Origin of the sequence: Moraxella oculi (assembly GCF_023336735.1) — a bacterium.
GTDB classification, from domain to species: domain Bacteria; phylum Pseudomonadota; class Gammaproteobacteria; order Pseudomonadales; family Moraxellaceae; genus Moraxella; species Moraxella oculi.
This window is the reverse complement of sequence record NZ_JAMBAQ010000011.1, coordinates 1-57671: the sequence shown is the minus strand read 5'-3', so window position 1 is coordinate 57671 and position 57671 is coordinate 1. Positions and strand designations below refer to the sequence as shown.

At 42.5% G+C, this 57671-nt stretch carries 58 protein-coding genes and 1 pseudogene; 22 read left to right on the top strand and 37 right to left on the bottom strand.

The window, feature by feature from the left end:
- The first annotated feature begins 15 nt into the window (after nt 1–15).
- Nucleotides 16–759 (top strand): endonuclease/exonuclease/phosphatase family protein, encoded by a 744-nt coding sequence (locus tag M2R47_RS06480; RefSeq protein WP_249100627.1) that lies wholly within the window; start codon nt 16–18, stop codon nt 757–759.
- A gap of 49 nt (nt 760–808) precedes the next feature.
- Here the strand turns inward: M2R47_RS06480 and plsB are convergent, their stop codons facing one another.
- Nucleotides 809–3298, bottom strand: coding sequence for a glycerol-3-phosphate 1-O-acyltransferase PlsB (gene plsB / locus M2R47_RS06475; RefSeq protein WP_249100686.1), 2490 nt, complete (start codon nt 3296–3298; stop codon nt 809–811).
- A 360-nt stretch (nt 3299–3658) separates the two neighbouring features.
- Here plsB and M2R47_RS06470 point away from each other — a divergent pair, with 360 nt between their 5' ends.
- From M2R47_RS06470 to ykgO, 9 genes and pseudogenes are all read left to right on the top strand, one after another.
- Entirely contained in the window at nt 3659–4579 is a 921-nt protein-coding gene (locus tag M2R47_RS06470; protein ID WP_249100625.1) for an acyl-CoA thioesterase, read from the top strand.
- A 22-nt stretch (nt 4580–4601) separates the two neighbouring features.
- Nucleotides 4602–5756 (top strand): DUF1615 domain-containing protein, encoded by a 1155-nt coding sequence (locus tag M2R47_RS06465; protein WP_249100622.1) that lies wholly within the window; start codon nt 4602–4604, stop codon nt 5754–5756.
- A gap of 79 nt (nt 5757–5835) precedes the next feature.
- Nucleotides 5836–6618, top strand: a pseudogene (gene hisIE, locus M2R47_RS06460) (bifunctional phosphoribosyl-AMP cyclohydrolase/phosphoribosyl-ATP diphosphatase HisIE); the annotation flags it as partial.
- Between the two features lie 106 nt (nt 6619–6724).
- The gene (gene tatA, locus M2R47_RS06455; RefSeq protein WP_249100616.1) at nt 6725–6955 is read left to right on the top strand and encodes a Sec-independent protein translocase subunit TatA; all 231 of its coding nucleotides are present in this window, start codon (nt 6725–6727) and stop codon (nt 6953–6955) included.
- A gap of 51 nt (nt 6956–7006) precedes the next feature.
- A complete protein-coding gene (locus M2R47_RS06450; protein WP_249100613.1) occupies nt 7007–7555 on the top strand; it encodes a twin-arginine translocase TatA/TatE family subunit in 549 nt (182 codons plus the stop codon).
- Nucleotides 7552–8289, top strand: coding sequence for a twin-arginine translocase subunit TatC (gene tatC / locus M2R47_RS06445; RefSeq protein WP_249100610.1), 738 nt, complete (start codon nt 7552–7554; stop codon nt 8287–8289). Before M2R47_RS06450 ends, tatC begins: the two co-directional genes overlap by 4 nt.
- An 85-nt stretch (nt 8290–8374) precedes the next feature.
- Nucleotides 8375–9856: a UvrD-helicase domain-containing protein gene (locus tag M2R47_RS06440; protein WP_249100607.1), complete on the top strand. Its 1482-nt coding sequence runs from the start codon at nt 8375–8377 to the stop codon at nt 9854–9856.
- A 304-nt stretch (nt 9857–10160) separates the two neighbouring features.
- Nucleotides 10161–11144, top strand: a complete 984-nt coding sequence (locus M2R47_RS06435; protein ID WP_249100604.1) for a tRNA dihydrouridine synthase — start codon at nt 10161–10163, stop codon at nt 11142–11144.
- 139 nt (nt 11145–11283) lie between these two features.
- Nucleotides 11284–11424: a type B 50S ribosomal protein L36 gene (gene ykgO / locus M2R47_RS06430; protein WP_003657744.1), complete on the top strand. Its 141-nt coding sequence runs from the start codon at nt 11284–11286 to the stop codon at nt 11422–11424.
- 118 nt (nt 11425–11542) lie between these two features.
- On the opposite strand, the gene M2R47_RS06425 is transcribed toward ykgO, so the two are convergent.
- The 4 genes from M2R47_RS06425 to pheS all read right to left on the bottom strand — a co-directional run bounded on the left by M2R47_RS06425 (nt 11543) and on the right by pheS (nt 15843).
- Nucleotides 11543–11806, bottom strand: coding sequence for a type B 50S ribosomal protein L31 (locus tag M2R47_RS06425; protein ID WP_249100601.1), 264 nt, complete (start codon nt 11804–11806; stop codon nt 11543–11545).
- Nucleotides 11807–12006: 200 nt separating this feature from the next.
- Nucleotides 12007–12324, bottom strand: a complete 318-nt coding sequence (locus M2R47_RS06420; RefSeq protein WP_249100599.1) for an integration host factor subunit alpha — start codon at nt 12322–12324, stop codon at nt 12007–12009.
- Between the two features lie 37 nt (nt 12325–12361).
- Nucleotides 12362–14761 carry a phenylalanine--tRNA ligase subunit beta gene (gene pheT / locus M2R47_RS06415; protein ID WP_249100596.1) on the bottom strand — a complete coding sequence of 800 codons (2400 nt, stop codon included), beginning with the start codon at nt 14759–14761 and terminating at the stop codon, nt 12362–12364.
- Between the two features lie 53 nt (nt 14762–14814).
- Nucleotides 14815–15843, bottom strand: a complete 1029-nt coding sequence (pheS, locus tag M2R47_RS06410) for a phenylalanine--tRNA ligase subunit alpha (protein ID WP_249100593.1) — start codon at nt 15841–15843, stop codon at nt 14815–14817.
- Nucleotides 15844–16230: 387 nt separating this feature from the next.
- Here pheS and M2R47_RS06405 point away from each other — a divergent pair, with 387 nt between their 5' ends.
- Entirely contained in the window at nt 16231–17337 is a 1107-nt protein-coding gene (locus tag M2R47_RS06405) for a porin (protein WP_249100588.1), read from the top strand.
- A gap of 157 nt (nt 17338–17494) precedes the next feature.
- On the opposite strand, the gene rplT is transcribed toward M2R47_RS06405, so the two are convergent.
- The 7 genes from rplT to ubiG form a co-directional block, all read right to left on the bottom strand.
- A complete protein-coding gene (rplT, locus tag M2R47_RS06400) occupies nt 17495–17851 on the bottom strand; it encodes a 50S ribosomal protein L20 (RefSeq protein ID WP_249100585.1) in 357 nt (118 codons plus the stop codon).
- A gap of 29 nt (nt 17852–17880) precedes the next feature.
- Nucleotides 17881–18075 (bottom strand): 50S ribosomal protein L35, encoded by a 195-nt coding sequence (rpmI, locus tag M2R47_RS06395; RefSeq protein ID WP_089539557.1) that lies wholly within the window; start codon nt 18073–18075, stop codon nt 17881–17883.
- A gap of 166 nt (nt 18076–18241) precedes the next feature.
- Nucleotides 18242–19555: a polyamine export protein PaeA gene (gene paeA, locus M2R47_RS06390; protein ID WP_249100584.1), complete on the bottom strand. Its 1314-nt coding sequence runs from the start codon at nt 19553–19555 to the stop codon at nt 18242–18244.
- 90 nt (nt 19556–19645) lie between these two features.
- The gene (locus M2R47_RS06385; protein WP_249100581.1) at nt 19646–20407 is read right to left on the bottom strand and encodes a YciK family oxidoreductase; all 762 of its coding nucleotides are present in this window, start codon (nt 20405–20407) and stop codon (nt 19646–19648) included.
- A 36-nt stretch (nt 20408–20443) separates the two neighbouring features.
- A complete protein-coding gene (locus M2R47_RS06380) occupies nt 20444–20620 on the bottom strand; it encodes a hypothetical protein (protein WP_249100578.1) in 177 nt (58 codons plus the stop codon).
- Nucleotides 20621–20712: 92 nt separating this feature from the next.
- Nucleotides 20713–21426 (bottom strand): HAD family hydrolase, encoded by a 714-nt coding sequence (locus M2R47_RS06375; RefSeq protein ID WP_249100574.1) that lies wholly within the window; start codon nt 21424–21426, stop codon nt 20713–20715.
- Nucleotides 21427–21435: 9 nt separating this feature from the next.
- Nucleotides 21436–22173 carry a bifunctional 2-polyprenyl-6-hydroxyphenol methylase/3-demethylubiquinol 3-O-methyltransferase UbiG gene (ubiG, locus tag M2R47_RS06370; protein WP_249100571.1) on the bottom strand — a complete coding sequence of 246 codons (738 nt, stop codon included), beginning with the start codon at nt 22171–22173 and terminating at the stop codon, nt 21436–21438.
- Nucleotides 22174–22620: 447 nt separating this feature from the next.
- On the opposite strand from ubiG, the gene M2R47_RS06365 reads away from it, so the two are divergent.
- The gene (locus tag M2R47_RS06365; RefSeq protein WP_249100570.1) at nt 22621–23244 is read left to right on the top strand and encodes a thiol:disulfide interchange protein DsbA/DsbL; all 624 of its coding nucleotides are present in this window, start codon (nt 22621–22623) and stop codon (nt 23242–23244) included.
- Nucleotides 23245–23620: 376 nt separating this feature from the next.
- Here the strand turns inward: M2R47_RS06365 and yjgA are convergent, their stop codons facing one another.
- From yjgA to cysK, 9 genes are all read right to left on the bottom strand, one after another.
- The gene (gene yjgA / locus M2R47_RS06360; RefSeq protein ID WP_249100568.1) at nt 23621–24127 is read right to left on the bottom strand and encodes a ribosome biogenesis factor YjgA; all 507 of its coding nucleotides are present in this window, start codon (nt 24125–24127) and stop codon (nt 23621–23623) included.
- A gap of 47 nt (nt 24128–24174) precedes the next feature.
- Entirely contained in the window at nt 24175–25053 is an 879-nt protein-coding gene (rapZ, locus tag M2R47_RS06355; RefSeq protein ID WP_249100565.1) for an RNase adapter RapZ, read from the bottom strand.
- 15 nt (nt 25054–25068) lie between these two features.
- The gene (gene panC, locus M2R47_RS06350; protein WP_249100562.1) at nt 25069–25914 is read right to left on the bottom strand and encodes a pantoate--beta-alanine ligase; all 846 of its coding nucleotides are present in this window, start codon (nt 25912–25914) and stop codon (nt 25069–25071) included.
- Between the two features lie 99 nt (nt 25915–26013).
- Nucleotides 26014–26841 (bottom strand): 3-methyl-2-oxobutanoate hydroxymethyltransferase, encoded by an 828-nt coding sequence (gene panB / locus M2R47_RS06345; protein WP_249100559.1) that lies wholly within the window; start codon nt 26839–26841, stop codon nt 26014–26016.
- A 1-nt stretch (nt 26842) separates the two neighbouring features.
- Entirely contained in the window at nt 26843–27343 is a 501-nt protein-coding gene (gene folK / locus M2R47_RS06340) for a 2-amino-4-hydroxy-6-hydroxymethyldihydropteridine diphosphokinase (protein WP_249100556.1), read from the bottom strand.
- A gap of 1 nt (nt 27344) precedes the next feature.
- Nucleotides 27345–29207 (bottom strand): polynucleotide adenylyltransferase PcnB, encoded by a 1863-nt coding sequence (gene pcnB, locus M2R47_RS06335; protein WP_249100555.1) that lies wholly within the window; start codon nt 29205–29207, stop codon nt 27345–27347.
- A gap of 192 nt (nt 29208–29399) precedes the next feature.
- The gene (locus M2R47_RS06330) at nt 29400–29753 is read right to left on the bottom strand and encodes a ComEA family DNA-binding protein (protein ID WP_249100552.1); all 354 of its coding nucleotides are present in this window, start codon (nt 29751–29753) and stop codon (nt 29400–29402) included.
- Nucleotides 29737–30564, bottom strand: a complete 828-nt coding sequence (gene mazG, locus M2R47_RS06325; RefSeq protein WP_249100550.1) for a nucleoside triphosphate pyrophosphohydrolase — start codon at nt 30562–30564, stop codon at nt 29737–29739. Before mazG ends, M2R47_RS06330 begins: the two co-directional genes overlap by 17 nt.
- 72 nt (nt 30565–30636) lie before the next feature.
- Nucleotides 30637–31563, bottom strand: coding sequence for a cysteine synthase A (cysK, locus tag M2R47_RS06320; protein ID WP_249100547.1), 927 nt, complete (start codon nt 31561–31563; stop codon nt 30637–30639).
- A gap of 288 nt (nt 31564–31851) precedes the next feature.
- Here cysK and M2R47_RS06315 point away from each other — a divergent pair, with 288 nt between their 5' ends.
- Both M2R47_RS06315 and M2R47_RS06310 read left to right on the top strand, forming a co-directional pair.
- Nucleotides 31852–33270, top strand: coding sequence for a phosphohexomutase domain-containing protein (locus tag M2R47_RS06315; RefSeq protein WP_249100544.1), 1419 nt, complete (start codon nt 31852–31854; stop codon nt 33268–33270).
- Between the two features lie 340 nt (nt 33271–33610).
- Complete coding sequence (locus tag M2R47_RS06310; RefSeq protein WP_249100541.1) at nt 33611–33838, top strand: hypothetical protein; 228 nt, start codon at nt 33611–33613, stop codon at nt 33836–33838.
- 129 nt (nt 33839–33967) lie between these two features.
- Here the strand turns inward: M2R47_RS06310 and parE are convergent, their stop codons facing one another.
- From parE to tyrS, 5 genes are all read right to left on the bottom strand, one after another.
- A complete protein-coding gene (gene parE / locus M2R47_RS06305) occupies nt 33968–35866 on the bottom strand; it encodes a DNA topoisomerase IV subunit B (protein WP_249100536.1) in 1899 nt (632 codons plus the stop codon).
- 325 nt (nt 35867–36191) lie between these two features.
- Nucleotides 36192–36797, bottom strand: a complete 606-nt coding sequence (locus M2R47_RS06300) for a glutathione S-transferase (RefSeq protein WP_249100532.1) — start codon at nt 36795–36797, stop codon at nt 36192–36194.
- Nucleotides 36798–36813: 16 nt separating this feature from the next.
- Nucleotides 36814–37416 carry a YqiA/YcfP family alpha/beta fold hydrolase gene (locus tag M2R47_RS06295; protein WP_249100529.1) on the bottom strand — a complete coding sequence of 201 codons (603 nt, stop codon included), beginning with the start codon at nt 37414–37416 and terminating at the stop codon, nt 36814–36816.
- A gap of 201 nt (nt 37417–37617) precedes the next feature.
- On the bottom strand, nt 37618–38460 hold the full coding sequence (locus M2R47_RS06290; RefSeq protein WP_249100526.1) for a Holliday junction resolvase-like protein: 843 nt from the start codon (nt 38458–38460) through the stop codon (nt 37618–37620).
- A 56-nt stretch (nt 38461–38516) separates the two neighbouring features.
- Entirely contained in the window at nt 38517–39722 is a 1206-nt protein-coding gene (tyrS, locus tag M2R47_RS06285; RefSeq protein WP_249100523.1) for a tyrosine--tRNA ligase, read from the bottom strand.
- 231 nt (nt 39723–39953) lie between these two features.
- Between tyrS and gshA the strand changes: the two genes are divergently transcribed.
- The 3 genes from gshA to mpl all read left to right on the top strand — a co-directional run bounded on the left by gshA (nt 39954) and on the right by mpl (nt 43550).
- On the top strand, nt 39954–41534 hold the full coding sequence (gene gshA / locus M2R47_RS06280; RefSeq protein WP_249100520.1) for a glutamate--cysteine ligase: 1581 nt from the start codon (nt 39954–39956) through the stop codon (nt 41532–41534).
- Nucleotides 41535–41567: 33 nt separating this feature from the next.
- Nucleotides 41568–42071 (top strand): disulfide bond formation protein B, encoded by a 504-nt coding sequence (locus tag M2R47_RS06275; protein ID WP_249100518.1) that lies wholly within the window; start codon nt 41568–41570, stop codon nt 42069–42071.
- Nucleotides 42072–42158: 87 nt separating this feature from the next.
- Entirely contained in the window at nt 42159–43550 is a 1392-nt protein-coding gene (gene mpl, locus M2R47_RS06270) for a UDP-N-acetylmuramate:L-alanyl-gamma-D-glutamyl-meso-diaminopimelate ligase (protein WP_249100515.1), read from the top strand.
- A gap of 66 nt (nt 43551–43616) precedes the next feature.
- On the opposite strand, the gene M2R47_RS06265 is transcribed toward mpl, so the two are convergent.
- The gene (locus M2R47_RS06265; protein WP_249100513.1) at nt 43617–44090 is read right to left on the bottom strand and encodes an acyl-CoA thioesterase; all 474 of its coding nucleotides are present in this window, start codon (nt 44088–44090) and stop codon (nt 43617–43619) included.
- Entirely contained in the window at nt 44090–44386 is a 297-nt protein-coding gene (locus M2R47_RS06260) for an oxidative damage protection protein (protein WP_249100509.1), read from the bottom strand. The genes M2R47_RS06265 and M2R47_RS06260 overlap by 1 nt, the downstream gene beginning before the upstream one ends.
- Before the next feature lie 378 nt (nt 44387–44764).
- On the opposite strand from M2R47_RS06260, the gene M2R47_RS06255 reads away from it, so the two are divergent.
- The 5 genes from M2R47_RS06255 (at nt 44765) to dnaK (ending at nt 50059) form a co-directional block, all read left to right on the top strand.
- Nucleotides 44765–45460, top strand: a complete 696-nt coding sequence (locus M2R47_RS06255; RefSeq protein WP_249100508.1) for a LytTR family DNA-binding domain-containing protein — start codon at nt 44765–44767, stop codon at nt 45458–45460.
- A gap of 81 nt (nt 45461–45541) precedes the next feature.
- On the top strand, nt 45542–46507 hold the full coding sequence (gene hemC, locus M2R47_RS06250; protein ID WP_249100503.1) for a hydroxymethylbilane synthase: 966 nt from the start codon (nt 45542–45544) through the stop codon (nt 46505–46507).
- Nucleotides 46482–47255, top strand: a complete 774-nt coding sequence (locus tag M2R47_RS06245; RefSeq protein ID WP_249100500.1) for a uroporphyrinogen-III synthase — start codon at nt 46482–46484, stop codon at nt 47253–47255. The genes hemC and M2R47_RS06245 overlap by 26 nt, the downstream gene beginning before the upstream one ends.
- A gap of 136 nt (nt 47256–47391) precedes the next feature.
- The gene (grpE, locus tag M2R47_RS06240) at nt 47392–47913 is read left to right on the top strand and encodes a nucleotide exchange factor GrpE (protein WP_249100499.1); all 522 of its coding nucleotides are present in this window, start codon (nt 47392–47394) and stop codon (nt 47911–47913) included.
- A 232-nt stretch (nt 47914–48145) separates the two neighbouring features.
- Complete coding sequence (gene dnaK / locus M2R47_RS06235) at nt 48146–50059, top strand: molecular chaperone DnaK (RefSeq protein WP_249100495.1); 1914 nt, start codon at nt 48146–48148, stop codon at nt 50057–50059.
- 358 nt (nt 50060–50417) lie between these two features.
- On the opposite strand, the gene M2R47_RS06230 is transcribed toward dnaK, so the two are convergent.
- The 9 genes from M2R47_RS06230 to M2R47_RS06190 form a co-directional block, all read right to left on the bottom strand.
- On the bottom strand, nt 50418–50567 hold the full coding sequence (locus M2R47_RS06230) for a hypothetical protein (protein ID WP_249100492.1): 150 nt from the start codon (nt 50565–50567) through the stop codon (nt 50418–50420).
- A 1278-nt stretch (nt 50568–51845) separates the two neighbouring features.
- Nucleotides 51846–52217: a hypothetical protein gene (locus M2R47_RS06225; RefSeq protein ID WP_249100489.1), complete on the bottom strand. Its 372-nt coding sequence runs from the start codon at nt 52215–52217 to the stop codon at nt 51846–51848.
- 102 nt (nt 52218–52319) lie between these two features.
- On the bottom strand, nt 52320–52664 hold the full coding sequence (locus M2R47_RS06220) for a hypothetical protein (RefSeq protein ID WP_249100485.1): 345 nt from the start codon (nt 52662–52664) through the stop codon (nt 52320–52322).
- Nucleotides 52665–52772: 108 nt separating this feature from the next.
- Complete coding sequence (locus M2R47_RS06215; protein WP_249100480.1) at nt 52773–53585, bottom strand: VENN motif pre-toxin domain-containing protein; 813 nt, start codon at nt 53583–53585, stop codon at nt 52773–52775.
- A gap of 336 nt (nt 53586–53921) precedes the next feature.
- Nucleotides 53922–54386 carry a GAS domain-containing protein gene (locus M2R47_RS06210; protein WP_249100477.1) on the bottom strand — a complete coding sequence of 155 codons (465 nt, stop codon included), beginning with the start codon at nt 54384–54386 and terminating at the stop codon, nt 53922–53924.
- Nucleotides 54383–55003, bottom strand: coding sequence for a hypothetical protein (locus M2R47_RS06205; protein ID WP_418001188.1), 621 nt, complete (start codon nt 55001–55003; stop codon nt 54383–54385). Before M2R47_RS06205 ends, M2R47_RS06210 begins: the two co-directional genes overlap by 4 nt.
- Nucleotides 55004–55706: 703 nt before the next feature.
- The gene (locus tag M2R47_RS06200) at nt 55707–56138 is read right to left on the bottom strand and encodes a hypothetical protein (RefSeq protein ID WP_249100474.1); all 432 of its coding nucleotides are present in this window, start codon (nt 56136–56138) and stop codon (nt 55707–55709) included.
- Between the two features lie 92 nt (nt 56139–56230).
- Complete coding sequence (locus M2R47_RS06195; RefSeq protein ID WP_249100472.1) at nt 56231–56710, bottom strand: hypothetical protein; 480 nt, start codon at nt 56708–56710, stop codon at nt 56231–56233.
- A gap of 198 nt (nt 56711–56908) precedes the next feature.
- The gene (locus M2R47_RS06190; RefSeq protein ID WP_249100469.1) at nt 56909–57241 is read right to left on the bottom strand and encodes a hypothetical protein; all 333 of its coding nucleotides are present in this window, start codon (nt 57239–57241) and stop codon (nt 56909–56911) included.
- Nucleotides 57242–57671 lie beyond the last annotated feature (430 nt).

Genomic DNA, 57671 nt, shown 5'->3' with positions numbered 1-57671 from the left:
CAATCTCAAAGACCCATGAATCCCATCACCATCACCAGCTATAACATTCATAAGGGCATGTCGCCACTAAACCGTGAAGTCAAATTAACTGGCATGGCAAACGCCCTAAGAACCGTCAATTCTGATGTCTTATGCCTCCAAGAGGTACAGGGAAAAAATCTAAAACAAGCAATTGCCTTTAATGAGTATCCCAAACAATCACAACATGAATGGTTTGGCGAATATTTGGCATGTGCCGACACTTATGGTAAAAATGCTGAATATGAACACGGACATCATGGCAACGCCGTACTGTCTCGCCACCCACTTGACCCAAAGCATAATGTCAATATCACGGTCAGTCGTTTAGAGCAGCGAGGGGTTTTGCACTGTGAAATCATGCCTGACGGCTGGGGGTGTGCGGTGGTGGTGCTGTGTGCACATCTCAATCTGTTGCATACAGATCGTTTGAAACAATATCAGGCCATCATTGACTATGTTGATGGTACGATTGATAAAGAAGCACCACTCATACTGGCAGGAGACTTTAACGACTGGTCGAAAAAATCTGCCAAAATCTTACAATCACTTGGCATGATTGAAGCTTTTCATCACATACATGGCGTTCATCCTGCCACCTATCCTGCCAAACTACCCATACTTAGCCTTGACCGGATTTATGTCAGAAATTTAAAGATACACCAAGCGATTGTTCATACTGGCACTCCGTGGTCAACCCTGTCCGACCACCTTCCAATCAGTGCGGTGGTGGGACTATGATACAGCTTTGGTCATTGCTTGTTTGCCATCACAAATGTGGCAACGGTCATCATCTTTTTGATTTGCCAAATTTACGCTTGGTGCTCATCTCTTTAATGGTGGTCTCAATCTCGCCATCATCTAAGCTTGCTACATGACGCAAAAGCTGCATCATGTCAGGAGTGAGTACAAATTTGGCATTTTGTGCGATATTATCAATCCGCTCATCAAACATCAGCACACCGCTGTGGGCATCTGCCTGCACATAGTTTAAGCGTTTTAAGGTGTCAATAAAGCTTGTGAACAACGCCTTATCAAACATGTCTGGCAAATCATCAGCGTATAACACAGAGATTCGCTGACCCAAAGCATGGCAAAGATTGACCACCTGCTCAGCAGTCAAGCGATGACTGCCCTGCTCAGACAATAAGGCAAGAGCCATAAAATAGCGTTCAAGACTCTGCTGGGCGGCACTTGCTAAGACGATGAGCTGCTGATAACTGCTTGAATTCATCTCAGGCGTTCCCAGCACACCATCACCCAAATCCACGATGACACCCTCATCAATGAGTATGCCAAGTATCTTATCGGTAAGCTTATCAACATTTCTAAGGGCGGTGCTTAAAAAAAGTTCGGCTTGCAAAAATGGATACATGAGCGTCGTGATGGCATCAAGAGTAGCGCGATTGATGCGACCATTACGCTGCACTAATGATGCCAAAAAACTTACCATGATAAAAACATGCAAAATGTTATTTTTAAAATAACTTAGCATCGGTGCCTGCTTGTCAGCCACACGAATCATATCCCCCAACACATGAGGGGTACGCCCGATGAGTTTTAGTCGCTCGCCATAAGCCAAAATTTCCTTAGGAGTTAGGTTGGTAATGTGCGTTTCATCAGGCAAAGCTTTTGCGATACGCTGGTATAAAGCAATCTGCTCTAGACATTGAGTCTCATCAAGAGCAGCTTTTGGAGTGGATAATAAAACCAATGCCAAGAGCGATATGGGGTTGACAATGGCAGCTTTATTGATGTTTTGTAGTACTTTGATGCCTAAATTTTGTACCATGGCATGTATGTTGCTGGTGTTGGTAATGCCATCATCTTTGGGCTTCACAGAAAACTTTTCCATGAAATCACTAAGATATAGTGGTTCGCCAAATGACAAATGCACCGTACCAAACACTCGCTCAATTTTACGCGCGGTTTTTAAGATGCCAAGCCAATTCTCTGATTCTTTAGGCTTGCCTTTAAGCTCACCCACATAGGTCGCCCCCTCCATGATGCGTTCATAACTGATATAAGTAGGAATGAAAACAACGGGCTTGGCAGGCTCACGCAGATGGCTATTAACCGTCATTGCCAGCATTCCCAGCTTAGGCGGCAACAGGCGACCTGAACGAGAGCGACCCCCCTCGATGAAATATTCGATCGGAGCAGCTCTTTGCATTAAGTTGTGTACATATTCTTTAAATACCGTGGCATACAGTGCATTGCCTTTAAAACTGCGACGCATGAAAAACGCACCGCCATTTCTTAGTAATTCACCCAACACAGGAATGTTAAGATTATCGCCTGCTGCGATGTGCGGAATGCGTAAACCACGCTTATAGATGACATAAGACAATAGCAGATAGTCCATGTGGCTACGATGGCATGGCACATAGACAATCTGATGATCAGGCGCAAGTTTGCACACCTGTTCAAAGTCATGTACCTCAACGCCGTCATACAAACGCGTCCACAACCAAGTCAAAAAATGATCAAAAAATCTTAGCACCGAATGAGAATAATCGCTGACAATCTCACCCACATAGCTTGCCGCTTCCTTTTTGACGGCGGCGATGGACTTTCCTGACTCTTGAGATTGCTTTTCAATGGCTGCCATGACCACAGGGGAGGATAAGATTTTGCCTGCTTCATTGCGTCTGTCCGACAAATCAGGGCCGACAATGCTTGTACGCTGCTTATCCAAAAAGCCTTTTAAACGCAAATGAATGGTGTGCGACAGATTTTCCCCCACGCCCAATCGCGCCTCCTTGATGAGCACCTGTAACGATTCCACCTCAGAAAATCTTAAGAAAGTATCCCTGCCCATCACACCAATATTAAATAGCTGCTTAGGAATGCTTGGCGAACGCCATTCATCTGCCATCAGCAGTCGAAACATGGATTCTTCTTTATCAGGAGCACGCCCCCAAAGCACCGTTACAGGGATTAGATTGACATCAATGCTAGGATCATTCAGACATGCCTGAACCAAGCGTTCTAAGCGAGGCGAAACACTCAACTCACGCTCTGTATTACGCCCATTTAAAAACACCATCGCCGAGGACTCATCAAGTCCATGCTCATCAATTTTTGCCAAAGCTGAAGGTAGGCCCAGCTCTTCTGTCATCATACCCACCAACAAGCTGTTAGAGCGCGAATAATCACGAATCACATAGAAAGTTGGGTGGCTGTTACCGATCATGGGTGCATCACCGATGATGGTTGGCTTAACCGCAAGCGACAAACCCTTGGCAGAAAGACGGCGATAAACATTCGGCTCTGTCATTCGACGAACATCTGCCCCATCGACTGTCGCCAACTGTGCATCTTTGTTTGAAAGTGGTGTGTTTGAACGATTATGTTGTTTATCCAGTCTGAATAAGCTGGCTAATTTTGAAGTAGGAATTTTTAACATGGCACGCTGAAGGGTAGTCCAAATTGATTCATTTTATTTTATCATCTTTTTATATTTTAGCCATAAAAAAGACGCATTTGCTTGATTTATGTATTGTTATCATGACATCATCATTGTTTATGTCGCAACATGATTAGGTTGTCTTAATGACACAGCCATTCATCTTATCATATTGACAATCCAAAAATCCGATTGGATAATAATGTCATGTTCAATTACCAGCCAGTTATCATGACTCATATTTTTGCCAAAAGTAACAACCCAAAAGACCTAGCCGCTGATTTATTATACACGCTCACCTTAGAACAGACCGCTCCTGATGTCTTTTGTGGCCCAAGCTTTGACTATGTCGGACCTCGTATTTTTGGCGGACAAGTGCTGGCACAAGCACTGATGGCGGGTGCATTGACCCTAGACCAAGACAAACCCTGTCATTCTCTGCACGGCTATTTTTTACGTGGTGGCGATATTCGCTACCCTGTGCATTATCAAGTACGCCGACTGCGTGATGGTCGCAGTCTGTCTGCCAGAGAGGTGACTGCGATACAATATGTGCCAGATCAAGCTAACCAATCAGCTCAGCAGGTCATTTTCTCAATGATTGCGTCTTTTTCACCAATGGAAGGTGGTCTTGATCATCAAAAAACCATGCCCACCTACCCAGCACCAGACATTCTGCCCAACGAACAAGAATTAAAATCTCATCAAATAACAAAGATACCAAAATCACTACAAGCCAGATTCATGCGGCAACGCCATGTTGAAATCAAACCGATTGACCCAAAAGATCCCATCGACCCAGAGCCAGCCCTACCACGCCAAGCCAACTGGCTACGCATTGAGGCAATTGGCGACCAACCAATAGCGATTCACCAAGCATTACTCGCCTTTTCTTCTGATTTTTATTTGGTGGGTACAGGACTGATGAGTCATGGACTTAGTTATCTTAGCCAAGGTCTTCAAGTTGCCAGCATTGACCACTCAATGCACTTTCACCGCCCATTTGACATCAGTCAATGGCTACTTTATGACATGTGGAGCGATACGACAAGTCATGCTAAAGGCTTGAATCATGGGCAGTTTTGGCAAGATGGCAAGCTTGTTGCCACCACGCAACAAGAAGGTTTGATGCGTCTATCCACTCGCCAATAATCCATTACCGCACAAGTTCGCCATGCTAAAATTCACCGTTTTGATTGTCTTGACTGCCCTGCTTGTTGCATGCGGTACTGCAGATGACAAGCAGGCTAAGTCATTAACAAATCAGCACATTACCAAGCTAATACCTGTTCATGTCAATAACAAAGAGTCGTGGGCATCTGACATTGCCCAAGTCTTTGACGACTTAAACATTCCAAAAACCACCCAAAACATCTGTACCACCATTGCCGTCATTGATCAAGAATCAAACTTTCATGCCGATCCTGCTGTGGTCAATTTGGGCAAGGCATCTTTAAAAGCGATTGATGAACAGTTAGAAAGAAAATTTGGCAAAATATTGGCAAAAGCTTTTCGAAACATGTTAGAAGTTAAACCCACCAAAGAAAACAGCTTCATCGAACAGATAAAAAAAGTCAAGACCGAGCGTCAGCTTGATGAATTGTATCGAGAGATTTTTGACTATTTTGCCAGCAGCTATAAAGTCGCAGGCTTAGCACAAATGACTAAGCTGACAGGTGCAGGCATTGACGAACGCATCAATCCAGTTACTACGCTAGGCTCAATGCAAGTGCATATTGACTATGCCCGTGCTCATCGTCGTAGCAACATGAACGACCGTGATTTACGCAATGATCTTTACAGTCAATATGGCGGACTGTATTATGGCATTCATCGACTGATGAAGTATCAGGCGGATTACGACAAACCTTTGTATCGATTTGCCGATTACAATTCTGGCATGTATTCTAGCAGAAATGCTGCATTTCAACAGCGTGTTTCTACCTTGACAGGTGAACGCCTTACTCTTGATGGCGACTTGTTGCTTTACCACGATGGCAGCCCAATGAGTAAAAAAAGCCTCAGTGAAAATGCCATCATTCAGCTCCTTAGTACCACATCAACACCCCTAAGCGAGCGACAAATCCGATCAGACCTAAAAAAAGAAAAGCTCAAATCATTTGAAACCACACAAACCTATCGCATTATCAGCGAGCTTTTTGAGAAAAAATATGGTAAAAAACCCAGCTATGCCATCATGCCACAAGTCGTCATTTCAGGACCAAAACTTAGCCAAGACTATGACACCAGCTGGTTTGCCAATCGTGTCAATAAGCGTTACCAACACTGCATGTCTGTCGCCAAAAAACACGGTATCAAATACCAATGATGTTTACCAAATCAAGTAACCAGTGCTTAAAAAAGATTATTGGCAAATAAAGATAATATGATACAATGACACGAAACAGGAGATGACGATGAGATTCCTTGACACCCTAAAATTCAATGAAGATGGACTGATTCCCACCATCGCCCAAGACCGTGATACAGGGCAGATTTTAATGATGGCATGGCAGAATCGTGAAGCACTGGAACTGACCATCAAAACAGGAATGGGTGTGTATTTTAGTCGTTCTCGTGGCAAACTATGGCATAAAGGCGAATCTAGCGGACACACCCAAGTCGTTCATGAGATTCGCACCGATTGCGATGCTGATGTCATAACTCTCATCATCACCCAAGTTGGTGGCATTGCTTGTCATACAGGACGCAAAAGCTGTTTTTACCAAAAACTTGACATGACAAATCTCACTTGGGAGACGGTTGAAGAGGTCATCAAACATCCTGATGAAATTTATCACAAACCTAACCACGCTCACCCAAAGAATGTATCGACATCAATTTTGTCTAAGCTTGATGCGATTTTAGAGACACGCAAGACTGCTGACAAAGACAGCTCATATGTGGCAAGTCTGCATCACAAAGGTCTGAATAAAATCCTAGAAAAAATTGGTGAAGAAGCCACCGAAAGCATCATCGCTGCCAAAGAGCTACAACTGACCCGTCAACTTGGCAAAGACACCAGCAAACAAAAGACCGATTTCATTTATGAAATCGCTGATGTGTGGTTTCATAGCCTTGTGGCACTATCACACCTAGAACTTTGTAGTGATGATGTCTTAGAAGAGCTTAGCAGACGCTTTGGACTGTCTGGCATTGATGAGAAAAATGCACGCAGAGCCGAGCATTAGATGATGATGGGCTGGCTGTCATCATTTTGTCAAAAATTTACGCTAGCATTTGATACCTATTGTCATCTTTTTTTATATTTGATTCATAACAAATAAAGAGGTAATTATGGGCGGTCTTTCTATCACGCATTGGCTCATCTTATTGGTCGTAGTGGTGATCATTTTTGGCACATCAAAGCTCAAAAATGCAGGCAAGGACTTGGGTTCTGCCGTCAAAGGCTTTAAAGATGCAGTCAAAGAAGAAGATAAACCAGTCAAAGTCATCGGTGAAAATGCAGATGGCAAGACGGTGGTTGCTGAAGTCAAAGAAATCAAAATCGAAAAGACCGACGCTTAAAGAAATCAACATTCATGATGTTGAGCATATGGGACAACTGGACGAAGTGCTGTGCTAAATCTTGGTTTTTTTGAATTGACGCTCTTTGGGATCATCGCACTCATCGTGTTAGGCCCTGAAAAATTATTGACAACTGCTCGCACACTTGGCAAGTGGTATGCCAATATCCGCCAAATGTCAGCACGCCTAAAAAGTGAGTTCGTCAGTGAGCTACAACTTTTGGAAGTCACCGATGAACTCAAAGGCGAGCTTGCCAAAATGCGTGAAGCGGAAGCCAAAATGAAGGCACACATGACGGAGCTTGAGCGTCGCATTCAACAAAATAAGTCCATGCTAATCAGCAATGAAAACCAAGCCGCCACTGATGAGCAAGAAACAATCACTCATGCCACCAATAACGACTTAGACAATCACCATGGACAACACATCACACTTGAAGCAGCACTGAACATTCCCATGACTGATCGCTGGTTTCTACTTAGCAATCATGACAAAAAAAGACGGCTTCCTAACGCACCATTTCTGCCCAATCATCAAGCTGATCCGCTATTAAGCACACCCCTCACCCCACTCAACCAACCAATCATCAAAACACCATGAAATCACCCACCAACCACGATGCCGACATGCCTCTGATGGCACATTTTACCGAATTGCGTACACGACTGATTCGTGTGATCATGATGGTGATTGTGGTGTTCTTAGCGTTGGTTGGATTTAGTCGAGAGCTGTATGATTTCATTTCAAATCCGCTGGTCGCTTTATTACCCAGCCAAGCAAGTCTCATTGCCACTGATGTTGCGTCAGGATTTTTAGCACCAATCAAACTGACCTTTTTTGTTTCGCTATTTTTGACCGTTCCTTTTATCATCTCTCAAATATGGGGCTTTGTTTCCCCTGCTCTTTACAAGCACGAAAAGCACACTGCTTTACCGCTACTACTCTCTTCCATCATACTGTTTTACATAGGCGTGGCATTTGCTTACTTTGTCGTGCTGGTACCTGCACTCAAATTTTTTGTGATGTTTTCTCCTGATAATGTCTTACCAATGACTGACATTCAAAGTTATCTGGACTTTGTCATCAAGTTGTTTGCTGTATTTGGTGTGATGTTTGAGATTCCTGTTGCCACCTTATTACTTGTGTTGATGCGAATTGTTAGCCCCAAGGCACTGGCAAGCAAGCGACGCTATATCATTGTTGGGTGTTTTTTCATTGCCGCCATCGTTACCCCACCTGATGGAGCTAGCATGCTGATGCTTGCCGTACCCATGTGTCTACTTTTTGAATTTGGCTTGATGATGGCAAAGTTACTCGTCAAAGACAATGAATAGACCATCATCAGCAACAAAAAATTAAGCAACAAACCATCTTAAAAACTGTGCTATAATTAGCAATTTTTCACACTGTTTTCCATCAATGAGCCAGAACAAGCACACGCCCACCGATGAGCAATTGACCGCTTTAGAAATGGCAAAAACAGGTCAATCTTTCAAAATCGTTGCCTATGCTGGGGCAGGTAAGACCACCACCCTAAAACTCATCAGTGAAAACATGCGTGGTCAAGGACTGTACCTAGCATTCAACAAAGCCATCGCGAATGAAGCGCAGGGCAAATTTCCAACTAATATACGCTGCCAAACTTTTCATTCGCTTGCTTTTCGGCATGTTCCTCGTAATATTACCACCAAAATCAGTCTGCCTCGTTTAACACCAAGCAAGCTGGCAGCCGAACTTAATCTCCAAGCCATCGAAGTTGAACGCACGATTGATGGTGTTGTCAAGCCAGTCTTATTGACAGCTTCCAAGCTTGCCAACATCGTTTCAGAAGGCTTGATGAACTTTTGCAAAACCGACAGTGCCTATCCAGCACCACGACACATCAAGCCGCCCTCTTGGCTTGGTCAAGCAGATGGTGAACGACTAAGAGAGTTGCTATACCCCGCCTTAGAACAGCGATGGTTGCAGTCGATTGACCCACGACATCAATCAGGGATTGGACATGACATCTATCTGAAGTTATGGACACTATCCAGCCCCATCATTCCTGCCGATTTCATCTTATTTGACGAAGCCCAAGATGCAGACCCCTTGATGATGGGAGCCTTGATTCGTCAAAATAAGCAAACCATCTATGTTGGTGATGCTCATCAACAAATTTATGAATGGCGTGGTGCTTTAAACGCCATGAAACGCCTACCCTATCCACAAGCCCTATTGACGCAGTCGTTTCGATTTGGCGAGGAGGTTGCCAAAGTCGCCAATGTTTTTTTAACCGCACTACAAGAGAAAATCCCTCTAAAAGGCAATCCTAACATCTCCAGTCGCATCGCAAAGCTGCCCAGCAATGGCAACAAAGACGCCATTTTATGTCGCACCAACGCCAGTGCCATGAGTCACTTATTATCTGGTCTAAAAGCTGGGCATAAAGTCGCTTTGCAAGCCGACAGTGAGCGTATTTTACGATTTTGTCATGCCGCCCAAAGCCTTCAAACAGGCAAATCTGCCCATGGCGTGCCAGAGCTTGCATTTTTTAAGCATTGGGGTGAGGTTCAAGAATTTAGCGAGACCAGTGAGGGTTCAGACCTAAAAACATGGGTCAAACTCGTCGAAGAACATGGCACACAGACCATCACCAGCACCATCAAAAGACTAACCACCCAAAATCACGCTGACTATGTCATCTCCACCGCCCATAAAGCCAAGGGACTAGAATGGAGACGAGTGCAGATCAGTGATGACTTTTTGTATGATGTCAAACGCCAAAGCGTTGAAATCACGCCAGAAGAGTTGCGATTGCTGTATGTTGCTTGTACTCGTGCCAAAACAACGCTTGACATCCATCACATCAGCGATTTAATAACCGCTCTTATTGATGACAAGAAGTTGATTTATAAATAATTTTTAAGAGTTTAAGAACATCGACTAAAATGAGATGATGGCATGATGATTTTCACCATCGCAGTATTCACACTTACCCCAGATGCCACACCATCAAGCAGACTCCTACATGCAAATATCCCAAAAATGGCAAAAAGTCGATGACTCTAAGACGAACCCCACCCTGATGTCAGTTCTTGATGACAAGAAGCAAAAAACCCATTTTGCTTTCATTATAACGACACGGTGCATGATGGTGAAAAGCACCAACTTTTCACCTATTAAAAACAATATTTATTTAAATTTGCCTATTGAATGTTAACTTATGGATTTTAATCATTTTTTTAAACAGCCCGTCCGACTGCTTGCTCCAATGGAAGGACTGACCGATCCACTCATGCGACAAATCCTTACCAAGATTGCATGCGATCTTGGCACCCCCTACGATTGGTCGGTGAGTGAGTTTATCCGAGTAACACACTACCCCCTGCCTGCTCATGTGTTTTATAAATATGTGCCAGAGCTTCATGACAAAGGCAAGACAACAAGCGGTACGCCAATTCATGTGCAATTGCTTGGTAGCAATCCTGACACCATGTCGCAAAGTGCATTCGTCGCAACAACACTGGGTGCCAAAGCAATTGATCTTAATTTCGGCTGTCCTGCAAAAACCGTCAACAACCATAAAGGCGGTGCGGTACTTTTAGATGAACCAGATACCCTTTACACCATCATTCATGCTGTGCGTAAAGCCGTACCAAGCGACATTCCCGTCTCTGCCAAAATTCGCCTAGGGCATAAAGACACTTCCAAGATGGCTGAGATTGGACAAGCGATAAAATCAGCCAATGCCAGCTGGCTGACCATTCATGCACGCACCAAAACACAAGGCTACAAACCTCCTGCCTATTGGGAGATGATCGAGCCATTCACTCACTTGGGCTTACCCATCATTGCCAATGGGGAAATTTGGACAGCCGAAGATGCACATCGCTGTATGGCACAAGCAGGCACACCACATCTCATGCTTGGGCGTGGTGCGGTTACTAGACCTGATCTCATCACCAATATTCACCAAGATACCATCACTCTAAGCTGGCATGAACTGGTAACACATCAAATCGCCTTTTTACATGATGACACAGACAATCAATCAGGCTTAATAGGTCGTTATAAACAATGGCTTGGTATGCTGACCAAAGGCTACATGCAAGCACAGGGCATCTGGCCAATCATCAAACGCCTAAAAACCACACAGGAGATCATTGCCATTCTCAAGCAGTCCGCATCAACTCATGAATCAGCATGACATCCGACTCAACTTGATTATTTGATTTCTGTATTTTTTGAATATTAAGAACCATGATGACTTGCATATTCATCAAAATGGGCGTATAATTCATCTTAATTATTATGTTATAACATTTTAATCATCAAGGAGCATCATCATGCAAGTTTTATCTTCTCTAAAATCCGCCAAAAATCGCCATGAAGATTGTCAAATCGTCCGTCGTCGTGGTCGAACTTTCGTCATTTGCAAGTCAAACCCTCGCTTTAAGGCCGTACAAGGTGGCAAGAAACGCAAGTAAATTGTTTTAGTCAGCTCATCTTAGCAGTGGGCAGAATTCATCAACACAATTCAACATAAAAAAATACCCTAAAAGTTTGACTTTCAGGGTATTTTTTAGGGCGTGTGTCTTAAATGTCTTAAGATTTTTTACCACGATTTGCGAACGCACCAAAACGCTTATTAAAGCTGGCAACACGACCTTCGTTAGCAGCTTTACGCTGTTCGCCAGTATAGAATGGATGTGACGCACTGGAAATATCAAGTGGATAATATGGGTATTCTTTACCCTCATACTCACGAGTTGCTTTGGTGGCAACAGTAGAGCGAGTTAGGAAGTACACATCAGCATTAGTATCGTGGAACAGTACTTCTTTATAATCTGGGTGAATGTCTTTACGCATGTTAATCGTCCAATAAACCTAAGCACTAATACACACTGCCTTAAAACTTCATATCATTTTATGACAGCCCAACATGGCCACGCCATCACCAACCAACTTTGGCATGTCGCACCATGCTTTTTCATCTATTAGCCCACTTAGGTGGGAAAAATGAGTCAGTATTATAACAATACTGACTTTATCATTCAAGCTAAATTTGCTTAGCGATGATTCTTAACTTGACGCACCGCACTTTGCTTATCAATATGATTGCGGAGCTTTTGCCCTGCCTTAAAAGTAACGACACGGCGAGCTTTAATAGGTACGCTCTCACCCGTCTTGGGATTGCGTCCTGGTCGTGGCTTTTTGTCTTTAAGCTCGAAATTACCAAAGCCTGAGATTTTCACCTCTTTGCCATCGGTCAAGTTTTGACTAATTTCCTCAAAGAAATTATCCACAATCTTGCGTGCATCTTGACGAGTGATACGCAGGCGAATAGTCAGGCGGTCAATCATATCCGCCTTGGTTAACGCACTCATGATTATTCCTTATTTATCAATGACTCAGCATGAACGATCAGCTGTCTCGAAGCTGTGCATCATGTTCGTTAGTCAAGGTCTTAATGACCTTATCCATCACACCTTTGATTGTCTCATCTTCAAGTGTTGCTTTGCTGTCTTGGAGCAGCATGGCAAATGCAAGTGACTTTCTACCCTCTGGCAAGCGTTCCCCTTGATAAACATCAAATAACCACAAATCAATCAAGTAATCACCTGCTGATTGACGGATGCTTTCCATCAACGCCTGCCATGTTACCGACTGATCCACCAAGAACGCCAAATCTCGGCGAACGCTTGGGAATTTGCTTGGTGCGGTGATGGGGCTTGTGGTGCGATATGTCTGAATCAATGGCTCAATGGCAAACTGAGCCACCCATACCATGGGCAAATCCATCGCCTTAGCAATGCTTGGGTGCAACTGACCAAACCACCCTAAACGCACCCCATCGACAAGCAGATACGCACTTTGTCCAGGATGCAAAAAAGTCAGATCCGCACGCTCATATGACACCAAGAACTTATTTAACTGTCGTGGCAATAAACTCTCAATATCTCTTTTAAAGTCAAAGAAATCCATCAAACGCTTGTCATAAACACTTTCATCGTCCACAAGCCCTGTGGCAACCATCGCAAGGCTTGGAGTCTGCACCAAATCGTTGATGTCTTGACCGACAAAGCAAAGACCTGACTCAAACAGTCGCACACGAGACTGCTGACGCTTTATATTGCGAGAAACCACAGGCAGCAGACTGGATAATAGTGTTCGTCTCATCACCGCAAGCTGTGGAGAGATTGGATTGGCAAGAGACAATGCCGCTCCTAGCTGTTCATCGTCAAATAACGCCTCAGTAGCTGCATCACTAAAACTAAAACTCACCGCCTCAAAATACCCAGAGTTGGCCAAACCAAGCTTGAGATTCTGCTCAATGTCTTGTGCGTCATCATGGCTCATTGCGAAAGTAAGTTTTGGCAAATGTGTGACGATGTTATCATAACCATACATTCGTGCAATCTCTTCAATCACATCTTCAGCAATATGTAGATCGAATCGGTGAGTCGGTGGCTGGCAAGTGAATTGATGCCCATCAAAAGCCGTCTCGATCTCCAAACGATTCAGCATCGCCACCACCTCATCGCTTGGCAGGTCCATACCCAAGATCTGCTGAATTTTTATTTTTGGCAAAACAATCGGCTCACGCCTTGGCAATTTGTTGGTGTTTTCTATCGTGGTGATTTGACCGACTTGACCACCTGCAATCTCATGAATGAGAGCGGTGGCACGATTTAGGGCAGTTAATGGCAAGTCAAAGTCCACACCTCGTTCAAAACGCTGACTGGCATCAGTATGAAGTCCGAAGCGTCTGGCTCTGGCAGCTATCGCAAGCTGGCTAAAATGAGCCGATTCTAGTATGATGCTTGTTGTCTCATCTGTCACTGCTGAACGCAAGCCACCCATGATGCCAGCCAACGCCAGCACACCCACATCATCAGCAATCACTAACTCATCTCCTGTGAGTGTGATGGTTTGCCCATTCAATAGCTCGACTTGCTCTCCTTGATTTGCCAGCCTGACGACAACATCACCGACAATCTTTTTGGCATCAAAAGCATGTAACGGCTGACCAAGTTCAAGCAGAACAAAATTGGTCACATCAACCAAAAAATTATGCGTACGCACACCAGATGCAACCAAATGATCACTTAGCCATTTTGGAGTTACCACCGAACGATCAATATTGCTAATGAATTGCGCAAGATAGCGTGGACAAGCTTCATCATTAAGCACCTTGACACTTGGGGCAATGTTTAGCGTAGGGACAACCTCATGAATGGCTGGACAATTTAAAGGCAGACGGTTAATCGCACCAAGTTCACGAGCCAGCCCTAAGACACTAAAACAATCCCCGCGATTTGGCGTGATGGACACATCAAAAATCATCGCATCCAAACCCAAATAATCACGCACATCCACCCCAATCGGTGCATCTGCTGGCAATTCAATCAAACCATCGATCGCATCCTCCAAGCCAATCTCACTGGCACCACAGAGCATGCCATGGCTTTCAACACCACGCAATTTTCCTTTTTTGATGCGAAATTCTTTACCGTCAATTGGTGGTAGGACCGCCCCAACAGTCGCTACGGCTACTTTTAGACCCGTTCGCACATTGGCAGCTCCGCAGACGATTTGAAGCGGCTCGCCTTCACCAACATCAACAGCTGTCACACGCAAACGGTCAGCATCTGGATGTGGTTCACAGCGTACGACCTCACCAATCACAACACCGCTAAAAGCAGGAGCAACCGTCTGAGCATCGTCAAGTTCAAGACCTGCCATGGTGAGTTGCTCACCAAGCTCCTTTGAGTTATTGGCAGGATTTACCCATTGTCTTAGCCAATTTTCACTGATTTTCATAACCATCTCTTATCGTATTTTTATCATTAGTTTGTGTGCACCAGTTTGGCAAATCAGGCAAACTGCTTTAAAAACCTTAAATCATTTTGAAAAAACAAACGCAGATCGTTCACGCCATAATACAGCATGGCAAATCTCTCAATGCCCATGCCAAAGGCAAATCCTGAATACTCATCAGGATTGATGCCGCAGTTACGCAATACCTGTGGATGCACCATGCCACAACCCAGCACTTCCAGCCAATCTCCATGCTCAGAAAGAATATCCACTTCAGCAGACGGTTCAGTGAATGGGAAAAAGCTTGGGCGAAAACGCACTGTCATCTCTTTACCAAAAAATGCGTTCAAAAACTCATGAATCACACCTTTTAACTCAGCAAAATTGCTTGATTTGGAAATCATCAAGCCTTCCATCTGATGAAACATTGGCGAATGAGTCTGATCACTGTCGCAGCGATAAACACGGCCAGGGCAAATGATGCGTAGAGGCGGCTCGCTTGATTGCATCGTACGAATTTGCACGCCTGATGTGTGTGTACGCAATAAATGATGAGCATCAAAATAAAAAGTGTCGTGCATGGCACGCGCAGGATGATGCTCAGGAATGTTTAGCGCCTCAAAATTATAGTAATCACTCTCAACCTCAGGGCCAGTTACCGCACAAAATCCAGCTTGCACAAAAAATTGTTTCATGCGTTCAGTCACATGCGTGATTGGGTGCAATCCTCCCGTTGTCATGCCTCGAGCCGGCAAACTGATGTCCACTTGTTCATCAGCCAACTTGGCATTGAGTACTTCGGCAGCAAGCGTTTCTTTGCGTTCATCGAACGCCACGCCAATGCGCGTGCGTAATTCATGCAAATACGCCCCATAAACTTTCTTGCCATCAGCATCCAAACCACCCAATTGTTTGGATAAGGCGGCGATGGGGGATTTTTTTCCCTGCAAATCCACTCTAAGAGCCTGCAACTCTGTCTCATTTTTGGCATCACCAATCAGCTGGCAAGCCACATCAGCAAAATTCACAAAATCTTGCTCACCAAGCTCAATCAAAGCTTGATTTAAGATGGGTAATGTGGTCATAGGTCAACAACTCATGTCAATTCTTATCAAAAAAAGCAATAAAAATAAAGCACTTATTGTAAATAATTCATTTTCAAATGTAAATAAGCGATTCATCATAATTGACAGTTTTCTCTCAAGTAATGCCCATGACACATCAATACTCTACATAAAAAAGCCATTCTTGGTAGCTTGCATGCCCATCATACGGCATTTTCTATGGCATTGCACATCATCAAATTTTCATGAGTGAAAAAGTATTGACATGTTCTGCATTTTTCTTGTATATTTGGGTTGCATTCTTAGCAATTTATTGCAGGATTGCAAATCTTAGCTGTCGCATCATTATGTCTTGATAGGACAAAGACCTTGATGATACATGGAACATCAGCCTTTAAGGAATCTGTTATGAAACGCTCAGTTTTAAATACCGCCATCAAAGCAACCGCCACACTTGCCATCGCAACACTTACCACAGAAACTTTTGCAGCTCCCCAAATCTCTGGTCGTCTCTATCTGTCTGCGTTGTACGATAATATTGATAACAAAGAGCATAACACCGTCACACAGACCATTTCGGATACCAAATCCGACCGCCTTTCTTTAAATTCTGCTGGATCTCGTGTTCGTCTGACTGGTGAAGAAAAGTTGACAAAAGACATCGATTTAGAGTATCGGTTGGAATATTCGATTTTCTTGGACAATGACGGCGAGGGTAAAAATTTCTCTGCTCGTAACACTTACCTAGGGTTTAAGCATGATGACTATGGTACTGTACGCGTGGGTCGAATCTTTACCCCAGATGATGATATTGATTATGTCGATCAAAGCTATCTGTATGCTTCTGGCAGCGGATTACCATTTAGCTACGGTGGTCAACGCACGAATAACACCATTCAATACATTTCCCCAAAATTCAACAATGGCAAAACACAAATCAAACTGCATTACGCCATGGATGAAAATTCTGATAACAATCATGGTGGCAAATTTACCACCTTTCATGATGGTGTAACAAAAAAACAAGAGCGTGATATGATCGCAGGTCATATTTTGCATGAAGATACAAAATATGACGCAGGAATATCCTATACTCATGCTGGAGATTTTAGTGCGTTGCGTGGCATGGTCAGCTACAAGCCAAATGAAAAACTAACCGTTGGCGTCATCGTTCAACAAACCGATTATGACAGTGGCAACAAAGAGCTAGGAGCGTTAGTTAGCGGATTGTATTCACTTGACAAGACGACCAATCTCTACGCACAGGTCGGTCATGCGAATAATTACGAGGGCCACAAGGATGGCGAACAAACCAAAGCAAGCATCGGTGCGATCAAGTCCTTAAAAAATGATGATGGCATCCGTCTACGCACATTTGGCTCTCTATCTTACCTAGATCAGACATCTTATTCTTATAAAGACAGACAAGATGGCAACGGCAACACAGTAAAAGATTTGGTTCGTTCAGAACAAAATGGTTTTGGCTTGGAAGTTGGATTGCGATACGATTTTTAACTATTTTTTTATTCAGACAAAACACGGCTTACTCAACGAGTAGGCCTTTTTTATTGCTTGCTTTTTATCATGTGATTCAAACTGCCTTCATCGTTCAAAAAAATAACCGCAATGGACAAGCATTACGGTTATTTTTCAGCTGTCTTAGCACACAGGATTAAGACAGTGCAGCTTTTGCCTTTTCACAAATGGCAGTAAATGCTGCTGCATCATGCATGGCGATATCAGCCAGAATGCGACGATCAATTTCAATGCTTGACTTTTTCAAGCCATTGATCAGACGGCTATAAGAAAGACCATTCAGACGAGCACCAGCATTGATACGAGCAATCCATAGGCGGCGGAATGAGCGTTTTTTGTTGCGGCGGTCACGATATGCGTATTGACCTGCTTTCATCACCGCTTGTACGGCAACACGATACACACGAGAACGCGCACCATAGTAGCCTTTTGCACGGGCTAGGACTTTTTTGTGACGGCGATTTGCTTGTACACCACGTTTTACACGAGCCATTTTATTCTCCTAAAATTTAAAAATATCTGTTATAGATATGGGCACATACGGCGGATTGATGGAACATCAGCGACATGAACCATCACGCAACCACGCAATTGGCGGATACGCTTAGGAGATTTTTTGGTCAAAATGTGGCGTTTAAACGCTTGTTTACGCTTAAAGCCGTTCGCTGTTTTTTTGAAGCGCTTGGCAGCACCGCGTTTGGTTTTAAGTTTCATAATAACCTCTTTAATAATCATAAGTCTTACGACTTGACGAACCTTTTTGCCATGTATCAAACAGAACAAGCGGAAGGTGGGATGGGTATTATAAAATTACTAAGCATAAATTGCAAGAATTATGTGATTACTGACCATGATTTATGCCTAAGGCAACCCACTTAATCAATCAAATCCACTCTCTATCCGTGGCATCTTCATGCAGGCGAGTAACAAGCACCTGATCAATCTTATAATGATCAATATCCACCACCTCAAATTTTAGGTTTTCGTGCAACACAAAATCAGCAGGTCTTGGGATTTTCCGCAAACGATACATGATAAAACCTGCCAAAGTCTCATAATGATCCCAGTCCTCAAATTCACAGTCCAGTGCATGTCTGACATCATCAATCGGAGTGCTACCATCAATGAACCATGACCGCTCATCTCTTTTGATGATCTGCTGCTCTTCTTCAATGGGCACAACCCAATCCCCCATCACCGTCATCATGATGTCAGACAGAGTAATGATACCCACCACAAGAGCGTACTCATTAATAACAACCGCCAAGTCTTCTTTACCAGCACGAAATTTATCTAAAAGTTCGGAAAGGGTCAATGTATCAGGGATGATCAACACATTGCGAATGGTGGATTCATGGATATTCACTAAGGATTGGTTGTTTAAGATGCGTACCAAAATATCCTTAGTATCCACATAGCCGATCACGCCATCAATACCATCATTACATACAAGAAATTTTGAATAAGGATAATCAGCGATTTTTTGGCGAATGCTCTCCTCGCTTTCACCGAGAGTAAAATACACCACATCCTCACGCACAGTCATTGAAGATGGCACGGTACGCTCTTCTAATTCAAAAACATTTTCGATAAAATGTTGTTCTTGTTGTAATACCACACCCGCCTGCGCTCCTGCATCTACAATGGCGGAAACATCATCAAAAGTAATGTTATCCTCACGAGTGGTATTGACATTAAAAAGCTTAAAAGTCAGATTGGCAATGGCATTGATGACCCATGCCAAAGGCTTGAATATCTTAATGACAGTTAACACTGGATTGATGACCAGCAAAGCAATTTTCTCAGGGTTAATCATTGCAATGCGTTTTGGAATCAAGTCGGCATATAAGATAAAGAGCAGTGTTACCAAAAAAAATGACACAAAAAACGCAATGCTATCTAACCAAGAGCCTTGATAAAACTGCCCAATCAAAGAAATGAAATAAGGTCGCAACGCAACTTCACCGATTGAGCCTCCCAAGATGGCAACAGCGTTCAAACCAATTTGACTGGTGGCAAAAAACTCTGCTGAATTTTCTTGTAGATGCAAAATTTTATCAGCACGCTCGTCCCCATTTTCAGACAAAAGCCTAAGTTTCAACTTCCTTGCACCTGCCAAGGCGATCTCAGAAATCGAAAAAAAACTAGACACCAAGATTAAGATTAAAATTAAAATGATGTGTTGCAATAATTCCACAGAAGCACCCAATTATTGATTAGGCTGAATAAAGATTTTATTTGCAATTTCGACCATATGGCAAAATTAAACCCAGCTCCTAATTAATACTCATTTCGGCTGACAATCCACCACCTGCCCCTTAACACCACTTGATGCATCCGTCATCAGACATACATAGGCACTCATGATTTGCTCAGGTGTCTTTAAGGTGTTTGGGTCCTCACCAGGAAAGGCATGGGCTCGCATGTTGGTTCGAGTCGCCCCCGGATTAATGCAGTTAAAACGCAGCGTGGTCAAACTTTGTGTTTCTTGGGTAAAGATGGTCATCATACCTTCAATCGCTTGCTTAGACAAAGCATAAGCACCCCAAAAGGCACGAGGCTTGGCAACCCCACTGCTGGTAAAGACTATCGAACCACTTACCGACATACGCAACAGCGGCATTAGAGCTTGGGTCAGCATAAACACAGCCGTTGCATTAACACGCATCACCTGCTCAAAAGTGATGGGATCATACATTTCAAGCGGTGTCAGCGCTCCTAAAATGGCTGCATTGTGTAGCACGCCATCTATGCGACCAAATTCTTTTTCAATCAAAGTGGCAAGCTCGTTCATCTGAGCAAAACTGGCCCTTTCTAAGTCCATTGGTAAAATCGCAGGCTCTGGCAAGCCCAAGCTCTCAATCTCATCATAGACTGTCTCCAATTTACTTTGGGTTTTACCAAGCAGTAAGACAGTCGCACCACATTTGGCATAGGTTAAGGCCGCCACCTTACCAATGCCATCGCCCGCCCCTGTTACCAAAATGATTTTATCTTTTAAACATTTTGGCGTGGGCTGATAAGTTAATATGTCGTTAAGTGTCATCATTGTTTAAGTTCGTTCATCAAATTTAATCGGTTGTCTTTACCATTGGGTACAATCTTTAAGCAAGTGGATCAAGGCAGTCATCTCATCAATCAGCACAAAATCCTGTGCTAAGGCGATAACATCATCAGCACCGCCTATTTGTAGGTGTGTCTGACAGTGCGCGCCATCGTAACGCCTAACACAAAACCTAAAAGCTGCTTTGTCATGCCACATCAAATTAATCAAATTCTTAAATTGCTAAAGTGGCACATCAAGACAAGCATGACAAGTTATTGTCTTCATGCACAAACGCAGCAACGCCTTCATCACTCGCCCAGCATTGCCAGCACCCAATCAGCAAGCTCATCAGGCGTATCAATCAGCACATCTGCACCCCATTCGTGCAGATTGTCTTTGTCAGCACAGCTTAGATAGCCAAATTTGGCAACCACTGTGGTCATGCCTGCCAAATTACCTGCCTGAATATCACGAATGTGATCACCCACATAAATGCAATTTTCATTTAAAATTTTCGTGCCAAATCTGGCATTTAGGCGATTAACTGCCAAAAACATCGGTTCAGGGTCGGGCTTGGTATTAATGACATCATCAGGGCAAACCAGCACGCTACAACGATTGTTCAGGTGAAGCTTAGTCAGTAATTGCGTGGCCAAATGGCGTGGCTTATTAGTTACAATCCCCCAAGGCACTCCTTGATTTTCAAGCTTTACCAGCAAACGATCAAGACCATCAAAAAGCCGACTGTCCACACAGATATCCTGCTCATACAGAGCCAAAAATTCTTGACGATAAGCCAGCATTTTTTCATTCGTATCCATCCCTTGTGCCATCTCATCACCAAATATCAGGCGTACCATCGCCCTCGCCCCTGCCGAGACTTGCTCACGAATGTCAGCATCGCTTGGTATTGGCAGGTTGTATTTTTGGCACATCAAACGAATGATGCGAATGAAGTCAGGAGCAGTATCAATCAGCGTCCCATCTAAATCAAACAGCACAGCATTAATCTTTGTCATCATGATGCCCTGTCATGCTTTTTTGGTAAATGCCATCATGTAGTTGACATCAACATTACGATTTGACAGCCAAAAATTTTTGGTTATTGGATTATAATGCAACCCAGTCATGTCAAAACGATCGAAGCCTGCTCTTATCGCCATCTGGTCAAGCTCAGCTGGTGTGATGAATTTGTGATAATCATGCGTTCCTTTATCAACCAAACGCAACACATACTCAGCCCCCACAATGGCAAAAAGATAAGATTTTGGATTGCGATTGATTGTACTCATCACGCACACACCGCCAGGCTTTAATAAAGAAAAACATGCTTGAACAATGGCGGAAGGATTGGGCACATGCTCGAGCATTTCCATACAAGTTATGACATCAAAACTCTCTGGCATCTCTTGGGCAAGCGTCTCAGCCGCTACCGAACGAAATGACACACGGTCCATCATATCGGTTCGCTTAGCGTGAATCTCACCTGCCTTAATATTTTCATCTCCCAAGTCCACACCCAATACGGTTGCACCACGCACCGCCATTGAATGTGCCAAGATACCCCCACCACAACCAATATCCACAACTGACTTACCCAAAAGCGATGAACCTAAATGCTCACATACTTTATCCTCAATCCAATTCAGGCGTAGCGGATTGATGTCATGCAGGGATTTAAAAGCCCCTTGCTTATCCCACCATTCATCAGCAAGGCGAGTAAATTTACCAATTTCATCAAAATCAGCATTTATTGTGGTATTTTGCATGGTTTTTTCCAATATGATGTGGATACTTGATATTTTTGAAGATGGTGTAAGACCGAAAAAAAAAGATTTGGCATGATGCAATAAGGCGAAGCATCCGACTCAAACTTCTGTCAAAATTTTCACGATTAATACTGTCAACTATCTTATCACTTTCAACCAAAATTTGCTACTTATTACCCTTGATAATTACCCATCAATTTTTAGCCCGAACGATGGCAATCCAAAAAATACCAAGCCGAATGTTCACAAAGACCCTGTTGTGCAAAATTAACACAATTTGCAAAGCATGGTTAATAAATCTGTTACCACTTTTTGTAAAAAATGCGTTAAACTATGTCATATTTTTTTAATATTCAAAATCTTTACAAGGTTTGGTAAAATTACACCATTGACCACTTTTACCGATTGCTGAGCAACTTTCCTAAAATTTCTAAGGATGATATTGTCATGAAATACGCCCTAAAACTTGCCACCTTAACCGCAGCGATTGCTTTTGCAGGTCATGCTTTTGCCGCTGATTTTGTCGAAGGTAAAGATTATCAAAAACTCGCCAATCCTGAAAATATCGCAGGTGATGTGATTGTTGTTCGTGAGTTTTTTTGGTACGGCTGTCCGCATTGCTACGCTTTAGAACCACACATGCAAGCATGGGCAAAAACACGCGATAAAGATGTGGCATTTTTTCGCACACCTGCCGCACTTAACCCTGTATGGGAAGTAACAGCTCGGGGTTTTTACGCCGTTCAACAGATGGGTCTAGAAAATAAAACTCATCAAGCTTTATTCGACGCTGTACATAAAGATGGTCAAAGAAGCATCATCGCCAACCAAGAAAATTTAGCAAATTGGTATGCTGAACAAGGTGTAGATAAAGCCAAGTTCAACAATTTTTATAATTCATTCCCTGTCAGCACCAAGATAGAACGCTCTAAAAAAGGTGCAATGCGTTATCAGTTAACAGGTGTGCCTGCCGTGGTCGTGCATGGCAAGTATGTGGTGAATGGCGAAGACAAAAAAGTGACTGAAGTCGTTGATTTTCTTATCAATAAAATACGCGAAGAAAAGAAATAAGCCGATTAATGATGTTAAAGCCTGCTCCATTCGCCAGCAGGCTTTTTAATCACCACAGTGCTTAACGGTCGCTTGTATGTATCATTGAGTTTTTTCGGCGGTCAAACACCACATTGACAGCACCGCCACACGAAAAAGAACATCACAGCACTCCAACTCACCCATCAAATCACCCTAACACCAACTCGACTCAACGCTTGGCATGTCCAGTCATCATAAGACAGGCAACATCATACAAGTTTCAAAAAATCATCATGATGACTTAGTGTATTTAAGTCATGCTAACTTGATTGAAAGATGCTTAACGCACTCAATGTTTCATATGAAACACTCATTCTATAAGGCAACCCATTTTTAATCACAATGGCCTGATAAGTTACAAAGATAAAATCGCCACTTCCTTAATATAGCTTTCAAAGTCCATCACACTCTCAGCCAGCAGCTCCTCATCATTCAAGTGCTTTGCGTATTCAATCCATAGTAACAGCTGATAAATACTATTGAACTCACTGACCTTAAACTGCTTAACGAACTGCTTTATCGTACTTTCATCATTTAAGTTTAGGCGAGTAAACCAAGTTTCAATCTTTGCCATCTGCTCTTTGGTGAATGTCATCTCAAATAATGCTTGAGTTAGAGTATGGCGATTTTCTTCAATGATGAGCTTGCCAATCCGTTTGATTTGGCGGTTTTTCGCCGCAGCACTGCCTATTTCGGACAGATGCTCAAGCTCGTCTAAAAAATAACTACTGACAGGTAAATGTGCCAGCTGCTTTTTTGATAAATTAGCCAACGGTGTTGCCAAAGCTTGTAGGCGTTCGTGGGATTTTTTGATTTCAGTGCGAGACACTCTCATGTCTTGTTTTGACCAATCAATGCTCATGTCAAACCCTCTGGTTGTATTCTAAGTATTTAAAAGTCAGTAGCAGGCTACCAATGGCGTTTCTCACGGTGCTTGATGCGAACTTTAAATTGCGATGGCAAACCTGCCAGTAAAGCCTTTGCTACCATGCTGGCAACATACACCGAGCGGTGCTTACCGCCTGTGCATCCGATAGCAACGGTAATGCTATGGCGATTATTATGGGAAAAATGCGGCAACCATTTAAGCAAATAAGCGATCAAATCATCAGTCATTTCCGCCACTTCATCAAATTCTGCAAAAAAAGATTTCACGATTTCATCTTCCCCTGTTGATGATTGCAGGTGCTCATGCCAATGGGGGTTGGGCAAAATACGCATGTCAAATACCAAGTCCGAATCCAGTGGCACACCATATTTAAAGCCAAAAGACAGTACATTAATGACAATCTTATTTTCCAGTCCCAGACAGTCTCTCACTTTGACTTTGAGTTCATGGACATTAAGTAAGCTTGTGTCAATCTCAATATCCGCAAGATTGGCAACCGGCTCAAGCAAGGCAATCTCGCTGTGAATGGCATCTGGCAAGTTATTATTGGTCGCCATCAAAGGATGGACACGACGAGTAGATCCAAAGCGAGCCACCAGCACGCGCTCTTCAGCGATGGCATACAGCACCGTTACCGCCTGCTCACCATACCCATCTTTCAAACTTTGGTGTAACACGGGAAAGTTTTTCAAATCTGCTTGTGGCAAGCGACTGTCAATCCCCAGGGCAATCTTATGAATACGATCATCCATCGCCAAACGCCTGACAGCATCAAAAGCAAGCGACAGTGGTAAATTGTCAATCACATAAAATCCAAAATCTTCCAAAACATTCAAAATTGATGTTTTACCAGATCCCGAACGACCCGAAACGATGATGATAGACGGCTGTTTATCCATATTTAATCCAGCTTACTAGCAAGTTAGCTCAATTTCCAAGTTATCCAGCAGTCTGGCTCTGCCTACGAACACAGCAATTAACAGTACCAATTTTCTGTCTCCATCTTGAACCGCTTGTAGCTTGTCGTTATAAAGTTCTAGATAGTCTACCTTCAGATTATGAGCTGTCAATTCAGCATGATGCTGTTGAATGATGGTTGGATAATCAGCAATCTTAGCAGTTAAAATTTTAGACGCAATCTTTTGCAAGGTTTGATGAATGATTGGAGCAATCGCTCTTTGTTCTTTGGTCAGATAACCATTTCTCGAAGACAGTGCCAAATGGTCATCCGCCCGCACAATTTGTGCTGCGATGATTTCAACATTAAAGTTTAACTCATCATTTAGTTGACGAATGATTGCCAGTTGCTGATAGTCCTTTTTACCAAAAACCGCCACATCAGGACGCACGATATTAAACAGCTTAGAAACCACAAGCCCCACTCCATCAAAGTGCGTGGGACGAGTTTTTCCGCACAATATTTTAGTAAGACCACCGCTTAATACCTGAATGTTTGGTGGATAAACCGGATACATTTCTTGAATGCTGGGTGAAAAGACAAAGTCAGCATTGGCATTTTTAAGCTTGAGGCAGTCTTCATCGAATGTGCGCGGATAGTTTTCGAAATCTTCGCCCGCACCAAACTGTATCGGATTCACAAAAATACTCACAACCACAACATCAGCATGTTTTTTGGCAATGTTCACAAGCTCAATATGCCCATCATGCAAGTTACCCATCGTTGGTACAAGTGCGATTTTTTTGTCTCGCATGGGGCGTAATGCAGATTGCAATTGAGTAATGGTATCAAATACTTTCATGAACTCTTCTCATTTTAGATTAAAATTTCTATCATGCCAAATCGCTGCGTCAGGTCAATTAAATACCACTTGTTGAAATTGGCGGTCTTATTCTTTCGTTCAAAAAGCATGCTCAACACTGGGGAAGTGTCGGTTTTTGACTGCTTGATGATAAGTGATGAACGCCCCCAGAATGTCACCCGTCTTATTAGCATCATCTTTTAGAAAATCTTTCACAAATTTAGCAGGCTTGCGTGTGTACACACCCAACATGTCATGCATCACCAAGACCTGTCCATCACAGTCCACCCCCGCCCCAATGCCAATCACGGGCACAGCAAATGTTTGGGTTACCTGCCTAGCAAGCCATGCTGGAACACATTCAAGCAAAATCATGCTTGCCCCAGCATCTACCAAAATCTCACAATCTTTCAATAGCTTATCAGCTTGCTCTTGCGTCTTTCCCTGCACTTTATAGCCCCCCAACACATTGACAGATTGAGGTGTCAATCCCAAGTGCACACAAGTTGGTACGCCATTTTTCGTTAAGACTCTCACAATATCAGCAAGTTCGCCATCACCCTCAATCTTCACCACATTCGCCCCTGCCTGCATGACCGCACGAGAGCTTGCGATGGCGTCATGGATGGTAGCATAGCTCATGAATGGCAGATCAGTCAAAATCAAGGCATGCTGATTGGCATTGGCGACATTTTTTGTGTGATAGACCATGTCATCGACTGTGACAGGTAAGGTTGATTCTCGTCCCTGAACGACCATCCCCACACTATCACCAACTAAAATCGCATCAATATTAGCAATCGCCATCAAATGAGCAAAAGACGCATCATAGCAAGTAAGACAACTGAATTTCTCACCAGATGCTTTAAATTTATTCAATGTTGATAAAGTGATACTGGCTTTGGGTTTGTCAGTCAAATAAGTCATATCAATCCTTTAATCTCATCAATCCCGTCTCGTCTTTTGCCAGTGGTAAATCGGCGATGATCACACCATTAATAGATACAGCGGGGTTGAGTTCGCACAATGGCACCAGCACAAAATTACGCTCTAGGATTCCTGCGTGTGGTATGATCAGCCGTTCATGATTCAACACCTTGTCACCATAGAGCAACAAATCAATATCAAGACAGCGCTCCCCCCAGTGCCTAAGTCGCACTCGACCTGCATCATTCTCTAGACCCTGACAAAAATCAAGTAAGGCTAAGGGCTCAAGCGTAGTCTTAGCCGAAAGCACTGCGTTAATAAAATCTGGCTGATCAACCACCCCAAAAGGCTTTGAGGAATATAGCGATGATAGACGAACCTGACAAAACCGTTCATCGCTTGCCAGTGTATCAAACACCGACAGAATATGATCCCTAGGACTGCCCATATCATTGGCAATATTCCCCCCCAGGCCCAAATAAATCTGCGTCCAGTAAGTCATCTCATGACTCCTTCGCTCTGGGTTTGGCATTGGATTTTCTATGGCGTTTTTTGGTGAGTGTGTCATCTTTTGGTGATTGGGTCGTAGCTTTTGCCGACCGTCGCACCGCTTTAGTCTTGATGCGTTCAGCCTGTGATTTCACAACTTTTGCCTTGGGTGATTTTCTTGTCAATTCCTCTTTGGCAATCTTGGCATCAGCAGACAACATCTCCTCAGTCAAACCCTGCTCACGCTCCTTGATGGATAGGGACGATGATGGCTGACGCTTGCGATAACGACTGGCAGGAATGTACGGTTCATCATTTTCTAGCAACTTTAAAAAGTCTGCATCTGTTAGAGTTGTCGGCTCGATGAGTGGTGGCGACGGTTGTTGGTGCAGCCTGAAAGCCTTGTCTTTCTCATTGGCTTTACTGGGTAAAAAAGCTTTAGCATTTTCCACCACAAATAGTGGCTCTGGTGCACCAAATCCATCAGAATCCATGCTGGCAGACAGCTTATGTAATTGCAAAAGCTCATCATTAATCGCAACACGCTTACGACGAGAACGAGAGGCCATTCCTGTGGCACTACCACCATTAGCAAATGATTCTATCATCATGGCTTGATGATGCCCATCAGCATTTTGATAATTCTGCCACCATGCTGCCATGCCATTGGTTGACTCAGACAGCTTGCAATCTTCATGTTTTTCCCTCATGATGAGAAAATCAAGTGCGGCACGGAATTTGGGATGTCGCTCAAGAGTGGTGATATCACGCACACGAGGATTGGCAAGCTTTGGTTGCATCAACCAAATGCTGGCGATGAAATCTTCAGCAAATTTAGGAATGGCGGTTTTTTGACGCTGCATGTCAATCACTTTTGTCGCAGCCTTAGCTTGCGCCTCATGAAAAGGCAAACCTTTTTTCTTGAGCTTGGCAAGCTGATGCAGATAGTTTTCCCAAAGAAGCACCGCATAAAAAAACGCAGGATTAACACCCTTACCATCACTCACACGATGATCGGTATTGATGGCAACTGCATTCATTAAGGCTGTTGGTGCATCTGGTGCGTACGCCATCAAATGCTTCATTGCCCCATACTCAAACAAAACTGGCAGCAATGATGCAAGATATCCACCACAAAACATTTTTTGCGTTTCGTCATACAGACGATGAGCAGAAACTTGCTCCAACAACGCCCAATTATCCGAATGAAACTGACCAGACAGCTCTTCATCAAAACAAAAATCCAACTTTGCCTTAAAACGCAAGGCTCTAAGCAGGCGAACAGGATCTTCCTCAATACGAACTTTGGCATCACCAAGCAGTCTTAGCGTACCACTTTTTATGTCGTCTATCGCACCACAAAAATCAAGCACCTCACCATCTATCGGCTGATAATACAACGCATTAATACTAAAATCTCGGCGTGCAAAATCTTGATTGATGTCGCCCCAGACATTATCACGCATGATCATACCTCCATCAGTAGTATGAGCATCATCTTTTGGGGGAGCACGAAAAGTCGCCACCTCAATCGTCTCTCTGCCAGAGTAAACATGAGCCAACTGAAAGCGTCTGCCAATGATACGACAACGCCCACCAAAAATCGCCTTGATCTCGTGCGGTCTGGCACTTGTGACAGCATCGAAGTCCTTGGGTGCAAGTCCAAGCATGCCATCACGCACACCACCGCCTACGACATACGCCTCAAAGCCTGCCCTCGTTAGTGTACCAACCACCTCAACGATACTGTGTGGCAAGGCAGATCTGCTCAATCCAAGCGATCGATCTGCATACACTGCCAGCGATTGGCTTTTTTTGGATTTCTTCGATCTGCTTGGCTTATTTGATTTACCAAAGTTCGCAGGCCTTTGTGCCATGTCGAAAATTCTCCTTGACAGCTAAATTCAATACTTAATGCAAGAACATCAAGCCAAATCATCTATTGTAACCGTTATTGACAAAAAAAGCGACATGAGTCACTTTATTGAGCATGCCTTTTCACAACCTTCTTGACCAGATGACTGTTCATATCATCAGATCGGCAATATAACCAACCAAAACTTGCATCATCACGGAGCAACACTCAGACGATGGCGATTTTTTTCTAAAGTCGCCTTTCCAATACCCTTAACCTGCATCAGTTCATCGACACTGACGAATCGCCCCACTTGCCTACGATACTCAACGATACGCTCGGCGGTATTGATACCAACACCTGACAGGCTGGTAAAGTCGCTGGCAGTGGCGGTATTGATGTTCAAGCGCAAGGCTTGCTTTTTGGTGCTTGCCTGATGCTTCATCATTGCCTGATACGCACTACTGGCATCAAAATGACATTGCTTTGGCTCATCAGCTGCCATGCTCATTTGACTAAAAAAGCTTGATAAGATAACTGCCGTACAGCTGTTAATGATCCAGTGCATGCTTGGCTTGGTTCCAATAGTGATCCATTTGTGCCAAATCCACATCATCAAAAGATTTGCCAATGCTTATAAGAGATTCTTCCACAAAAGCAAAACGGCGTTTGAATTTGGCATTTGTTGCCTGCAATGCCATTTCACCATCCACCCCCAAGTGCCTTGCCACATTTGCAAGTACGAACAGAACATCGCCCAGCTCGCCTGCCACCTTGGCTTTTTGCTCAGCAGTCAGCTTATCAGCTTTATAATCAAATTCATCATTGGGCAGTTCAGCCGTCAATTCATTCAACTCTTCGGTCAATTTTTGTAGAACCCCACCCAGATTTTGCCAATCAAACCCCACTGTGGCAGCAGCGGATTGTAAATTTTGAGCGGTATTGAGTGCTGTACCAGGTTTCACATCAGACAGCAGGCGTTTGGGTTTGTCTTTATTTTCAATACGCTTGATTTCCTCCCAGCGGCGTTTGACCTCTTCATCAGTACGAACAGTTTCTTTATCAAAGACATGTGGATGGCGACGAATCAGCTTCTGCTGTAGATGGTGAATCACTTCACTCATGCCAAATCGACCCTGCTCTTCATATAAGTGTGCATGAAAAATGACTTGTAGCAGCACATCGCCCAATTCGCCCTTAATGTCTTCATCAGCCATCACACCGCCATCATCCATACTAATGGCATCAATGAGCTCAAAAACCTCTTCGATGGCATACTTTTGTAGGGATTGGTTGGTTTGCTTAGCATCCCAAGGGCAATCTTTGCGTAGGCGTGCCATGAGTTGCAATAAATCAGAAAATTGGTCGGTTGGAGTCATTACTTGTGATCAATCAATAATAAAAACCCTATTATACAAGATAATAGGGTTTGTTGTTGTGAAATTCGCCATTTATTGTGCCAAATCAGCAAACAATGCAGTAGATAAATAACGCTCGCCTGATGAGGGAATCACCACCACGATGTTTTTACCAGCATTCTCTGGGCGATTGGCAACTTGCAAGGCCGACCATACTGCCGCTCCTGCTGAAATGCCCACCAAAATACCCTCTTTTGATGCCATCGCTCTTGCGGTCTCAAAAGCATGCTCAGTGGTTACCGTAATGACCTCATCATAAATGGCTGTATTAAGAATGCTTGGTACAAAACCTGGTGCCAAGCCTTGTAATTTATGGGCACCTTTTTCGCCACCACTAAATACTGGTGAATCACTTGGCTCTACGGCGACGATTCTAATCGCTGGGTTTTTAGACTTTAAAATCTCACCCACACCTGTGATTGTGCCACCCGTCCCAATGCCTGCGACCACAATGTCCACTTGACCGTCCGTATCACGCCAAATCTCCTCGGCGGTGGTTTCACGATGAATTTTTGGATTGGCAGCATTATCAAACTGGCGTGGCATGAAATAACCATGTTCACTTGCCAACTCATTGGCTTTGGCAATCGCTCCCCCCATGCCATCAGCAGCTGGGGTAAGCACCAATTGTGCTCCATAAGCACGCAATAAAGCACGACGCTCCAAACTCATGCTCTCAGGCATGGTAATGATCAAGCGATACCCACGAGCAGCAGCGACCATCGCAAGACCAATTCCTGTATTACCAGAAGTCGCTTCAATGAGCGTATCACCTACCTTCAATTCACCTGCTTCTTCTGCTTCGTTAATCATTGATAAGGCAATGCGATCTTTTACCGAGCTGGCTGGATTAAAATATTCTAACTTGGCGAATATGTGAGCATCGCTGGTATTTAGAGCATGCAGCTTGACCAGTGGCGTATTACCAATGAGATCGGTGATGTTATTTGCAACATTCATGGGCTTTTCCTTAATGGGATAAACTGCTGACAGTATAACAAACTTGACTGGATTTTTATAGCGATATTTTTATGCGTTTTTGGCATAATCATGACACACATGCCGTCATTTGCCTATTCATCATGGTTGTGATTGACAGTTTTTACCACTCAATCCAATTAACTTCACGCACTCTTAACCACCCCCTCGTTACATGATGATAAATTTTACCCCCCCCATCTCTCTTAGTATCGTCAAATTGTGCTAAAATTTGACTCTCTTATTGTTAGTTTTTTATTGAGAATTTCCATGACACAATTCGCCCCCATTTGCATCACTTGTTTTAAAGCCTACGATGTGCGTGGCGAGCTTGGCACGACCCTAGATGAATCCATTGCCTACCGCATTGGTCGTGCATTTGCCCAAACTTTATCCAAAACCGCCAATACGGACACACCGACCATCGTCATCGGTAGCGACATTCGCCCATCAAGCGACAAGATTAAAGCCGCCACCATCTTAGGCATGACAGATGCTGGCGTTGATGTGATTGATCTGGGCATGACTGGCACAGAAGAAGTGTATTTTGCAACCAGTCATTATCAAGCCATCGGTGGCATTGAGGTTACCGCCAGTCACAACCCCATCAATTACAATGGTCTAAAAATGGTGCGTGAAAACTCCCGCCCCATCAGTGCCGATACAGGACTCAAAGAGATTCAAACGCTTGCCGAAAGTGGCGATTTCACCATCATGCCAGCAGGAAAAGTCAGTCATGCGACCGATAAAACCGCTTATATTGATAAGTTAATGAGCTTTATCGACATCACCAAACTTACCGCCAAAAAAATCGTCATCAACAGCGGCAATGGCTCAGCAGGACCTGTGGTTGATGCCATCGAAAATCGTCTGGCATTCACACCGATTGAATTGATAAAAATTCATCACACGCCAGATGGCACCTTTCCAAATGGCATTCCCAATCCCATGATCATCGCCAATCAGCAAGCCACCAGTGATGCCGTATTGACACATGGTGCAGACTTTGGCGTGGCGTTCGATGGGGATTTTGATCGGTGTTTTTTATTTGACGAGCACGGTCGATTCATTGATGGCAGCTATGTGGTCGGCATGCTTGCCGAAGCCTTTTTGCAAAAACACCCCAATCAAACCATCGTTTATGATCCACGAGTGGTTTATAACACCCAAGATGTCATCATGCGTCTAGAAGGCACACCTGCTTTGAGTAAATCTGGGCATTCATTCATCAAACAAGTCATGTGCGAAACGACTGCAATCTATGGCGGAGAGATGTCAGCACATCACTACTTTAAAGAGTTTTTTTATTGCGACAGTGGCATGATTCCTTGGCTGTTAGTGACTGAATTACTCTGCATCACCGACAAATCACTGTCTGAACTGGTCGATGATTACATCGCCAAATTTCCAAGCTCAGGCGAGCTTAATTTTCGCTTAGATGGCATGACCGCAGATGACATCATCATCAAGCTTGAACAACAATACAGCAATCTCAACCCCACCAAAAACACCCTAGATGGTCTAAGCCTTGATTTTGGTGAATGGCGGTTTAATCTGCGATCAAGCAATACAGAACCACTGATTCGCCTTAATGTTGAAACTCGTGGCAATCAGACTTTATTGACAGCCAAGATCAATGAAATTACCACCGTATTGACCACCTGTGGTGCGGTGCGTGCCGATTCTTAGTTCATCATCAAGCCAAATAAAAAATACCCCATGCTCATAAGCACAAAATGGGGTAAAATTCATCAAAAATATTGTAACACGATGATTTTATTAGGAATTTTTTTATTGACTTTAAAAAATTATTTTAATACAATGTCAGTGCATCATCAGTATCAAAGATGATGTATCTTGACTTCAACACAATAAGGACTTTGAAATGAATAAGCAGTTACCATACTTTAAGAAAACACCCAGCTTCAAGCAAGCTTTGATGAGTCTTGGGTTGATCTTCATTGCCACTGGTGAATTTGGTCGGTAATGTCTGTAATGTTTATTTTTCGACAAAAATATGGAGATGATCATGACAAAAAATAGCATTTTTTTGACCATAAAGGTTTTCATGGCAATACTATGGACGGCGATGCTTGCTTGGATTTGCATGATGCAATATTCAAATCATCTAGATCTTAAAATCATACAACTCACCATTGACACCAACGAAGTCAAAAGACAAATCGCAGACAAAGACGCACGACGCCAAGCAGAACTCAAGGAAGAACAGCAGAAAAAGACCAAGGAAAATTCTTAAAACATCTCATAAAACATCCTTAATGTCATGCAAAACACCATGCCAGTCATGCTTGATTGGCATGGTGTTTTTTAATGATGTTTTGATACTTTTAACATTCAAAACTCATGATGGATCATCAAGCGTCATTCATGCCGATAAATCCGCCAAATCCCCCTTGGCTTCCAGCCATAGCTTACGATCAGATGCTCGCTTCTTGGCAAGTAGCATGTCCATCACACCCTGAGCTTGCGTCCAGTCGTCCAAATCAAGCTGTACCAGTCGACGCGTATCAGGATTCATGGTCGTCTCACGCAAGTGCTCAGGATTCATCTCCCCCAGACCTTTAAAGCGAGTAATTTGGGGCTTGCCTTTGGCTTTTTGCAAAATCACATTCAACTCCTCATCATCAAGAGCGTAATGCACTTCTTTACCCACATCTATGCGGTATAAAGGCGGCATCGCCACAAACAAATGCCCCGCCTCCACCAGTGCTCTAAAATGTCTGACAAACAACGCACAAATCAAGGTCGCAATGTGCAAACCGTCTGAATCCGCATCCGCTAAGATACAAATCTTATCATAGCGAAGCTCAGACAAATCGTCACTGGCAGGGTCAACACCAATCGCAATGGCGATGTCATGAATCTCTTGGCTAGCAAGCACCGTGTCGTGCGATACTTCCCATGAATTAAGAATCTTGCCACGCAAGGGTAAAATCGCCTGAAAATGTCGATCTCTTGCCTGTTTGGCAGAGCCACCTGCCGAATCACCCTCAACCAAGAACAACTCAGCACCATCTTTTAAATCACCCTTGCAATCAGCCAGCTTGCCTGGCAAAGCAGGTCCTTGTACGATTTTTTTGCGTGCAACTTTTTGGGCTGATTTTAGGCGTCTGCCCGCATTGGCAATGGCAAGCTCGGCAATGGCCTTGGCAGTATCTGGATTGGCATTCAGCCATAAGCTAAATGCGTCCTTCGCAAGCATCTGTACAAGTGGTGCAGCCTCTCGGCTAGAAAGACGCTCCTTAGTTTGCCCACTAAATTGTGGTTCGGCAAATTTCAGCGATAAAATGAAATTAACCCCGCTCCAAACATCGTCGGCGGTCAAGCGAACATTTCTTGGTAGCAGGTGATGAATTTCACAAAACTCACGCAACGCATCTGTAAGCCCTGTACGAAGCCCATTGACATGCGTTCCCCCTTGGGCGGTGGGAATCAAGTTAACATAACTTTCACCAACTGGCACACCGCCATCAGTCGACCATGCGACTGCAAAAGTCGCCCCGCCTCGCTCGCCTTGTTTTGGCTCTGAACTAAAATAAAATGGCGGTGTTGGCAAAAATTCAAAGTCGCCAAGTTGCTCAGTCAAATACTGCACCACGCCATCTGAATATTGCCAACTTTCACTATCAGACGGCTCAATTTCACTGATGAAATCAATTTTTAGACCAGCAGACAATACCGCTTTGGCTTTTAGATTGTGTTTTAAAGCCTTAATGGAAAATTTTGGATGATCAAAATACCGCTCGTCCACCCAAAACCGCACTTGCGTGCCTCGCTTTTTTTTGATGGCACTTGGACGATGTGTCAAAGGAGCGACAGGAACCCCATGGTCAAAATTCATCTCATATTCCACGCCGTCTCGCCAAACGATGACCGACACTTTCTTGGATAAAGCATTGACCACACTGATGCCCACGCCATGCAAACCTCCCGAAATGGCGTAATTGTCCGTGCTAAACTTACCCCCTGCATGCAGGCGAGTCAAAATCAATTCAATGCCTGATTGCTGAAATTCTGGGTGAATGTCAGTAGGCATGCCACGCCCATCATCAAGCACCGATAATGAACCATCAGCATGTAAAGTAATGCTGATGTTTTTGGCATGTCCTGCCAATGCTTCATCCACCGAATTATCGATGACTTCTTGGGCAAGATGGTTAGGTCGAGTTGTGTCGGTATACATGCCAGGGCGACGGCGAACAGGCTCTAGCCCCTCTAAAACTTCCAGATTCTGTGTTGTGTAATTTTTGGATTGTTGGGTCATATTGTCATGGTTAATTTGGTCAAAATGATCGGCTATTGTAACCGATTTTAGGAAGCTTGGAAATGTTAGGTTTCATCTAAAGACATTAAAAATATGCAGTTATAGACTGCCCCTTTTGATTTTTGGCAATCAACATCGTCTTTTACTGATGACACTCACATAGCCAAGCAGGATTCATCTTTTTTTGGGGGGTCGGCTTAACTTACCATCAAACCCCAAAAAGGCTACATCAGTAACAAGCCCATCATCTAAGTTGGCTGGTTTTTATTATTTTTAGCATCGTCATAAAACCAAGCCCACTCTTAAAAAACAGTGCTTTTTTAGATCATTCAATCGTGATGTCAGATACCTTACTTGGTTTGGATTCTAGTGAGTCAGCGTTCAGTTTTTGCATAAGTGGGCTTTGATGAAACTCATAAACCGCCTGCTGATTTGCATCGCTAAGCGTCTCAAACACCTGTGGCAATCTTATACCAATCCAAATCAAAGCACACAGTAGCACCTTGTCCGCTAAAGATGGGGCATTTGCCGACAATATGGGCAGTTTTGGCAGAGTGTCTTTTAATAATTTGATTGATCGATCTACCAAAGGATGGGCATCTTGTCCTTCTAAGGAGAATCGTTGAAGCGAGAACGCACGCACACCTTGTGCCAATATTCCAAATGCCTTAGCCATCTGTGGCAAATCATGAGCATGCCTGACATACAACTGTGGGGCAATCGCCTGAATGATGAGTGGCGTCTCAGTGATGGTCTCGCCTGTCTGTAGCACCAAAGCTGGCACTTGGCTAAAAGAGTTGATGGTGGTCAACTCGGTAGGATTTTCCCAAGGCATGACAAAATTTAGTGCCAAGTCCACCTGCTCTGATTTGGCAATCATGAGTAAAATGCGAGTATAAGGAGAGGTGGTACTCAGATATAAGGTATTCATAATCAACACTCCAGCATTAATCAAAAAATGATGAAATCCATGCCAATACCTGCCCTACCTGGCAGTCATAATCACTCATGCGATGATCGCCACCTTCTTGGGCGATGACACTCACGCCATGAGTTTCGCAGAATATCTTGGTGGCATGTGCGTCAAGTAGCTCATCGCCCATTTTTAACAAAACTCTGATTTTGCTAGGATTTTTTAGAATTAAGCGATGGGCTTCAAACCACGCCAAATCACCAAGTTTGACCTCCCAGCCACCTGTCGTACGATAAATCACAGATTCATCATTGAGATGACCTCCATCACAATGATCGCTTAAAAAGCGTCTGAATGACAAGTCAGGACGGATACTTGGATTTAACAAAACCGCAGGAGTACCTGTCATGTCAGATAACAGTGTGGCAAAATACCCACCTAACGATGAACCGATCAGCACACACTCGGCATTGCCCTGAATGAGATTTAAAATCTTGGCAACCACCTTGTCAGGCGGGCAGTTCAAATCAGGACGAATGGTGCGAATGCCTAGCGATTCGGCATGCTTAGCGGTAATGACGGCTTTATTAGCATCAGGATTGGCATCTAGGCCGTGTAAATAAATGATGGTTGGCATAAGATTTCCTTGTTTTTTATGAATGGCACAAACCCATCACCAAAAAATATTTCAAGTACCCTTGCCATGCAAAGTACATGAATCAACAGCCGCCCTTTATGGCTATGGCAGGCGGTATTGTAGCACTTGATATAGATTACCCTTGTAATGGTGGTAGATGCCTGTTTGGATGGATATGTTCATTTTATTTTCAATAATACATCAAGGCTCTATTTTTCCCAATTTTTTCAAACGAGAAACAATTCCGCCACGATTTCTTTTATGTAATTGCATTAACTCTGTAATATCCAACCCTTTATCAAAATATTCAATTAACATTTCTTCTTCTTGGGCTGTCCATTTTTCACCTTGACGAGTTAAGTTGGTTTTTGTGTCTTTATGATTGAGTTGCATATTATCAGAAATTACCACAAATGGCACATCATTGCTATCTTGTATTTGGGTGGTTTTAAATGATATTTTTCCACGATTAATAACTTCCTTTAATATTTCTTGGCGTTTATTTAATTTGGCATTGCCTGTTTTCACTTCCAAAAAGACAACCTCAACATCATCAATATCAACTTCGCCATCTGCACATCGATGCAAATTATGAAAAATCAAATAATCAATCGGTTTTCCCAAAAATTGACAGTCAGCAGGACTATAAGAAAATCCTGCCAAAAATGGTACGAATTGTTCAGAAATTTGTCCTTTAATAACATTGCGTTGCGTATTGGTAGAGCGTTTTTGAGCAAGTTTAATTTCTTTATCTAAATTCACTTGAAAATCTGCTTGCTGCTTAATTAGCTGTTGTTCTAAATTGGCTATTTTTAAAGCCTTATCTTGAATTTCTTTTTGTAAATCTTCTAATAACTGTATTTTTTGTGAATAAAATCCATCTTTTAGACGAATAATTTCATCTTTAAGGTTTACAATTTCTTTTTGATATTTTTCATTGTCATCATGCTTAACATACTCATGATTGCTTTTCCTGTTGATCAATAAAACGGCAATAATTAAAAGAACAACAACGCCAATCAGCCAAATCAACTCTTGTGACATGATTACTCCATTAAAAAAGCAATACGCCAACCCCACACAGATTGGCGTATCTTATGCTAAACAACACTCACCCTAGCAAACGCCTTCTTCCCTGCTTGCACCACAACAACAGCTCCTTTTCCTAGGGCAAAATCAGCCCCAACTACCGCTCCGTCCACTTTGACCGAACCATTTTTTAGAGCATCTTTGGCTTGTGCAGAGTTTTTGACCAATCCTGCTTGATTTAACAGTTGAGCGATGAACAGCTTATCTCCATCAATGGTGAGCGTAACTTCTGGCAGATCAATCGGCAATTCACCGTCGGCCAGGCGATTGCCTGCTGATCTATGGGCGTTTTCGGCAGATTCTTTGTCGTGAAAGCGTTCAATAAGCTCGTAAGCAAGGATTTTTTTGATTTCTTGGGGATTGCGACCATTTGCCATTTCATCAAGCAAGGCATTGACTTCACCCATTGGTTTAAAGCTCAAAAGTTCAAAATAGCGACCAATCAGCGTATCTGGTATTGATAAGATTTTCTGATACATCACGCCTGCAGGCTCACTAATACCAATGTAGTTGCCAAGCGATTTACTCATTTTTTGTACACCGTCAAGCCCTTCTAAAATCGGCATTGTCATGCACACCTGTGGCTCTTGATTGTAGCGTGCCTGTAATGTTCGCCCCATCAAAAGGTTAAAGGTTTGGTCGGTACCACCAAGTTCTACATCGGCACGCATTGCCACGCTATCGTAACCTTGGACAAGCGGATACAAAAATTCGTGAATGGCGATGGGCGTTTGGCTCTCATAACGCTTGGAAAAGTCGTCTCTCTCTAGCATTCTTGATACAGTAAGCTGACTTGCCAAGCCAATCATATCGCCTGCACTCATCTTGCCAAACCATTCAGAGTTAAAGACGATTTTGGTTTTATCTTTATCTAAAATTTTAAAAACTTGCTCGGCATAGCTTTTGGCATTGGCTTTGACATCTTCTTCGGATAAAGGTGGGCGAGTGGTATTTTTGCCTGTGGGGTCGCCAATGCGAGCAGTATAATCACCAATCAAAAATAGTACTTCGTGTCCTAAATCTTGAAAATGACGCAGTTTATTAAGCACGACCGTATGTCCCAAGTGTAAGTCAGGAGCGGTGGGATCCATACCCAGCTTGATACGCAAGGGGCGGTTTTGTGCAAGTTTTTTTAACAGGTCTTCTTCTGAATAAATCTCAACCACGCCACGCTTTAAGAGTAGCAGTTGTTCTTGAGGCGATAAAAAAGTTGCCATGACTCACCTTTAAAATGTAATAAAAATCGCCCTAGTATAGCAAAAATTTCATCTTGAAAAAATGACAAGTAGCAGATTTTCTTTTGCCATTACGAACGCTTAGGTCTATAATAGGTAACTTAGTCGCTAACTTTTTGTCGGTGTCTAAGACTTCACACAAAATCAGCACCATCTCAACACTCATGTCCGAGCATTACTAAGACATTTTTAGGCACGATTTGAGGAAATTTTATGACAATTCACACCTTTATGTTGCCAAGCTGGTTTACGCCAAATTTGGTTGCAGGCATGCAACGAGGCATCGAAAAAGAAGGGCTTCGTATGCAGCCTGATGGTCATGCCGCCAAGACTTTTCACCCCATCAAACTTGGCTCAAAACTCACCCATCCTTATATCACAACCGACTACTCCGAAAACCTGTTAGAACTGATCACCGAACCAAAGCCAACGATCAAGGAAGCGTTGGACATGCTCAAAGATCTGCATTTGCTCGTGCATCAAAGCCTAGAAAATGATGAACTGATGTGGCCAATGTCGATGCCGTGCATGCTTTCAGATACTGACAGCGACATACCTTTGGCCGACTATGGCACAAGCAACATTGGCAAACTCAAGACTCTCTACCGCCTAGGGCTTGGCGTGCGATATGGTCGCAAAATGCAAACAATCGCAGGTCTACACTACAATCTTTCGGTAGGTGATGACTTGTTCGGTCAATGGTTTAAACATGCCAACGACACAAACAATGCTCAAAATGAGAATGCAGATTTTACTCAGTTTAAAAATGCCAAATACCTCGGATTAATCCGCAATTTTAAACGATTAACACCGATTGTACTCTACCTTTTAGGTGCAAGCCCCACGGTGTGCGGCAGCTTTTTAAGTGGGAGAAAGCACGATCTGATCCCATTTGGTGATGGTTGTGGCTATCACCAACCCAATGGTACCAGTCTAAGAATGAGTAAGCTTGGCTACACCAACAGTGCCCAAAAAGATTTGGACATTCGCTACAACGATCTAAACGAATACATCGCAAGCTTGCGTCGTGCAATCAGCACACCTTTTGCTGACTTTGCCAAGATTGGCATTGATGATAAAGATGGCAACCCATTACAAATCAACAGCCACATTTTGCAGATTGAAAATGAATTTTATAGTCCGATTCGTCCAAAACAGGTAACCAAATCTGGAGAATCCCCTACTGCCGCCTTGGCAAGTCGTGGCATTGCCTATGTAGAATTCCGAGCCATTGATCTTGATCCGTACAGCGACATTGGCATCACGATGTCGGCAGCGTGCTTTTTAGAGATATTGGCATTATATTGCCTACTGACCAACTCACCGCACTTGCACCAAGTCGAAGAAAAACGCCTACAAGACAACATTGACGCCATCGTTAACCATGGTCGTGCTGACGGTGTGAAGATTATCGATGATTGTGGCACTCAGGTAAATTTTCACTCTTGGGTCATTCATCATCTCAATCAAATGCAAGTGATTGCTGATGCCTTTGATGCTTATCATGGTGGCAATGAATACCGCTTAGCATTGGCACTGATGCAAGATAAAGCAAAAAATACCGCATTGACACTCTCAGCTCAAATTGAGGCGGATAGCATGCGTTTGGGCAACACTTGGGCATTGGGTAAGATGCTGGCTCAAAAGCATCAAAAAGAGCTATTAATGCACACACTTAGCCATGCAAAAGAGCAGCATTTTGATCAAGTCGCCCAACAATCACGACAAGATCAAGCAGCAATCGAGGCGGCAGATATGGTTGATTTTTATGATCATATTCAAGCCTATCGTTAGACTTTCATGAAAATTTTTAAATAGGTAAACCTTATGACGCTCACCTATCGTGCCATCAATGCTTGTTTAGTATTGCTTGCCATTACAGCGACAGTAATCGCCATTGGCTATTTACAGCTGACGGTTGGATTAGACCCCTGCCCTTTATGTATTTTCCAGCGTATTGGTCTTTGGATAATGGCGATGTTTGCCTTATTGGCAGTAGTTTTTAACCCAAGAAATCAAGCAATACGGTGGGTACTGTGGCTAGGCAGTATGGCTGGAACGCTATGGGGTCTGAGTGTGGCAATGCGTCATACTTGGTTGCAATATTCCCCCGCTGCCGTACCAAGCTGCGGACCTGGGCTGGACTACTGGATGCAAACCCTACCTCCAACAGAAGTGCTAAGCGTGGTTTTGGCTGGCAATGGTGATTGTGCACACATCGACTGGACATTGCTTGGCTTATCTATTCCTGCTTGGACAATGGCATTATTCATTGTGATTTTGGTGATTTTATTAAAGTTGCTTGGCAATATCATCAAAAATCAGCCATGAATCAGCATTGATCGTCACTGGATTAAACTCATCACATTTGACTATTTGACAAACTCACATTTTTTTATTTAAGCAGGTTGTAAGATAATGCACATTCATATTTTAGGCATTTGTGGCACTTTTATGGGATCGCTTGCTTTATTGGCTCGTGATTTGGGATATAAGGTAACAGGGTCGGATACGGGCATCTATCCACCAATGAGTACCCAGTTACAAAAGGCAGGTGTGGAGATTTTGGAAGGCTATAAGGCAGAACACTTACAGCCAGCTCCTGACTTGGTTGTGGTTGGTAATGCTTGTAAGCGTGGCATGGAGGCCATTGAGTACATGCTAAACGCTCATCTGCCCTACACTTCTGGACCGCAGTTTTTGTACGAGACCGTTTTAAAAGACCGCCACACACTTGCGGTTGCTGGCACGCATGGCAAAACCACCACCACGACCATGCTTGCATGGATACTGCAACATGCTGGTATTGATGCAGGCTTTTTGATTGGTGGTGTGCCACTTGTCAAGACAGACGACAATCGCTTAACACAAGCATTTGCTCACAGCTCTCATTTGGGCGAAAAATACTTCGTCATTGAAGCTGATGAATACGATTCGGCATTTTTTGATAAACGCTCCAAGTTTGTCCATTATCGCCCAACGACAGCGATTTTGAACAACTTAGAATTTGATCATGCTGACATCTTTGAAAATCTAGGAGCAATTCAGACCCAGTTTCACCACATGATTCGCATGATTCCAGCGAATGGGCAAATCATCATGCCAGCAGATACAGCCAGTCTTGAAGACACACTAAAAAAAGGTTCATGGACACCTGTGGTTCGCACCAAACTTGATGATAATGACAGTGATGCACCATGGCAGGCAAAGCTGTTACAGGCAGATGGTAGCATGTGGCAAGTCTCCTTTGGGAATGAAACAGGTGAAGTGCGTTGGAACATGAGTGGATTGCACAATGTCAATAACGGTCTGTCCGCCATCGCAGCTGCCCATCACATTGGCATTGGTATTCATCAAGCCTGTCAAGCCCTGTCTGATTTTGCTGGCATTAAGCGTCGCATGGAGATGATTGCCGACATTAATGGCATGCTAATTTTTGATGATTTTGCCCATCACCCAACCGCCATCGCCACCACACTTGATGGGGCAAAAAAACGCCTAAACGGTCGCAAAATCTGGGCCATCATCGAACCCAGATCCAACACAATGAAGCTTGGCAGTCATAAGAATGATCTAGCACCATCTGCTGCCTTGGCTGATGCCGTGATTTGGTATGAACCAGCAAACCTTGCATGGGGTTTAAAAGAGGCGATTGGCGATGCCAAAAACCAGCTCGTACTAGACAGCACAGATGCCATCATCACCCATATAGTGTCGCACGCACAGAGCGACGATGCCATCATCATCATGTCTAACGGCGGCTTTGAGAGCATTCACACCAGATTAATAGAAGCTTTACAAAACCAATAAATAAGAACAGCAACTCCAAAAAATATGTTGGAGTTGCTAAAATTCAATCACAAGCTGATGATGCGACTACAACTCACGATTTTCAAACTGCATAAACGCAGCTCGCTCGTCATCAGCCCAGGCAACCTTTTGACCATCTTGACCAGCACGCACCATCACAGATTCGGCTGTGGCGACGATGGCGTTTTGAGCAGTACTATAAAACGCCTTTTCAAACACCACGCTGGTATTGCCCAAGTTTTTGATACGCACACCAATCAGTAGCGTATCAGGATAAGTTACAGGGCGCTGATACTGACAACTGTTAGCCACCAAAACTGTCATGATGTCTGTACGAGTCTCTACCATGCCTGATGCTCTTAGATAGCTGATGCGTGCTGACTCGGCATGGCGATAAAAGACGACATTATTAAGATGATGAAAGCCATCCATCTCTCCCCATGCCACTGGTTGTACATGAACCACTGGGTATTCATCAAGCACTTGTGGGCGATCAGCACCTGTCAAAATTGGCTCAAACACGCCTTGCACCTGTTTCATCAGACACCTTCCTTAGGCTTAAATCCTGCTGGTCGTTCGTAATCACCATTATCAAAGAAAAGCTCGCGTTGCAAAGCGATGAATTTTTTCGCTTCCTTATCAACCATACTTAAATGTTTTTCATTGATCAGCATGGTCTGCAATTCAATCCATTCATCCCATGCTTTTTTTGAAACAGTGTTCTGAATCTCCTCCCCTTTAGCATTGGGAAAAGGCGGTGCTGGCAACTTTGGTAATTTTTGTCCATATTTGCGACATAGGACAAGATTGGCATTGGGATTAAATATTTCTGTCATGACATTTCCTTAGTGAATCAGTTCATGGCACCGCCAAAAGGGCATGCCACACCCCAATATCAAATCGGTTGATAACTCAACAAATTATTGATATGATTGGGCAAACTGGTAAATTTACTTGCTTGTTTTTGACCTAGCGTTGCACTGTTTTTTACCAATGCAACCATGAAAAACTCCATTCATCAAATCAAGCATCTGCATTCACTGACCATCATAAATTAAAGCGATGGTAATAATCAAGCCTTAGCATGGATTATTCATCTTCAATCAACCCACAACTTAGCAATAGTATTTGGTCAATTTAGCAGACCAAGACTTCATCAAAGCCTGTCTTGTTAGCATGACATGCCATGATGAACCCTATTTAAGCACATTGTTATGAAAATCTTACTATTAAGTACGCATGATGGCTTGATACATCATGTCAAGCTTACTCTGCATGATTCTGGTCATTCGCTGACGATTGTAAATACGGCAAATGATGCGATCGCCAAAATACAGCTCGATCTTCCTGCCGTCATCATGCTAGACATCAACTCTGTAAACACAGACGCTGTCGTCAAGACGCTGGGGCAGCATCATGCATCACGCCCTGCAATTGTGGTTTTTAGTCGGCATCAAGCACCATCTTTTGAACTGTTATCACTGGGCGTGCATGGATTTGGACAATATGATGACAATCACCCTCCCCCAGTTTTGAACATATTAACACAACTCCAAAGACCAACGCTTGCCCAACAGCAAGATAAGACCACCATCATCACTCGCACCCACCATGGCACGGAACGCATCATGATTGAACACATCTTGTACTGCCAAGCTGAGCATAAGTATACCAAAATCCATCATCAATATGGCACCACACTCATTAACGACTCCCTAAAATCACTTCAATCCACCCATCCTGATGAGTTCATTCGCATTCACAGGAACACACTTGTCAGCATACGACACATTCAAGCCATCAATGGAAAATCATTGACGATATACGGCATGGCAACACCACTAACCATTTCTCGCCGATGCTTACCCAAGCTTCTTTCAAAATTTATCAAATACCAGTATTTGTCATAATAATCATCATAAAAGTTGATAAAATTTGCCCAAAGATGATTATTATGATTAAATAGCGATTATTTAATTGATAAAACCGTCATGAATATTCGCACCCTAACCATCGCAACCCGACAAAGCCCATTGGCTCTTTGGCAGGCAAATTTTATTAAAGATGCTCTAAAATCCTTGTACCCAGACTTGCAGATTTCACTGCTTAAAATGGTTACCAAAGGCGATAAAATTTTGGACACACCCCTTGCCAAAATTGGTGGAAAAGGCTTATTTGTCAAGGAACTTGAAAATGCCTTGTATGAAAAACAAGCCGACATCGCTGTCCACTCATTAAAAGATGTACCCATGGTGCTGCCAGCAGGTCTGACGCTTGGAGCGTATTGCAAAAGACATGCACCGACCGATGCTTTTGTTTCAAATACATACAAGCATTTGTCAGATTTGCCAGCAGGAGCAGTACTGGGAACTTCAAGCTTACGCCGAGAATGCCAAATCAGACATCACCACCCCCATCTGACCATCAAATCATTGCGTGGCAATGTCGGCACTCGTTTATCTAAGCTTGACGCTGATGAGTATGATGCGATCATATTGGCCACCAGCGGACTTCAAAGATTGGGACTGAATGAACGCATTCGTCATGAAATTGATGATAACTTAAGCTTGCCTGCAGTCGGTCAAGGAGCCCTAGCGATTGAATGCCGTGCAGATGATGATGAGATTTTACACCTACTTGCCCCACTGAATCACCTGCCTACTCGCCTTTGTGTTCTAAGTGAGCGATCAATGAATCACGCCTTAGAAGGCGGCTGTCAAGTGCCAATTGCTGGTTTTGCCACCATCAATCAAGATGTATTGACCTTGCGTGGCCGTGTGGGCAGCAGTGATGGAAAGACTCTATTAAAAGCTGAGCGCAGCATCACTGTATCACATACTGCCGATGATGAAGAGGCGGTAAGACGACTTGGCGTAGTGGTCGCCGAAGAGTTACTCGCCCAAGGTGCCGATCAGATTTTAAAAGAAGTGTATGGTGATGACGCCCATCATCATTAATACTCGCCCCCTCCATCGTGGTGATGACATTCGCACGATGGACGGTGTGAGGGTGGTGGATTTACCCCTACTTGATATTAAAGATACTTTTGTCAATATTAATGACAAAAACAATCTGCTTGCCTGGCAAAATGATCAGTACAACGCCTTGATTGTTACCAGCGTAGAATCAGCCAGTCGTGCCATCAAGCATCTTAACAAACTGACTAAAAAACCCAGCACGCCAATGATTGCCGTAGGTAAAGCAACAGCACACTGTTTGACAAGCGCTGGCTTTATGCCCATTTTACCCACCACCGCCAATAACGAAGGCATGCTAAGACTTCCACAGATTAACTCCCTAACCACAGGCGATCAAGTGCTGATTTGGTCTGGTGTGGGAGGTCGCAGATTGCTGCATGACACCCTAACTGAGCGTGGCGTACACATTGATGTCATCACTTGGTATGAGCGGACTCGCCCAAGCCTACTTGACGACAACTTTGAACGAATTGGGCCCATTTTAAAGACCATCTGCCAAGACAAGGACACACCCATTTATGTACTCATCAGTAGCCAGATGGCATTCACACATTGGCAAAGCTTGGCACACCAGGCTTTGGATCAAAGAATCACCGAGCGTTATCACTACCTAACTCTCGGGGAACGATTAAAAAAAATCGTCAGCACAGCCTGCCCAGACAATGCCGCATCTTTGATACATGATTTGAGTAAAGAGCATCTCGGCATGGTTATCGCTCAAGGGTAATGATTTTCCTTATCCAAAAAATAAGCATTACCCCACCCCACCTTAATAAATTTTACCTACTTTTACCCTTGAAAAACTGCCAAATGCCTTTATCAAGACAGGCATTACCATTCATCTTTATAAAGGCAGTAATATCATGAACGACCAAACAACTCAACCAATCGACGATACCCAAGAGGCGGCAACACAGGCAGCAGATGACACGCCTGCTCTAACTGAACAAATCTCTCAACTACAAGCCGAAGTGCAAGCCGCCAAAGAAGCCGCTGCTCGTGCCAATGCTGACAGCTATAATGCTGCTCGTCGCATGGAGCAAGAGACCGAAAAGGCCAAAAAATACGCTCTACAAAAATTCGCCAAGGACTTATTGGAAGTCGTGGATAATTTAGAGCGTGGCTTGGACGCTGGCGAAAAATCGGGGGCTGACGAGAGCGTGCTAGAAGGATTGCGACTGACTCACAAATCCTTGCTTGCCACCTTAGAAAAAAATGGCGTCATCGCAGTTGGCGTGGTGGGCGAAGCATTCAACCCAGACATTCACGAAGCGGTAGGCGTAGCTCCTGAGGTGGCAAAAGACACGGTTGGGCATGTTCTACAAAAAGGCTATACTCTACACGATCGCTCCATCCGTCCTGCGATGGTCTTAGTAGGCGCATAAAGTACGCAGAAGCGCGACGGATTTTGACCATGGCAAATGCTTTTTTATGTGTTGAATCAAGCGTTTGATTATGGATTTTCTTAGATTTTTCAAGAGCTTAAACAATTTATTAAATTTTAAAATTTTTAAAAATTTCCCTTGAAAACCAAAATTTGACACAAATATAAATGGCAAGATTGGCAATCACAGTACAAACTTGCCAAAAGCTAACTTAACAAATCGGAGAACAATCATGTCTAAAGTCATCGGTATTGACCTAGGTACAACCAACTCTTGTGTTGCCGTATTAGAAGGCGACAAGGTTAAAGTCATTGAGAATGCAGAAGGTGCACGCACCACTCCATCAATCGTCGCATTTAAAGACGGTGAGATCTTGGTTGGTCAAGCTGCAAAACGCCAAGCGGTTACCAACCCAAAGAACACCCTGTTTGGGGTTAAGCGTCTGATTGGTCGCCGTTTTGATGAAAAAGTGGTACAAAAAGACATCTCATTAGTACCTTTTAAAATCGTCAAGGCAGACAATGGCGATGCATGGGTGGAGGTGAATGACAAAAAACAAGCACCACCACAAATCTCAGCAGAAGTTTTGCGCAAAATGAAAAAAACTGCCGAGGACTATTTGGGTGAGACCGTAACTGAAGCAGTCGTTACTGTTCCTGCTTATTTTAATGATGCTCAGCGTCAAGCCACCAAAGATGCAGGTAAAATCGCAGGTTTGGATGTCAAACGCATCATTAACGAACCAACTGCCGCTGCCTTAGCTTATGGCATGGATAAAAAAGGTGGCGATAAGACCGTGGCAGTATATGACTTAGGCGGTGGTACTTTTGATGTATCAATCATCGAGATTGCCGATGTTGATGGTGAGCAACAATTTGAAGTATTATCGACCAATGGCGACACGCATTTGGGCGGTGAAGACTTTGATTTGGCACTGATTGATTATTTGGTAGAAGAGTTCAAAAAAGAGCAAAATGTCAACCTATCAGGCGATCCCCTTGCCATGCAGCGTCTAAAAGAAGCCGCCGAAAAAGCCAAAATTGAGCTATCGTCAGCGACTTCTACCGAAGTCAATCTGCCGTACATCACCGCAGATGCCACAGGTCCTAAGCACTTGGTGTTTACCATCAGTCGCTCTAAGCTTGAAAGCCTGACCGAAGAGATGGTGGCTCGCACCATCATTCCTTGCAAAACCGCACTAGAAGATGCAGGGTTGTCAGCATCTGACATTGATGATGTCATCTTGGTTGGTGGTCAGACTCGCATGCCATTGGTACAGAAAAAAGTACAAGAATTCTTTGGCAAAGAGCCTAGAAAAGATGTGAACCCTGATGAAGCAGTAGCAATGGGTGCAGCGATTCAAGGTGCGGTACTTTCTGGCGATAAAAAAGATGTGCTACTTCTCGATGTTACACCACTGACACTAGGCATTGAGACAATGGGTGGTGTCATGACACCAATCATTGAGAAAAACACCATGATTCCAACCAAAAAATCACAAGTGTTCTCAACGGCCGCAGACAACCAACCAGCGGTCAGCATTCAGGTGTATCAAGGGGAGCGTAAGATTGCCAATCAAAACAAACTGTTAGGCAACTTTGACTTGACCGACATTCCACCAGCACCGCGTGGCGTACCACAAATTGAGGTTACCTTTGACATCAATGCTGACGGCATCATGAACATCTCTGCCAAAGACAAAGGCACAGGAAAATCACAATCCATTCAAATCAAAGCAGATTCAGGTCTGTCTGATGCAGAAATCGAAGAGATGATCCGTGCTGCTGAAGCGAATGCGGCAGAAGATGAGAAATTTGCTAACCTTGCCAATGTGCGAAATGAAGCAGATGGTCGCATTCATGGTGTACAAAAAGCTCTAAAAGATGCTGCCGACAAGGTTACCGATGAAGAAAAAGCGACGGTTGAATCTGCCATCAGTGAGCTTGAGACTGCTGTGCGTGAAGATGATGTTGATAACATCAAGGCAAAGCTTGAAGCATTGGATAACGCATTCTTGCCAATCGGTCAAAAGATTTATGCCGATGCAAGCGGTTCAGGTGCTGAGCAAACCCAGCAAACCCAATCGCAACCAAAAGATGATGGCGTCGTTGATGCTGAATATACTGAAGTCAAAGACGACAAGTAATCTTTAATTCATCAAATTAAAAAAATAAGTTCTCATTTGATAAGAATGAGAACTTATTTTATGCCCTCAAGTCAAGCCGACCACAGCATTCTCTATCCAGATTGTGTGCATCTTTAAAAACTTCAAATTCCGAATCTCCTTTTTAAAATATTCAAGCCGCCTGAATGCCTATTAATCACATAAGAATATTTGTCTGCATGCCACCAAATGATACACTTCTTGCTTATCACAGAATTTTATGGGCAGTCCATAGTCAGCTCCCAACAACTTGCCAAAATCTTACAACATCATCAGCATTGACCTTATGGTTAAATTTTCATTTGTATCAATCTGATGGTGGTAATCCAAGTTTTCTTTATTAACTTTGACTTTCTACATTTAATAAGAAAGCCATTTTATCAGCCTCTCTTTGATTGGATTTTGGCGTATTTGCTCCAAACTTATTATCATAAGCAGCATCCACCTCACCGCCTCCTCTGCCATGCTTGCGGGCGGTGTTGGCGGCCAAGAGTTTGGTTTATGGCTTTTGCTGTAATGCACGAGGGTTTTTACCACCCCACCAGTATGTGCGGCATTCGTTATCAGCAGCCCAAGACACCCCAACAAAAAACTTTTCTTTTTGCTGAACATGGTTTTTTCCTCATTCCAAATTCAACCCGTATCTCATCTTTGCAATATATATCCTTTTGATACTTTTAGTCTAATAAAACTTGCGTTGTCGACCATTTTGGTTCTTTCATCAGTTTTATCATACATAAACTCTCTAGAAAAACCACTATCAGAGAACCTACCCTTTCTGCTATAGAATTGCCCATCATAAGATTGGTCATCATTGGCTAACCTATCAACAAGTTGCGACATTTCCTCTTTGGTTGGTGGGTTGTAGTATTTATAATTATACAAATAAGGATTAGCCTATCGATAAGGGTCAATTTGCTTTGGTTTGTACAGATGATAAAAATAAAAGCCGACTATCACCATCAAGATTATTGTCGCAATTGCTTGTATGACTCATGTCAGTATTTTCATCGTAAAATCCCTAACTCTCTTAATGTCTCTTTTTTCTTCATCTGTCAATGGACGCATGACGCTACCGTTGACACCAATTTGTGTATTGCCAATTCCTGTTGATATGATGACAGCACCTTCCTTACCTTCACCTTTAGATACACCAATGCAGGCAAAAGACAGGCTTGCATACCAAGGAATCTTCCTTCAACATTCTGCAGCTGCCAATATTAGGATGTTATCTGCAATACCAATACCCTCTTCTTATACCGATTGTTTGACATCATTTACCATACCTCCTTTTTTCATTATTTTATACTTAAGTTACCAGATGATTCACATACCTTAACTAAAAAATTAAATATGCATATCTTAGATCTCTATATCTAATTTCATTACTATCATAAGATGATATATGAAAATCTACATTATTCAAAACTCCTTTGTATTTCACTGGTTTGGTAAAATTTTCCACAATTATTTTTCCATTTTTTCTCTCTCTTTTTATATATATGTATGTTTCAAGAGGGTATTCAGCATAAGGAATAATTAAATATGCATTCCTACTAATTATAATGCCATCATAAACTCTAAAAAAAGTATCTCTGCCTTTATGGTGCTGAATTATTGTTATACAAACTTCGTCACAGTAATAATAAGCTGTTTCTTTTGCTATAAATACATATAAAAAAAGCACAGATATTAAAATAAAAAAAATTAGTTTTAGATAAAAATTTAATATATATTTAGTAATGAACACTTTCTTTAAACCGTTTAGCTATTTATTTTCACATCCCAAAGAATTGGAATTATTCATATTACATTCTATTCTTTTTATACCCAACTGGTAACCATATTTACTTTTTAGATATTGATAATCTATTTCTCCGTATCTGGGGTATGCTCCATAAACATAACCAGTTGTTTTATGTCGGATAAGACCCAGTTTACCACCAGCATGCAAAGCACCGCTAGCTTTTTGAAGTTCATCAAATGGCACGCCTAGGATTGCTGCATTCATTCCAGCTAATATGTTACCGCCTTCTCTTAGAGTGATATACTTACCTTTAAAAAGATTTGCAATGATGGTGTATGAGACAGCACCTAGATTGACTGAATATGGGCTTGCCTTGCGACCACGAATAACCATCGTCTATAAAACTGATATAACAGAATGTTGTTTTGGTACAATTCCTTTTGCTTTTATATGGTTTTATGATATTTTTTTATCTTTGATTGGATGGTTAAAAGCTTAAAATACGATCATATAAAAGTTTAAGTCGCTATATAAGGCTCCGCAACATTCGTAATCAGAAATGACGAATTGTATATTATTCATCTTGCCTTTTGTAACTTGTGGATAAAAGTTACTGCGCACAATGAATAACCCTGAGTCGCTTTCTTCAAAATAAGCAAGGTACTCAGGATAAAGCTCCATATAAGGAGCATTTTTCATCTGCAACCTGCTATAAATTCTTTTATCATAAATCTTAATAACCGTATCCCTGCCTTTTTGTGTTTCAACAAAAGTTAAGCAACCTTTCTCATTGCAGTAATAATAACTTTCATAGGAAAGCAAGACGATGGTGATATACATAACGAAAGCACAGCTCAATAATACAAAGAGCTTTATGGCAAAATATATTTTTTTCATGACTCCATACCATTTGTGTTTGAGAAAACCCATTCAATCAGAATCCTGCAATTATTTACCTTCACACTTCAAGAGAGTTGGATTGCTTATATTACATTCTATTCTTTTTATACCCAACTGGTAACCATATTTACTTCTTAGATATTGATAATCTATTTCTCCGTATCTGGGGTATGCTCCATAAACATAATCAGTTGTTTTATGTCGGATAAGAACCAGTTTACCACCAGCATGCAAAGCACCGCTAGCTTTTTGAAACTCTTCAAATGGCACACCTAATATTGCTGCATTCATTCCAGCTAATATGTTACCACCTTCTCTTAGAGTGATATATTTTCCCTGAAATAAATACCCATGATATGTTTTGGTCTCACCATTACCGTAAGCCTTCTTGATATCGTAATTGCCCATTCCGTAAACATATTTTTGATATGGGAGACTTTTCCATACCAATGCTATTTTTGTATCATTGTTTGCCTCTGTATTTAGATCATAAATATACCCATCTATACTTTCCCCAATATAAACCTTGCCAACAGCTTTTCCTGTGTCAGGACTAATAAAAGCATCTTCAAACATGGATTCTCCAATCTTTATTGGGGGATCGATGCATTTGTCATTTTGAAAATTACATTTATAAATTCCTTTATCGCCATTTAAAATAACTTTTTTAACTTCGTTATTTTTATCAATATAGGTCCCATTCCACCTCACCGCCTCCTCTGCCATGCTTGCGGTGGTGCCTACATCTTCATCTGCATAAGCAGCGGTGATGGCAGCTAACAGTTTGGCTTGGTGGATGAGGGTGTCTTTTTGGGTTTGGGTTAGGGTGTTTGGGTCATCTGTTTGATGGTCTGCCCACATCTCCCCTATGGTAGCACCAATGGCACCTGCATTGCAATCATTGCCAGCTGAAACGAGGTAGGCATGGGTGATGCTGATGGATTTGACGGTTTGCCAAGAGCCATCTTCAGATAATAATTGATGTCCTGACTGTATTTGTTGGATTTCGTTGTCTCAACTCAACCTGCGCGGGCTTTATCGAAGTTAAGCATGTGATATGTCAGCAGGAAATCTACTGAAATTTTTCATAATAATAAAAAAATATAAAAAGTAAAAAAGGGTAAGCATATAAAAAGATGATCAAGGTATATCATATCCAATCTCCATCAATTTTCCTGCTGTTTTACTGCGTTCAATTTAGTAAAGACAGCCTGACTCTCTCGCTGCTTTATTTGCTCGTTCTATTTTAAACAGATCCTTGATGTCAATATGCAAATTTTTAATCTTGAGATTGTTTGAGGATGTGTAAGAGTAATAGTCATCTATGTTATTAAATGCCATTAGATTTCCAGAATTATCTAAAACAGCATACATAATATCATTTGGAAAATATTCAAACATACTGCCTTGTGAATCATCGCATACTTCTCCTTTAGTATAAATGATAAAATGAATGTTATTATGCTCCGTGCGATCTATGATTGCTCCAAGTTCTTTTTTATTTCTCAGCGACAGATACTCAAAAAATGTATTATCCATCTCAACGGCATAATAATCACCATTAAGCCAAATCTTTCTTAGGAAAAAAATTTGTTTATAAGAATAAACAATCATACTACCAATTAACAGAAAAAATATAAAAAATACCATGCGTTTTCTCATTGGAACTCCTTAAGATTTTTTATTTTCTTTTTATCAAAATTACCGTGAAATTTGATATGACATGCCGTACAGCCACTCATTGCTGTGCATTTTGGAGCACCAATAACCGTTTCAATGTTTCTAGGGATTGCTAGAATGCCTGAGTGATGCTCAAAATCATAGGTATCATCAAACACGCCATAGGTTCCATCAGTTCTTCTTACTAATGTCAGGCTTCCTGTAACCGCCCATACATTATAAGCAGTTGGTCTGACTACAATTTTCTGTCGACCGTCAGACAAAGACTCCCATGAATCTCCGATTATTTTCAATTCACCTAAATCATTAACATCAACTTGCACTTCCAAATTCTTATTGGTGTTTAGTTGGTATAAGCGATCAGCCTGCCTTTTAATTCTTGGAAATCTCCACCCAGCATTTCCATCATCACTAATAGCTTTGGCCATCTCATTTGCTTTATCCTGATCTGCTTCAATCATCTTACCTTCATTATAATAAATCGCATTCCACCTCACCGCCTCTTCAGCCATGCTTGCGGCGGTGTTGACATCTTCATCTGCATAAGCAGCGGTGATGGCAGCTAACAGTTTGGCTTGGTGGATGAGGGTGCTTAGCAAAAGTAGTCATCGAGTGACTTATTAAAAATTTGGCTGCTATTATCTTAGTCTGACCAGGTTGAGCTAGCCCCATTTTTCGGGAAATTTCACCGAACATCTATTGTTTGGGTTATCAAGCCATTTTATATCACGCCAAGATAGTTTGTCTAGCTGTTGATAAATCTTCTGATATTTGGCTGGATCAACAACCTCGATTTGGTTGTTATTCAGATTAATACGCTTGAGTTTTAAATTAGAATCGAAGTAGCAGTCAGGTTCTGGCCACGCTCCATCAACCACTGTATAATAAACATAGCCATCAACATACTTAAAGTCATTAACAAAAGCTTCGAAAAACGGACCTTCTTGGAGTAAAAAATAATTAAAAGCAATCCCCTCATTCCAGTCATAGTTATACTGAAAATAATAATCACCAAAAATCCCATCATGCCAATTTTTCGCAGATTGTCCACCATTGATTGTGCAAAAATTTCTGGATCATCCCTAAGGAGCTGGGCATAGCCGTATCTGACAAATAATTCATCACAGCTATCTTGATGATAATTTTTTAAAAAATCATAAAGCAACTTGACCGATTATTCTTTTAGATTAAATAGCGATCCAATCTCATCTGAGGCTTGACCAAAAAACGGTGGGTGAATTTCGTTGTTTGACATAATGGTTTATCTTGTTAGATAGCGAATTTTTATTGATAGCCAGTATCTTAGGGCGGGCTCATTCCATCCTGCAGGGCTAAAAAATTCCTCCGGCATACACTATGAGTGTCTTGCCATCCAATACTCACAGAAAAAGCATTATCCACAGTTTTCTCATCATCCATACTGAGTTCTACACCTTTGGTAAAAATTAGTTCAAATTGATTATAACAGTAATAAAAGCTATCCCTAACTCCATCTTTTCCATGATTATACCAAATCCATTTAGATGAGTTGTTTATCATATCGCTCAGATATCGCTTTTCTTGATCGCTTAGATTGTCATATCGGTAACGCTTATATACAACATTTACTTTTCTTACCTCAAATTCATCTTTTTCTGATGAAATGCTACTCGTCAACTCATTCAATAAATTGTCAATTTCCCCCATCGTTGGTCTATCTTCTTTTTTGTCATACACGCCTTTCTCAAAGTTCATGTTTCCAGATAGGTACATTGATAGCATAAAGATTAAAAGAATAATGAATGCCAAAAAGACTAGGCAGTCCGTTATTCTGTCAGTCAGGCATTTCATTGCATAATCCTTAGTATTTTAAAAAAATCTTGTTTCCTTGATTCAGTAAGCTGAACCATGTTACCACCTATGATGCCGATTTGTGAATTGCCAACACCATAAGTTAAGATGGTTTGTCCGCCACTGGTTCTGATTGCACCACCACATATAACATGGCATGCCTGAATACCGATAGAACTGCCTTGTATGACTCGATCAATATCATCAGCCTCCATTCCCTCTCTAACATTACCAAAATTAACTGATATGCCTCGACCCACCATCCTTGTTGCCTTAGTAGGGGAATGAGACGATTCTTGAATACTCTTAGCAATTTCTTTCAAGTTAAGATTGATACCAACTTCAGGAACTGCTCTATAGCTCACCCAACCTCCTGAAGTTTCTTTTTCAACGCCTGTTATCCATACATTACCATTCTTATTATTAATGACGGCGGTGTAACCAACCATACCCATACCAAAGCTAGTGATAGTCATATCATTAGCTTTAACGACTTGTGCCACAGTATTTGGAATTCTTTTAATAAGATCTAACTGCTCCTTTTATTAACTTCGTACCATCGTTTAACTAAACTACTGTTACTCTATTTATTATAGAATATTGGGTTATTTTCATATTATCGGCATAATAAAAACCATTACTACTAATAAATAACCCATTTCTTCTTGGCTGATTTAGTAAAAAATATCTTTAATTCTATCCACCTCAACATCTTGATGATAGATACTCAAAATAATATATTTTTGATCTTCTGTATAAAATTTTTCATTGGTATTTGCTCGATCTTTTAATGCAAATAATATGTTTAAAATTTCATAATCGAAAGAATACATATTTATCATGTAAGGTACATACAATTTTAAAATATCAAATGACTGCTGAGCATTTAATCTTTTTATGTTTTTGTCTATAAAGTCATATAAATACCACTCATCAACAATATTGTTGTTTTCAACATCTTTTAGTAAATTATCAAGATTTTTGAAGAAACTCAAACTGATACTCATGCTCTTAATCCTTAAACTTAAAATCGATTTTTAAACCAGTATTAATATTTTCGACATAATGTATTTCTACGCCATTAACATTTTGGGCTTTCTTAACCCATCCATCTCTGGCATATAAACCATTTTTTGCATCCGACATTTTGATAGGCAGCTTCCTACCCCTTGGGTTACTTCTCACCTCCCTCATTGCCAATTGCTCAGTCAAATTCCTAGGGGTAGTTCTTCCTGTTGATATTAAAGAGTAGTCAATCGTTTTAACTCAGGATGTGCGATTTCCATCCCCAGACAACCCTCCTGAATAAAAACCATTACCACCAATAATAGGTTGAGACAAATATACCCGATTGTTTACCTGCCGAAACGCCTGATAGGCGATGTTTGTATTGGCATAGGTTTGATTTGAAAATCTAATAAACCGACTAAATGCTTG

Coding starts and splice junctions, on each gene's coding strand:
- M2R47_RS06480 (WP_249100627.1), top strand. CDS start 16: ATGAATCCCATCACCATCACCAGCTATAACATTCATAAGGGCATGTCG.
- plsB (WP_249100686.1), bottom strand. CDS start 3,298: ATGACAGAGCCGAATGTTTATCGCCGTCTTTCTGCCAAGGGTTTGTCG.
- M2R47_RS06470 (WP_249100625.1), top strand. CDS start 3,659: ATGACTCATATTTTTGCCAAAAGTAACAACCCAAAAGACCTAGCCGCT.
- M2R47_RS06465 (WP_249100622.1), top strand. CDS start 4,602: ATGCTAAAATTCACCGTTTTGATTGTCTTGACTGCCCTGCTTGTTGCA.
- tatA (WP_249100616.1), top strand. CDS start 6,725: ATGGGCGGTCTTTCTATCACGCATTGGCTCATCTTATTGGTCGTAGTG.
- tatC (WP_249100610.1), top strand. CDS start 7,552: ATGAAATCACCCACCAACCACGATGCCGACATGCCTCTGATGGCACAT.
- M2R47_RS06440 (WP_249100607.1), top strand. CDS start 8,375: ATGAGCCAGAACAAGCACACGCCCACCGATGAGCAATTGACCGCTTTA.
- M2R47_RS06435 (WP_249100604.1), top strand. CDS start 10,161: ATGGATTTTAATCATTTTTTTAAACAGCCCGTCCGACTGCTTGCTCCA.
- ykgO (WP_003657744.1), top strand. CDS start 11,284: ATGCAAGTTTTATCTTCTCTAAAATCCGCCAAAAATCGCCATGAAGAT.
- M2R47_RS06425 (WP_249100601.1), bottom strand. CDS start 11,806: ATGCGTAAAGACATTCACCCAGATTATAAAGAAGTACTGTTCCACGAT.
- M2R47_RS06420 (WP_249100599.1), bottom strand. CDS start 12,324: ATGAGTGCGTTAACCAAGGCGGATATGATTGACCGCCTGACTATTCGC.
- pheT (WP_249100596.1), bottom strand. CDS start 14,761: ATGAAAATCAGTGAAAATTGGCTAAGACAATGGGTAAATCCTGCCAAT.
- pheS (WP_249100593.1), bottom strand. CDS start 15,843: ATGACCACATTACCCATCTTAAATCAAGCTTTGATTGAGCTTGGTGAG.
- M2R47_RS06405 (WP_249100588.1), top strand. CDS start 16,231: ATGAAACGCTCAGTTTTAAATACCGCCATCAAAGCAACCGCCACACTT.
- rplT (WP_249100585.1), bottom strand. CDS start 17,851: ATGGCTCGTGTAAAACGTGGTGTACAAGCAAATCGCCGTCACAAAAAA.
- M2R47_RS06385 (WP_249100581.1), bottom strand. CDS start 20,407: ATGATGACACTTAACGACATATTAACTTATCAGCCCACGCCAAAATGT.
- M2R47_RS06380 (WP_249100578.1), bottom strand. CDS start 20,620: ATGTGGCATGACAAAGCAGCTTTTAGGTTTTGTGTTAGGCGTTACGAT.
- M2R47_RS06375 (WP_249100574.1), bottom strand. CDS start 21,426: ATGATGACAAAGATTAATGCTGTGCTGTTTGATTTAGATGGGACGCTG.
- ubiG (WP_249100571.1), bottom strand. CDS start 22,173: ATGCAAAATACCACAATAAATGCTGATTTTGATGAAATTGGTAAATTT.
- M2R47_RS06365 (WP_249100570.1), top strand. CDS start 22,621: ATGAAATACGCCCTAAAACTTGCCACCTTAACCGCAGCGATTGCTTTT.
- yjgA (WP_249100568.1), bottom strand. CDS start 24,127: ATGAGCATTGATTGGTCAAAACAAGACATGAGAGTGTCTCGCACTGAA.
- rapZ (WP_249100565.1), bottom strand. CDS start 25,053: ATGGATAAACAGCCGTCTATCATCATCGTTTCGGGTCGTTCGGGATCT.
- panC (WP_249100562.1), bottom strand. CDS start 25,914: ATGAAAGTATTTGATACCATTACTCAATTGCAATCTGCATTACGCCCC.
- panB (WP_249100559.1), bottom strand. CDS start 26,841: ATGACTTATTTGACTGACAAACCCAAAGCCAGTATCACTTTATCAACA.
- folK (WP_249100556.1), bottom strand. CDS start 27,343: ATGACTTACTGGACGCAGATTTATTTGGGCCTGGGGGGGAATATTGCC.
- pcnB (WP_249100555.1), bottom strand. CDS start 29,207: ATGGCACAAAGGCCTGCGAACTTTGGTAAATCAAATAAGCCAAGCAGA.
- M2R47_RS06330 (WP_249100552.1), bottom strand. CDS start 29,753: ATGCACTGGATCATTAACAGCTGTACGGCAGTTATCTTATCAAGCTTT.
- mazG (WP_249100550.1), bottom strand. CDS start 30,564: ATGACTCCAACCGACCAATTTTCTGATTTATTGCAACTCATGGCACGC.
- cysK (WP_249100547.1), bottom strand. CDS start 31,563: ATGAATGTTGCAAATAACATCACCGATCTCATTGGTAATACGCCACTG.
- M2R47_RS06315 (WP_249100544.1), top strand. CDS start 31,852: ATGACACAATTCGCCCCCATTTGCATCACTTGTTTTAAAGCCTACGAT.
- M2R47_RS06310 (WP_249100541.1), top strand. CDS start 33,611: ATGACAAAAAATAGCATTTTTTTGACCATAAAGGTTTTCATGGCAATA.
- parE (WP_249100536.1), bottom strand. CDS start 35,866: ATGACCCAACAATCCAAAAATTACACAACACAGAATCTGGAAGTTTTA.
- M2R47_RS06300 (WP_249100532.1), bottom strand. CDS start 36,797: ATGAATACCTTATATCTGAGTACCACCTCTCCTTATACTCGCATTTTA.
- M2R47_RS06295 (WP_249100529.1), bottom strand. CDS start 37,416: ATGCCAACCATCATTTATTTACACGGCCTAGATGCCAATCCTGATGCT.
- M2R47_RS06290 (WP_249100526.1), bottom strand. CDS start 38,460: ATGTCACAAGAGTTGATTTGGCTGATTGGCGTTGTTGTTCTTTTAATT.
- tyrS (WP_249100523.1), bottom strand. CDS start 39,722: ATGGCAACTTTTTTATCGCCTCAAGAACAACTGCTACTCTTAAAGCGT.
- gshA (WP_249100520.1), top strand. CDS start 39,954: ATGACAATTCACACCTTTATGTTGCCAAGCTGGTTTACGCCAAATTTG.
- M2R47_RS06275 (WP_249100518.1), top strand. CDS start 41,568: ATGACGCTCACCTATCGTGCCATCAATGCTTGTTTAGTATTGCTTGCC.
- mpl (WP_249100515.1), top strand. CDS start 42,159: ATGCACATTCATATTTTAGGCATTTGTGGCACTTTTATGGGATCGCTT.
- M2R47_RS06265 (WP_249100513.1), bottom strand. CDS start 44,090: ATGAAACAGGTGCAAGGCGTGTTTGAGCCAATTTTGACAGGTGCTGAT.
- M2R47_RS06260 (WP_249100509.1), bottom strand. CDS start 44,386: ATGACAGAAATATTTAATCCCAATGCCAATCTTGTCCTATGTCGCAAA.
- M2R47_RS06255 (WP_249100508.1), top strand. CDS start 44,765: ATGAAAATCTTACTATTAAGTACGCATGATGGCTTGATACATCATGTC.
- hemC (WP_249100503.1), top strand. CDS start 45,542: ATGAATATTCGCACCCTAACCATCGCAACCCGACAAAGCCCATTGGCT.
- M2R47_RS06245 (WP_249100500.1), top strand. CDS start 46,482: ATGGTGATGACGCCCATCATCATTAATACTCGCCCCCTCCATCGTGGT.
- grpE (WP_249100499.1), top strand. CDS start 47,392: ATGAACGACCAAACAACTCAACCAATCGACGATACCCAAGAGGCGGCA.
- dnaK (WP_249100495.1), top strand. CDS start 48,146: ATGTCTAAAGTCATCGGTATTGACCTAGGTACAACCAACTCTTGTGTT.
- M2R47_RS06225 (WP_249100489.1), bottom strand. CDS start 52,217: ATGGTTATTCGTGGTCGCAAGGCAAGCCCATATTCAGTCAATCTAGGT.
- M2R47_RS06220 (WP_249100485.1), bottom strand. CDS start 52,664: ATGTATATCACCATCGTCTTGCTTTCCTATGAAAGTTATTATTACTGC.
- M2R47_RS06215 (WP_249100480.1), bottom strand. CDS start 53,585: ATGTGGGCAGACCATCAAACAGATGACCCAAACACCCTAACCCAAACC.
- M2R47_RS06210 (WP_249100477.1), bottom strand. CDS start 54,386: ATGAGAAAACGCATGGTATTTTTTATATTTTTTCTGTTAATTGGTAGT.
- M2R47_RS06200 (WP_249100474.1), bottom strand. CDS start 56,138: ATGAACTTTGAGAAAGGCGTGTATGACAAAAAAGAAGATAGACCAACG.
- M2R47_RS06195 (WP_249100472.1), bottom strand. CDS start 56,710: ATGACTATCACTAGCTTTGGTATGGGTATGGTTGGTTACACCGCCGTC.
- M2R47_RS06190 (WP_249100469.1), bottom strand. CDS start 57,241: ATGAGTATCAGTTTGAGTTTCTTCAAAAATCTTGATAATTTACTAAAA.